Origin of the sequence: Escherichia sp. E10V10 (assembly GCF_004211985.1) — a bacterium.
Classification (GTDB): domain Bacteria; phylum Pseudomonadota; class Gammaproteobacteria; order Enterobacterales; family Enterobacteriaceae; genus Escherichia.
The window spans coordinates 230687-288357 of the sequence record NZ_RHJO01000010.1; the positions used below are offsets into that span (position 1 = coordinate 230687).

Consider the following 57671-nt stretch of genomic DNA (forward strand, 5'->3'; position numbering starts at 1 on the left):
TCATGGCGCAGCAACAACACGTTAATGGCTGAACGATTAATATGACCGAGCGTGGTCAGTATTTCGGCGAACAGGAACTGATGCGGCACATATTGCCGCCAGATATCGCTGGCTTGTTGTTCCGTGAGCCACTGATGCTGAACCGCATTGTACAACATTGACCGCGGGTCATGGCCGCGCCGACGTGCATACCAGTGACGTAATCCGGTGACAATTTGTCCACGCAGAACAATGACGTAACGTACTTTCCGTCCGACCTTACGCGCCAGCGCCGCCAGCGAAACAGGGTCGATGCCATCTTCACTGCCGACAATTAATTCATCATTTTCCAGACGCAGCGGCAGTACCGCATAATGTAGAGCCACGGAGGCCGGCATCGCGGCAATCAGCGAAGAAGGGATCTGCCAGGCATCGATGGATTCCCACGGTACGCCATTTTGTTCAGCCAGTGCTTGCGCCAGTTGTTCGGCGCTAATCAGTCCTTGCATTAGCATCGAACCGCCGAGACGTAAACCTTCGACACGATTACGCAGTGCTGTATCGAGTTGCTCTTCGGTGATGACCTGATTTTCCAGCAGAATTTGACCTAACGGGCGCAACGAACGGGTATCGCCAGTCACGCTGGGGAAGTCATGCGTTGTTTTATCCCACGCGACGCGACGTGGATCGCCGTGTTGAAGTACTTGTTTTAACGCTCGCCAGTTGGCCATGAAGTTAATCAGGTTGCCCCAGAACAGACGCAGGATGGAAAGCAGGCCCTGTGTCAAACCGTAGTAGCCGGTGACAAAAATCACCCGCTGCACAATGCGGTTAACCATCAAGCCAAAGTTTAGCCACAGCAGGGTCATAAACCATGCACTGCCGCTGAAGATAGAAAGGAAATGCCAGGCATCAGGCCACAAGCTTTCATACGCCAGCAACAGCAAAAGCTGGATCATTACCAGCATCGCGAGGAAGCTGACAAAGTTACTGATTGCCCCTTTGCGGTCGCGCCAGAGAAAGTAGTTCAGCGTCAGGCTGGAGGTCCATTTGTGAGTTTTAAAACCCTGGAAAACAATGCCGATGATCCAACGAGACTTTTGCCGAACCGCAGTCGAAAAGGTATCGGGGAAATATTCGCGCACGCAGATCATGTTTGATGTCCGCGCGTGCTGTAAAAATTTACGCTGCTCGCGTTCTTTGGCTTCGTCCACCACCGGAAAACGGACAAAAATTTCCGTCATACCTTTCTCTTTCAGGCGGAAACCAATGTCGTAATCTTCAGTAAGACTCTGCACGTCGAAAGCGATACCGTCACCGTCGGCCAATAGTGCGGTCACGGCGCGGCGGCTAAAGCAGGTGCCGACGCCTGCGCTAGGTACCTGTCCGGCGAGAGCTTCACGCACCGGAACATCTTTGCCATGCAGTTCTGAAAACTCATCGATATAGGTCATGCTGGTGAAGTGCGTCCATTCGCGTTCGAACGGATACACCGGGATCTGAATCAGATCTTTACGCTCAACCAGATAATTGAACAGTCGCAATTCCATTGGCGAAATCACGTCTTCAGCATCATGCAGGATAAAACCAGCAAAGGCGAAATTGGCGCTACGTTCAAACTGGGTAATGGCATCCAGCACATTGTTCAGACAGTCTGCTTTGCTGGTGGGGCCAGGACGCGCGCAGACCACCTTATGCACGTTCGGGAAGCGAGCGCACACTTCGTCAACATCACGCTGGGTATCAGGGTCGTTGGGGTAAGTGCCAACAAAGATATGATAGTTTTCGTAGTCGAGCGTGGTTGCCGCCAGTTCGGCCATATTGCCGATGACGCCTGTTTCGTTCCACGCCGGAACCATAATCGCTAATGGTTTTTCATCCGGCTTATACAGTTCGCGGTAACTCATTCGCGGGTAGCGGCGATAAACACTCAACTTGCGCTTAATGCGGCGTACCCAGTAGACGACATCAATGAAAAAATCGTCCAGCCCGCTGATGAACATAATGACCGCTAACGTTATCGCGATTACTTTTAAGCCATATAGCCAGGTAGCAAAAACATCAAGAAGCCAGTCCACACAAAAACCTTACATTAACGCTGGTTATGTTTAGGGTGGCGTATATTAAGGTTTTTTATGAATCGTGACAGCTTTTTATCATTAATAGGTAGGATTATTGCGGCACGTTATTTTTACACTGGTTATAAAAGCTGCCATTTGCTGAATGATTAAGCGGGTAATGTGATCACAAACCTTGTCCCCCGCGCATCTGACGTTACTGCAACCGTGCCTTTATGCGCGACAACAATCGATTTCACTATCGCCAGCCCAATGCCGCTACCTTCGCCTTTTCGCTGGCGGGAAGGGTCAACGCGGTAGAAACGGTCAAACAATCTCGGTAAGTGTTCGGGCGCAATGGGCGTACCGGGGTTTTCGACGGTAACTTGCACCTGGTGATCGACCGTCTGGCAGCGCACTACAATTGTCTCTCCGGGTGGCGTATAACGTAGGGCATTAGAAAGCAGGTTGCTTAACGCCCGACGCAGCATCAGCGGATCGCCCGCAACCTGACACTTGTCGCCAACAAACCGCAACTCCACGCCGCGATCTTCCGCTAACGCCTCGAAAAAATCGAACACTTTGCCGACTTCATCCGCCAGGTTGAGCATTTTCTTTTCGGGGATTAACTGGTTGTTATCGGCCTGGGCGAGAAACAGCATATCGCTGACCATTTTCGCCATTCGCGTCAGCTCTTCGAGATTAGAGTAGAGCACATCTTCCAGCTCCTTCTGGCTGCGCGACTGGCTGAGGGCGATTTCCGTTTGCGTAATGAGATTCGTAATCGGCGTGCGAATTTCGTGGGCGATATCCGCTGAGAAATTGGACTGACGAGTAAAAACATCTTCAATACGCTCGATCATATGGTTGAACGACAGTACCAACTGTTCCAGCTCAATCGGCACGGTTTGCGGGTCAAGGCGAACGTCGAGATCTTTCGAGGTGATATTCTGGATTTGACGGCTGACGCTGCGGATCGGCGCGTGACCTTTATGTACCGCCAGCAGCACGATAAAGACGATCAGGATGCTGATGATCGATGCGGTCATAATAAGTTTGTTCATCAAATCATTTATGTAATGAAGATGAAAATCGATCGAAAGCGCGATGTAGAGCGTATAAATCGGTTTGCCGTCAACCAGCGGGCCAACCGGCAAGTTAATCATCCGCCAGTTGCTGTGTTCCATATGCCCGTGACCGTGGCCTGGCATCATAATCGTCGGGCCGGAAAGGAGATACACCTCGCCGCCCTGTGCGTCTTTATCGGGTATGGCGTCACGCGTAAACTCGCGGATATCCGGCGCACCAGGGGAGTGATACACCGTTTTACCGTAGCTATCTGCCAGGGAAATCAACACGTTGGAATAACCACTGACGATATCTTCCAGCGTCATCAAGCGTCGGGCTTGCGTCTCTTCGGGATGATTAAGAACGCGCTTGAGTGTGGCGCTAATCTCTTTTAAATCATTAATATCCTGCTCGGCAAAATGCACTTTTACCGAGTGGATCATGATCCAGGCAAAGGCGAAAAACGCCGCGATGGTGGCCAGGCTGATAAAAAAGGTCAGGCGGGTTGCCAGCGAAAACGGGCGCTGAAATGGCTTACTGACCATCCGGCACCTCTAGCATGTAACCCACGCCGCGCACGGTCTGAATCAGCTTTGGCTCAAAGTCGTTGTCGATTTTGCCGCGCAGCCGCTTCACCGCCACATCAATGGCGTTGGTATCGCTGTCAAAATTCATGTCCCATACCTGCGAGGCGATAAGCGAGCGGGGCAGCACTTCGCCCTGATGGCGGAGGAAAAACTCCAGCAGAGTAAACTCTTTACTGGTCAGAGTGATGCGCGTGCCGCTGCGGGTGACTTTGCGGCTGACGAGATCGACCATCAGATCGGCAACCTGAAACTGACTTTCGATAATTACCGCCGCCCCACGCCGCAGTAGAGTGCGCACCCGCGCCAGCAGTTCAGCAAAAGCGAACGGCTTCACCAGATAGTCATCCGCTCCCAGCTCCAGCCCTTTGACGCGATGTTCAATGGTGCCAAGCGCGGTAAGCAACAGAATCGGCATCCCTTTATTGGCGGAACGCAACATGCGCACGATATCCCAGCCGTTCACGTCCGGCAGCATAATATCGAGGATTATCAGGTCATAATCACCGGTCATCGCCAGATGGTAGCCATTCAGCCCGTTGTCGGCCAAATCGACCACAAAACCGGCTTCGGTTAACCCTTTGGTCAAGTATTCTCCGGTTTTCTTTTCATCTTCGACAATCAACAGTTTCATATTTCCTCCGCATGTTGCTCGGGCAATTCTAGAGTAGCGGGATCAGATGGCAATCGCTTATTGGCAAAATGACAATTTTGTCATTTTCCTGTCACCGGAAAATCAGAGCCTGGCGAGTAAAGTTGGCTGCATAAAATCACCAGAAATTATGCGCCTATGTCTCATTGTAAATTCCTGACACTTTGTGTGGCCCTTGCGCTAAGCGGTTGCTCACTGGCACCGGATTATCAGCGCCCGGCAATGCCCGTGCCGCAGCAGTTCTCACTCAACCAGAACGGCCTGGTTAACGCAGCAGATAACTACCAGAACGCGGGCTGGCGCACCTTTTTTGTTGATAATCAGGTGAAGACGCTGATTAGCGAGGCGCTGGTGAATAACCGGGATTTGCGCATGGCGACGCTGAAAGTGCAGGAGGCACGGGCGCAATATCGTCTGACCGATGCCGACCGCTACCCACAGCTCAATGGCGAGGGCAGCGGCAGCTGGAGCGGCAATCTTAAAGGCGATTCAGCCTCGACGCGGGAGTTCTCAACTGGCCTTAACGCCAGCTTTGATCTCGATTTTTTCGGTCGCTTAAAGAACATGAGTGAAGCCGAGCGCCAAAATTATTTAGCCACTGAGGAAGCTCAGCGCGCGGTGCATATTTTGCTGGTTTCTAATGTCGCGCAAAGCTATTTCAATCAACAGCTGGCTTATGCGCAATTGCAAATAGCCGAAGAAACGCTGCGTAATTATCAGCAGTCATATGCGTTTGTCGAAAAACAACTGTTGACCGGTAGCAGCAATGTTCTGGCGCTGGAACAGGCTCGCGGGGTGATAGAAAGTACCCGCAGTGACATCGCTAAACGTCAGGGGGAACTGGCGCAGGCGAATAATGCATTGCAACTGTTATTGGGAAGCTACGGCAAGCTGCCGCAAGCGCAGACAGTAAACAGCGACAGCCTGCAAAGCGTTAAATTACCGGCGGGCTTGTCGTCGCAAATCTTATTGCAGCGCCCGGATATTATGGAAGCTGAACACGCGTTAATGGCGGCTAATGCCAATATTGGCGCTGCGCGTGCGGCATTTTTCCCATCTATAAGCCTGACCAGCGGAATATCAACCGCCAGCAGCGATCTGTCGTCATTATTTAACGCCAGCAGCGGGATGTGGAATTTTATTCCCAAAATAGAGATCCCCATTTTTAATGCCGGACGCAACCAGGCCAATCTGGATATCGCCGAAATTCGCCAGCAGCAGTCGGTGGTGAATTATGAACAGAAAATCCAGAACGCCTTTAAAGAAGTGGCTGATGCGCTGGCATTACGTCAAAGCCTGAACGATCAAATTAGCGCCCAGCAGCGTTATCTGGCGTCGCTGAAAATTACTTTGCAACGGGCGCGGGCATTATATCAGCACGGCGCGGTAAGTTATCTGGAAGTGCTGGATGCCGAGCGTTCTTTATTTGCAACCCGACAAACTTTACTTGACCTGAATTATGCCCGTCAGGTTAACGAAATTTCTTTATATACCGCCTTAGGGGGCGGTTGGCAGCAGTAATTTTTAACTCCAGGAGAGAATAAATGAAAAAAGCACTGCAAGTCGCAATGTTCAGTCTGTTTACCGTTATTGGCTTTAATGCCCAGGCTAACGAACATCATCATGAAACCATGAGCGAAGCACAACCACAGGTTATTAGCGCCACTGGCGTGGTAAAAGGTATTGATCTGGAAAGCAAAAAAATCACCATCCACCACGATCCGATTGCTGCCGTGAACTGGCCGGAGATGACCATGCGCTTTACCATCACCCCGCAGACGAAAATGAGTGAAATTAAAACCGGCGACAAAGTGGCGTTTAATTTTGTCCAGCAGGGCAACCTTTCTTTATTACAGGATATTAAAGTCAGCCAGTAACCCAGGTTTAATGAGATGAAAAAAATCGCGCTTATTATCGGCAGCATGATCGCGGGCGGTATTATTTCTGCGGCAGGTTTTACCTGGTTTGCAAAGGCTGAACCGCCCGCAGAAAAAACGCCGACCGCAGAACGTAAAGTCTTATTCTGGTACGACCCGATGTATCCCAATACGCGGTTCGATAAACCAGGTAAATCGCCGTTTATGGATATGGATCTGGTGCCGAAATATGCCGATGAAGAGAGTTCTGCGTCTGGTGTGCGCATTGACCCGACTCAGACGCAGAATCTGGGGGTGAAAACGGCTACCGTCACGCGCGGGCCGCTGACTTTTGCCCAGAGTTTTCCGGCGAATGTCAGTTACAACGAGTATCAGTATGCCATTGTGCAGGCTCGCGCTGCCGGGTTTATCGATAAGGTTTATCCGCTTACCGTGGGCGATAAAGTGCAAAAGGGCACACCGCTTCTCGACCTGACCATTCCCGACTGGGTGGAAGCGCAGAGTGAGTATTTACTGCTGCGCGAAACCGGCGGTACGGCGAACCAGACTGAAGGCATTCTTGAGCGGCTGAGACTGGCGGGAATGCCGGAGGCGGATATTCGCCGCCTGATCGCCACGCAAAAAATCCAGACTCGCTTTACGCTCAAAGCGCCCATTGATGGCGTGATCACCGCGTTTGATCTGCGCGCGGGAATGAATATCGCCAAAGATAACGTGGTCGCGAAAATTCAGGGTATGGACCCGGTGTGGGTCACTGCAGCGATCCCGGAGTCCATCGCCTGGCTGGTGAAAGATGCCTCGCAGTTTACGCTCACCGTTCCGGCACGACCTGATAAAACACTCACCATCCGCAAATGGACGCTGCTACCTGGCGTGGATGCCGCGACCCGTACGCTGCAGCTGCGTCTGGAAGTCGACAACGCCGACGAGGCGCTAAAACCGGGCATGAACGCCTGGTTGCAACTCAATACCGCCAGCGAACCGATGCTGCTCATTCCGTCACAGGCGCTGATTGATACCGGCAACGAACAGCGGGTGATTACCGTTGATGCCGACGGGCGCTTTGTACCGAAACGCGTTGCCGTTTTCCAGGCATCGCAAGGTGTCACCGCGTTACGCTCTGGTCTGGCGGAAGGTGAAAAGGTGGTTTCCAGCGGCCTGTTCCTGATTGATTCTGAAGCCAATATTTCTGGTGCACTGGAGCGGATGCGCTCTGAAAGTGCTACCCATGCGCATTGAGGGAATAGCCAATGATTGAATGGATTATTCGTCGCTCGGTGGCGAACCGTTTTCTGGTGCTGATGGGCGCGTTGTTTCTGAGTATCTGGGGCACCTGGACCATCATTAACACGCCAGTGGATGCGCTGCCGGATCTCTCCGATGTGCAGGTGATTATTAAAACCAGCTATCCCGGTCAGGCACCGCAAATCGTTGAAAATCAGGTGACTTATCCGCTAACCATCACCATGTTGTCGGTGCCTGGCGCGAAGACTGTGCGCGGTTTCTCGCAGTTTGGCGACTCTTATGTGTATGTCATTTTCGAAGATGGCACCGATCCGTACTGGGCGCGCTCGCGGGTGCTGGAGTACCTCAACCAGGTACAGGGTAAGCTGCCTGCGGGAGTCAGCGCCGAGCTGGGGCCAGATGCCACGGGTGTTGGCTGGATCTATGAATATGCGCTGGTGGATCGCAGCGGTAAGCACGATCTGGCCGATTTACGCTCATTGCAGGACTGGTTTCTCAAATATGAGCTAAAAACCATCCCTGACGTTGCGGAAGTGGCGTCGGTGGGCGGTGTGGTGAAAGAGTATCAGGTGGTTATCGATCCTCAGCGCCTGGCACAGTATGGCATCAGTCTAGCCGAAGTAAAAAGCGCGCTGGATGCTTCAAACCAGGAAGCGGGCGGTTCGTCGATCGAACTGGCGGAAGCGGAATATATGGTGCGCGCCAGCGGCTATCTGCAAACGCTCGACGACTTTAATCACATCGTTTTAAAAGCCAGTGAAAATGGTGTGCCCGTTTATCTGCGTGATGTTGCGAAGGTCCAGATTGGACCGGAAATGCGCCGGGGCATTGCCGAACTGAACGGCGAAGGCGAAGTGGCGGGCGGGGTGGTGATCCTGCGCTCCGGCAAAAACGCCCGTGAAGTGATCGCCGCCGTGAAGGACAAACTGGAAACGCTGAAAAGTAGTCTGCCGGAAGGCGTGGAGATAGTGACAACATACGATCGCAGCCAGCTCATTGACCGGGCCATCGACAACCTCAGCGGCAAGTTGCTGGAAGAGTTTATTGTGGTGGCGGTAGTCTGCGCGCTGTTTCTCTGGCATGTGCGCTCGGCGCTGGTGGCGATTATTTCGTTGCCGCTGGGGTTGTGTATTGCTTTTATTGTCATGCACTTCCAGGGACTGAATGCCAATATTATGTCGTTGGGTGGCATTGCGATTGCCGTCGGGGCGATGGTCGATGCTGCTATCGTCATGATCGAGAATGCGCATAAACGGCTGGAAGAGTGGCAGCACCAGCATCCTGACGCCACGCTGGATAATAAAACGCGCTGGCAGGTGATCACCGATGCGTCTGTTGAAGTGGGGCCGGCGCTGTTTATCAGTCTGCTGATTATCACGTTGTCGTTTATCCCGATCTTCACCCTGGAAGGGCAGGAAGGGCGTCTGTTTGGCCCGTTGGCGTTCACCAAAACGTATGCGATGGCGGGCGCGGCGCTGCTGGCGATCGTAGTGATCCCTATCCTGATGGGTTACTGGATCCGTGGCAAAATTCCGCCAGAAAGCAGTAACCCGCTCAATCGCTTTTTGATTCGTGTTTATCATCCGCTGTTGCTGAAAGTACTGCACTGGCCGAAAACCACGCTGCTGGTGGCCGCGCTTTCGGTGCTGACGGTTCTCTGGCCGCTCAATAAAGTTGGCGGGGAATTTTTACCGCAGATCAATGAAGGCGACTTGTTGTATATGCCATCGACGCTGCCGGGGATTTCCGCAGCGGAGGCGGCGAGCATGCTGCAAAAAACCGACAAGCTGATTATGAGCGTACCTGAAGTGGCGCGGGTATTTGGCAAAACCGGGAAAGCGGAAACCGCCACCGATTCTGCTCCGCTGGAGATGGTAGAAACGACCATCCAGCTTAAGCCGCAGGATCAGTGGCGGCCTGGCATGACGATGGACAAAATCATCGAAGAGCTGGATAACACCGTGCGGCTACCAGGGCTGGCGAATCTGTGGGTGCCGCCAATCCGTAACCGTATAGATATGCTTTCCACGGGCATTAAAAGCCCCATCGGCATTAAAGTTTCCGGCACTGTGCTGGCGGATATCGACGCGATGGCGGAGCAAATTGAAGAAGTGGCGCGAACGGTGCCAGGCGTGGTTTCTGCGCTTGCCGAGCGTCTGGAAGGTGGGCGCTATATCAACGTTGAGATTAACCGTGAAAAAGCCGCGCGTTACGGTATGACGGTGGCGGATGTGCAGTTGTTTGTGACTTCTGCGGTGGGCGGGGCGATGGTTGGCGAAACGGTGGAAGGGATTGCCCGTTATCCAATTAATCTGCGTTATCCGCAAAGCTGGCGCGATAGTCCGCAGGCGCTGCGCCAGCTACCGATCCTGACGCCGATGAAGCAGCAAATTACCCTGGCAGACGTGGCCGACGTTAAAGTCTCTACTGGACCGTCGATGCTGAAAACCGAGAATGCGCGCCCGACGAGCTGGATTTATATCGATGCCCGCGATCGTGACATGGTGTCGGTGGTTCACGATCTGCAAAAAGCGATTGCCGAAAAAGTGCAGTTAAAACCGGGCACCAGCGTGGCATTCTCCGGGCAGTTCGAGCTACTGGAGCGCGCCAACCATAAGCTGAAACTCATGGTGCCGATGACGCTGATGATCATCTTCGTGCTGTTGTACCTGGCGTTCCGTCGCGTGGGCGAAGCGTTGCTGATTATCAGCAGCGTACCGTTTGCACTGGTGGGCGGCATCTGGTTGCTGTGGTGGATGGGCTTTCATCTTTCCGTGGCAACGGGTACTGGATTTATCGCCCTTGCCGGGGTCGCCGCCGAATTTGGCGTGGTGATGCTGATGTATTTACGTCACGCCATAGAGGCCGAGCCGTCGTTGAATAATCCGCAAACATTCAGTGAGCAGAAGCTGGATGAGGCGTTGTATCACGGCGCGGTACTGCGCGTGCGCCCGAAAGCGATGACGGTGGCGGTGATTATCGCCGGTCTGCTGCCGATTCTGTGGGGAACGGGGGCTGGTTCAGAGGTGATGAGCCGGATTGCCGCACCGATGATTGGCGGCATGATCACCGCGCCTTTGCTGTCGCTGTTTATTATCCCGGCGGCGTATAAGCTGATGTGGCTGCACCGACATCGGGTACGGAAATAAAAGCAGGATACCCCGTTTAACCGTGTGGATTGTGTCTTGCGACGATGGGCACTAAATGTTAAAAGGTGCCCCTCAACAAAAAAGACACACAGGGGAAAGGCGTGAAAAACGCGTCAACCGTATCGGAAGATACTGCGTCGAATCAAGAGCCGACGCTTCATCGCGGATTACATAACCGTCATATTCAACTGATTGCGCTGGGTGGCGCTATTGGTACTGGTCTGTTTCTTGGCATTGGCCCGGCGATTCAGATGGCGGGTCCGGCTGTATTGCTGGGCTACGGCGTCGCCGGGATCATCGCTTTCCTGATTATGCGCCAGCTCGGCGAGATGGTGGTCGAAGAGCCGGTATCCGGTTCATTTGCCCACTTTGCCTATAAATACTGGGGACCGTTTGCGGGCTTCCTCTCTGGCTGGAACTACTGGGTGATGTTCGTGCTGGTGGGAATGGCAGAGCTGACCGCTGCGGGCATCTATATGCAGTACTGGTTCCCGGATGTTCCAACGTGGATTTGGGCTGCCGCCTTCTTTATTATCATCAACGCCGTTAACCTGGTGAACGTGCGCTTATATGGCGAAACCGAATTCTGGTTTGCGCTGATTAAAGTGCTGGCGATTATCGGTATGATCGGCTTTGGCCTGTGGCTGCTGTTTTCTGGTCACGGCGGCGAGAAAGCCAGTATCGATAACCTCTGGCGCTACGGTGGTTTTTTTGCCACCGGCTGGAATGGGCTGATTTTGTCGCTGGCGGTGATTATGTTCTCCTTCGGCGGTCTGGAGCTGATTGGGATTACTGCCGCTGAAGCACGCGATCCGGAAAAAAGCATCCCTAAAGCAGTGAATCAGGTGGTGTATCGCATCCTGCTGTTTTATATCGGTTCACTGGTGGTTTTACTGGCACTCTATCCGTGGGGGGAAGTGAAATCCAACAGTAGCCCGTTTGTGATGATTTTCCATAATCTCGACAGCAACGTGGTAGCTTCTGCGCTGAACTTCGTTATTCTGGTGGCATCATTATCGGTGTACAACAGCGGGGTTTACTCTAACAGCCGGATGCTGTTTGGTCTTTCTGTGCAGGGGAATGCGCCGAAGTTTCTTACCCGTGTTAGCCATCGCGGCGTGCCGATCAACTCGCTGATGCTTTCCGGAGCGATCACTTCGCTGGTGGTGTTAATCAACTATCTGCTGCCGCAAAAAGCGTTTGGTCTGCTGATGGCGCTGGTGGTGGCAACGCTGCTGTTGAACTGGATTATGATCTGCCTGGCACATCTGCGTTTTCGTGCAGCGATGCGACGTCAGGGGCGTGAAACACAGTTTAAGGCGCTGCTTTATCCGTTCGGCAACTATCTCTGCATTGCCTTCCTCGGCATGATTTTGCTGCTGATGTGCACGATGGATGATATGCGCTTGTCGGCAATTCTGCTGCCGGTGTGGATTGTATTCCTGTTTGTGGCGTTTAAAACGCTGCGTCGGAAAGCGAAATAATAGTGCAGGTTGGATAAGGCATTCACGCTGCATCCGACAACACGATGACAACAATCTGAAGCCGCTCTCATCCATTCGATGAGAGCGGTTTTTTAATTACTGCTTAAATGCTTCTGCCAGGGAGCGAATATCATTGCTGGTTGGCGACTGATGAAGTCGCAGACCAAACTCTTCGACGATCGCAAATATGTGGTCGAATATATCAGCCTGAATGCTTTCATATTCCAGCCACACCACGGTATTAGTAAACGCGTAGATCTCAAGCGGTAAACCGTTATCGCCCGGAGCTAACTGGCGTACCATTAAGGTCATATCTTTACGAATCCGCGGATGGTTACGCAGATATTCGTTCAGATAGGCACGAAAGGTTCCAATATTGGTCATTCGGCGCAGGTTTAATACCGACTCCGTAGAACCTTGCTGGCGATTCCACTCATTAATTTCCTGATGGCGGCTGGTTAAATAAGGCTTTAACAAATGCGCTTTATTCAGCCGCTGCATTTCAGTTTCATCAAGAAAACGAATACTGGTGACATCAATACTGATACTGCGCTTAATACGTCGCCCGCCAGAGGCTGACATCCCGCTCCAGTTTTTAAAGGAGTCAGATACCAGCGACCAGGTGGGAATAGTGGTAATAGTATTGTCCCAGTTGCGCACTTTGACGGTGGTTAAACCAATATCAATTACTGCGCCATCCGCGCCATATTTTGGCATTTCCAGCCAGTCGCCCAGTTTCAGCATATCGTTCGCGGAAAGCTGAATACCTGCCACCAGACCAAGAATCGGATCTTTAAATACCAACATCAGCACGGCAGCCATTGCGCCAAGACCACTAATCAGAATGGTCGGTGACTGACCAATCAGCAGTGAGATCATCAAAATGCCGACCAGAATCGCGCCGATCAGTTTGATCCCCTGAAATATCCCTTTTAACGGCAACTGCTTTGCCGCCGGGAATTTCTGCGCCAGATTCAAAATAACATCCAGCAACGAGAAGAGTGAAAGCAGCGCATACATCATGATCCACAACTGCGCGCAGGTGGTCAGAATATCAGCCGCTTCGGTGCCTTTTTGCAGCCAGAATACCGCCTGAATATTGACGATAATCCCCTGGAGGGTAAAAGCTAAACGGTGGAAGAGTTTATTCTGGGTAATGATTTGCAGCCACAGCCGTGAACTGGCAATGGCGCGTTTTTCGAAGGTACGCAGTACCACCCAGTGCAAAATAATATGCACTACAACGGCGGTCAGAATAATAATACCGAAAATCATCACCATCGAGGTGGTGTGATCAAACTCAATACCCGCTAAATCTTCAACCTGGGATATTAAATCCTGCATAACGTCTCCTTTATACAACAGCGGCCTATGATGACGGCTGAAAGGGGGTTATGCAAATCAGGAGAATCTGAGGGGGGATTTCCTGCGAGGGCTGATGGCAAATATAAAATTGCCTGATGCGCTACGCTTATCATGCCTACCTTGAATGAATTGGCACGAACTTGTAGGCAGGATAAGGCGGTCACGCCGCATCCGGCATAAACAAAGCGCACTTTGTCAGCAATCTGAGCCGGGATAGGGTCCCGGCTGTCAGGATAATTACACTTCGGTTAAGGTGATACTTTGCGGCAGACGAGATTTCGGCAGCGTCGCGTTAAAATCTTCAACGCTGTGATGACCTACAGGAACAACCACCAGACTGGTATAGCCTTTCTCTTTCAGACCAAATTCTTCATCGAGGATGGCGGCGTCAAAACCTTCGATGGGTACCGCGTCCAGACCCAGCGCTGCAACGCCGAGCAGGAAGTTACCGACGTTGAGATAAACCTGTTTTGCCATCCACTCTGCATCATCATGCAGATCTTTACGGTGCATATCGGCGAAGAACTTGCGACCTTTATCGTTCGCGGCTTTCGCTTCCGGCGTGGCAAAGCGGCCATCGGCATCTTCCTGGTCAACAACCAGCTTCAGCCAGGCATCGTCCATCGCGGTTTTTGCACAGAACACCACGACGTGCGAGGCATCAAGCATTTTACGCTCGTTGAACACGTAATTACCGGCAGCGGATTTGGCAACACGCGCTTTACCTTCTTCCGTGCTGGCAACAATAAAATGCCACGGCTGGGAGTTGGTGCTGGAAGGGCTGTATTGCAGCAGGGTTTTGATCTGCTCGTCCTGTTCCGGGGTAAGTTTTTTGCTGGCATCAAATGCCTTAGTGGAATGACGCTTTAAGGCGACAGAAATGATATCCATAAAGACTCCATGTGTAAGTAATTTTGCGTGCCAGCAGATTACAAGGTTCAACGAGAAATGGTAAGCGAGAAAAATGCGCTATAGATTTCCGCTTTAGCCAGGGCGCAGTCTTTTTTGATCGCGTTTAGTTAAGCCATCAACCACTAAATTCCATGAATCGTTGATCAGATCGCGAAGTAACGCTTCGGAGATTTCCTCGCCGGGATACACCGAAATCCAGTGCTTTTTATTCATGTGATACCCTGGTTTAATGCTTGGGTATATTTGCTGATTTAACAGGGATTTTTGTGGATCGGACTTCAAATTGATAAAGGGAACGCCGCGCAGTTCTGACGACAGCATAAAAATCTTGCCGCCAATTTTAAACACATCGAACTCCGCGCCAAAAGGCCAGCAAAGCTCGACAAAGGGTAACTCAAGGGCCAGGCGTTTCGCCGTTTCGTGCAGTGATTGCTTATCCATAAACGTTCCTTTAGGAGAATAAGCAAAGTATGCCGCGAAGTACGGCGATAATCGACGTTTAATCCGCCAGCGAGAACCAGCGTCGCCAGATAAAGCGCAGAACAAAATACTCAATAGCGCCCAGCACTAAAAACCACAGGCAAAACAATAAAGTGTAAAGCTGGCTAAGATCCATCAGATGGAACGTGGTCACCAGTTTTTGTGCCAGCGTCAGCCCCAGTGCGGGGGCGGGCAGCAGCAGGCAAGAGAGGAAAGCCATCAGCAAAATGCCTGCTGCGGTGGTCAAGGTTTCTAAAGGGTGTTTCATAACATTGTTAAATGTAAGTTAAAACACCATTGTCAGGGATATTCTTCTGTAAGGCAATTCCCGACTTAGTCACCGGCCCAGATCTCACAATGCTTTTTCACCAGCCCAATCAGCGAGCCGCCATCGGCGACGAAATCGCGCATCAGCTGCGCTTCATTCAGACCGCTGACGACCTGTCGATGCAGTGCTTCAATTGCGCTCGATGCGCCAATTTTATGTGCAGAAGGGGCGATTTTTTCCAGTAATCGCAAGGTGTCTTCCGTTAGCGGTCGACGATCGCCAGTGTGCGGATCGGTAATGACGCCTTCCAGCCCATAGCGACAGGCCTGGAAACGGTTGAATTTATACAGCAGGTAATCTTTCTCCTGATGTTTAAACGGGCGTTCCGTCAGTAACCAGTGGGCGGTGGCCTGAATTAATCCCGCCATATTTACCGCGTGGCTAAGGGTTAACGGGGTATCCATCACCCGAACCTCCACCGTGCCAAAATGAGGACTGGGGCGAATATCCCAGTGCAGATCTTTAATGCTGTCGATCATCGTGGTGTAACTCAGGCAGCGAAACAGGGCTTCAAATTGTTGCCAGTTACTGACCCACGGCATCGGGCCATTATCGGGAAAGGCGGAAAAAATATTGGGCCGTGAGGAGGCAAAACGCGTATCCGTTCCCTGCATATATGGCGACGCGGCGGAAAGGGCGATGAAGTGTGGCACAAACCGTGACAGGCCGTGCAGCAAATAAATGGCGTCATCGCCACTGGCGCAGCCAACATGGACATGCTGACCAAAAACGGTCGCCTGCTGGATGAGATAGCCAAAGTTTTCCAGCGTTCGTTGATAGCGTTCGTTGTCACATACCTCCTGACGCTGCCATTTCTGAAACGGGTGCGTGCCACCGCCGCAAATTTCCAGATGATGGTCTGCGGCTGCCTGCAATACGACTTTCTGCATCGCTGAAAATTGCCCGGCAGCCTGGTTGATATCACGGCAAACATCCGTCGCCAGCTCCAGCATACTTTCGGTGATATCGTGCTTTACCTCTCCGGCCGTGATCTTATTTTTAACCGCGTCAATCAGCATTGAAGAGTCCTGGCTTAAGTCATAGCCCGGCGGATTAACCACCTGCATTTCCAGTTCAATACCGAGGGTAAAAGGTTCAGAAACATGAAAATCGGGTAATGGCATAGGTTTCTCTTATGTTGGCGTTTTCTATTCAGTATAGAAGTCGGAGCGGCTGGGCGAGATGCGGAAGTTCTGGAATGTTTCTTTCTTTGGTGATGGTGAACTGATTGTGACTGAAGCAATTTGGCTACTTTTGCAATGTGACCAGTTGCGTCATAGCTGGCTGGCGGCGAAGAATTTTGACGATTGAGGCATGCAGAAAAAAACGGGTTCAGCTTCGGTTGATCAAATGGGGAGTGAGAAGTCCGAAACAGGATTTACTGTATAAATAAACAGCTATTTTGCTAAGGAAGGGTAAGATAACGGCGGGTGCCTGAAGCTTTCCGGTTTCAGGTTTACTCTGAGGTCTGGAAAGATGAAGCCCCAGGACGATATTTCTATCAACCCTGGGGCTGCCACTCCAAACCAGACAATTTGGATGGTAGTCCCTTCTTCGCATGGAGGCAATATAAACATGCTGACGAAATATGCCCTTGTGGCAGTCATAGTGCTGTGTTTAACGGTGCTGGGATTTACGCTTCTGGTCGGAGACTCACTGTGTGAGTTCACCGTGAAGGAACGTAATATTGAGTTTAAGGCTGTTCTCGCTTACGAACCGAAGAAGTAGCCGTTGTGCGGGGAGTAATCCCCGCACATCCGGTTGTCAGGTCAGGGTGGTAAGGCACCTGCTTTACACTTTCGCCCGCGGTCAGTGATGGCTGCGGGCGATTTCGTATTAAGGGCAATGATCAGTTTTGCCGACAGAAGTCCGAAACAGGATTAACTGTATAAATAAACAGCTATTTTGCTAAGGAAGGGTAAGATAACGGCGGGTGCCTGAAGCTTTCCGGTTTCAGGTTTACTCTGAGGTCTGGAAAGATGAAGCCCCAGGAGATATTTCTATCAACCCTGGGGCTGCCACTCCAAACCCGAACAATTTGGATGGTAGTCCCTTCTTCGCATGGAGGCAATATAAACATGCTGACGAAATATGCCCTTGTGGCAGTCATAGTGCTGTGTTTAACGGTGCTGGGATTTACGCTTCTGGTCGGAGACTCGCTGTGCGAGTTGACGGTGAAGGAACGTAATATTGAGTTCAGGGCTGTTCTCGCTTACGAACCGAAGAAGTAGCCGCTGTGCGGGGAGCAATCCCCGCATATCCGGTTGTCAGGTCAGGAATGGTAAGGCACCTGCTTTACACTTTCGCCCGCAGTCAGTGATGGCTGCGGGCGAATCGCTCCGGGTATTGTCAATTAATCGTGTTGGCACAGCGTTATGACTATCTTTTCTTTTATCTGCCAGTGCACAGCAAACTTCTCACCATCTCGACGAATGATGATCTGCTGTTTATTCCAGTTAATTATTTGATAATTCAGAAAACCTTGTTCTGTCTGTAACTTGCTTGCCTTAAATGCACTTTCTTTTGCTGAAAATGCCAGTGTAAGCGCCATAGGGAAAGGTAAATCGCAGCCTGTAATAATCTCGTGTTCAGTGTGGGTAATAATGTTGTCTGTCAATTCTGCTGCTGTTTGCGCAGAAAAAATTTCTTCAATATCAATGCCAATCGGTTGACGGGATACCACGGCTAATGCCGTAGTCCCGCAGTGGCTAATACTGCCGTATACCTCCGCAGGCCACACAGGTTGGCGTAGCTCGCCGATTGCGGGTACACATTTATAGCCATATTCCCGCAACGCATAAACAGCAGCGATCCGCCCGGCCAAATGTTCGGCTTTGCGTTTCCGTCCAGCGTTTTGCAGTTGCGCGTAGTGCGGCAGCCAGAGTAAATCCTGCTCGCGAAAACTCGCCGGATCAAACTCAACAAAATGCAGCGTATGTCCGGCAAAGGGGAGGGAGGTATGCGTAGTTTTCATGTCGACCATATTAGAGGCTGATGACAAACGCAAAACTGCCTGATGCGCTACGCTTATCAGGCCTACGTGGTCCTGCAATATATTGAATTGGCAAGATTTTTGTAGGCCTGATAAGGCGTTCACGCCGCATCCGGCATGAACGACGCGCGCTTTGTCAACAATCTGACGTTAGCATCAGAAGTGAGTGTTAACGCTCATATACCACGTACGTCCCGGCTCGTTATAGGTATACGCTCCGGCACCTGCGATATAGTTGGCTCCTGCCAGATCGCCTGTGGTCTGGGCATTACCCGCACGCCACAAACGCTTGTCGAACAGGTTGTCCACGCCGCCGGTCAGACTGACATTCTTCGTCACATCCCAGGTCGCGCTCAGACCCACAATGCTGTACGGACTGATTTCTTTGGTTTCAGGTCCAACCGCTGGCTGGCCTTTGTAGTTGTATTTCTTCGGCTGCTGTTTGCCGTACCAGGTGAAGGTCGTTTGCATCGACAAATCTTCCCGTGCCTGCCAGCTCAGCGTTGAGTTCAACGTATACTCCGGGATGATCGACAAACGGTCGCCCGTGGTTTTGTTTTCACTCTTCAGCATATAAGTGATGTTATTAGTCCACATGACCGTTTCGCTAACCGGTACGTTTAACGATCCTTCCAGACCTTCAACTACCGCTTTCGGCACGTTATCCCACTGATAGAGATCGGTGCCGACTGCGTTTTGCCCTACAGCAACATAGCCTGCTTCAATCTTATTGCGATAATCGTTACGGAACCAGGTGATGCCCGCCAGCCAGCCGTCGCGTTTGAACTCCAGACCAATCTCTTTGTTGATACTGGTTTCCGCTTTCAGGTCATCGTTCCCCTGCAGATAGCAGCCGCCCGCGCTGGCGTAACAGCCCTGACCTTTACTGTAGAGAATGTAGTTCGGGTTAGTCTGGTACAGGCTCGGCGCTTTATAGGCGCGGGCAATGCCCATTTTCAGCGTGAAGTCATCGCCTAATCCTTGCGATATGTTCAGCGCCGGACTCCAGTTATCGCCAACAATGCTGTGATGATCGAAACGCAGCCCCGGCGTTACGATGGTGCTGTCAGTCAGCTCCATGTTGTTTTCGGCAAACAGCGAGAAAATTTCTGCTTTTGAATATGGGCTACGGTCGGTGGCGTTCACGCCATCAATAGCACCACCAGTATTCGTTCCGGTCAGCGCCTGGGTGTTGGAACTTAAGTCCTTCATCCGCTGCTGATTCCACTCCGTACCCAGCGTCAGAGTCTGGTTAACAAGGAAATCAATCGGCAGGTTAATTTCGCTGTGCAGCATCACGTCATCAAGATCGATATCGACGAAATCCTGTGTCGCTTTTTCGTTAAATTTCCCTTCGGTGCCGCCCGCCAGACCTTCTGGAATACGTGAGTTTCGCGTGTGTTCGTACTGTACCCAGTTGCTGGTGGTCACGCCGTTATCCCAGCCGCCGTTCCAGGTCAGCGAGTAGTTCTGGCGATACAAGCGGTTGGTTTCATCACCATATTTCGAGCGGGTATAGGAATCGGAGTTGGTGTTCTGTGTGTCGCCCGCATACAGGTTGCCCTGGCGGCTGTAGCCTGCTTCCAGTTCGAGTGATTGCAGAGGCGCGAAGTCCCAGCGAACTACGCCATTAATATCCTTGTTGATCACCCCTTCGCGCCCGGCGGGCAGCGTATCCGCATATGTACCGGCACGCGCGGACTGATGCCCCCGGTTAATATCCCACGCGTCAGCCTGAGTTTTGTCGAGGTTGCCATATAAACGGAAGCTGAATTCATCACCCAGCGGACCGGTCAGGCTGAAGTTGGTACGTTTGGTGGCACCTTCCTCTTTATGTTCTGGTGCATTGAAATAAGCATCCCAGGAGCCGTGCCACTCACCGCTGCCTTTTTTGGTAATGATGTTAACTACGCCGCCCGCCGCGCCGTTGCCATAACGCGCAGCTGCCGGACCACGCAGAACTTCAATACGTTCAATCATTTCAGGCGGCACCCAGGAAGTATCACCACGGGTATCGCGCTCGCCACGCCAGCCCTGACGCACCGAGTTACGGCTGCTGACCGGCTTGCCGTCAATCAAAATCAGCGTGTTTTCCGGCCCCATGCCGCGAATATCAATCTGGCGGTTATTACCACGCTGACCACTGGTGGAGTTACCGGTCAGGTTAACGCCTGGCATGGTACGGATAATCTCCGACACATCGCGGGCGACGGGGTTTTTGCGGATTTCATCTGCGGTGATGGTCGAAACGCCAGGCGCCTGCAAGTTCTGCTCGGCGGCGGTAACGACAATGGTATCGTCATGTGAAACAGGAGTATCGGTCGGCTCTTGTGCCTGCGCTACCCCATAAATCCCCAGATTGACCAACAAGGCCAGGGAATGAATCTTCTTGTTCATTGTTTTATTCCTGCATTTTTGCCACGAATTGCAACTGTCGGGCATGGTCGTCATCAACACGACGCATCCCGCTACCGCGAAAACCTTTGATCCTGAAAGACACGCAGTGCAGTTGGTTAATAAATGTCCGCGCTTCCCACGGCGCGCCATTACGCTATTGCAAATGCAAATAGTTATCAATAATATTATCAATATATTTCTGCAATCAATGAAAAAAATCACAATAAACATAAGGTTATGATGTGGCGGCGTTAAAGGTGGGAAGTGATAGCTGGTGGCAGTCGAAACATGGCCCGGAATGGCAGCGTCTTAATGACGAAATGTATCAGGTCACTTTCTGGTGGCGTGATCCACAAGGTTCTGAAGACTGCTCGACGATAAAGCGCGTATGGGTCTACATTACTGGCGTCACCGATCACCATCAGAACAGCCAGCCCCAGTCGATGCAGCGAATTGCAGGTACCAACGTCTGGCAGTGGACGACACAACTCAATGCCGAATGGCGCGGCAGCTACTGCTTTATTCCCACCGAACGCGATGACATTTTTTCTGCACCATCCCCTGATCGCCTCGAGTTACGCGAGGGATGGCAAAAATTACTCCCCCAGGCGATAGCCGATCCGCTGAATCCACAAAGCTGGAAAGGCGGGCGAGGGCACGCTGTTTCTGCACTCGAAATGCCGCAAGCGCCCCTGCAACCGGGTTGGGATTGTCCGCAAGCGCCAGAAACGCCTGCCAAAGAAATTATCTGGAAAAGTGAACGGTTGAAAAATTCACGGCGTGTATGGATTTTTACCACCGGCGATGTACCAGCAGAAGAACGCCCGCTGGCAGTTTTGCTCGATGGCGAATTTTGGGCGCAGAGTATGCCCGTCTGGCCTGTGCTGACTTCGCTGACCCATCGTCAGCAACTTCCTCCCGCCGTGTATGTGTTGATCGACGCTATCGACACCACGCACCGCGCCCACGAACTGCCGTGTAATGCCGATTTCTGGCTGGCAGTACAGCAAGAGTTATTACCCCTGGTGAAAGCTATTGCCCCTTTTAGCGATCGCGCCGATCGCACCGTGGTCGCCGGGCAGAGTTTTGGTGGGCTTTCCGCGCTGTATGCCGGACTGCACTGGCCTGAACGCTTTGGCTGTGTATTAAGCCAGTCAGGATCGTACTGGTGGCCGCATCGGGGCGGGCAGCAAGAGGGCGTGTTACTTGAAAAGCTAAAATCTGGTGAAGTTAGCGCCGAAGGTCTGCGCATTGTGCTGGAAGCGGGTATTCGCGAGCCGATGATCATGCGGGCCAATCAGGCGCTGTATGCGCAATTACACCCCATAAAAGAATCCATTTTCTGCCGTCAGGTTGACGGCGGACATGATGCGCTTTGTTGGCGCGGTGGCTTGATGCAGGGGCTAATCGACCTCTGGCAACCACTTTTCCATGACAGGAGTTGAATATGGCATTCAGTAATCCCTTCGATGATCCACAGGGAGCGTTTTACATTTTGCGCAATGCGCAGGGGCAATTCAGTCTGTGGCCGCAACAATGCGCCTTACCGGCAGGCTGGGACATTGTGTGTCAGCCGCAGTCACAAGAGTCCTGCCAGCAGTGGTTGGAAGCCCACTGGCGTACTCTGACACCGGCGAATTTCACCCAGTTGCAGGAGGCGCAATGAGCCAGCATTTACCTTTGGTCGCTGCACAGCCCGGCATCTGGATGGCAGAAAAACTGTCGGATTTACCCTCCGCCTGGAGCGTGGCGCATTACGTTGAGTTAACCGGAGAGGTTGATGTGCCATTACTGGCCCGCGCGGTGGTTGCCGGATTAGCGCAAGCAGATACGCTGCGGATGCGTTTTACGGAAGATAACGGCGAAGTCTGGCAATGGGTCGATGATGCGCTGACGTTCGAACTGCCAGAAATTATCGACCTGCGAACCAACATTGATCCGCACGGTACTGCGCGGGCATTAATGCAGGCGGATTTGCAACAAGATCTGCGCGTCGATAGCGGTAAACCACTGGTCTTTCATCAGTTGATACAGGTGGCGGATAACCGCTGGTACTGGTATCAGCGTTATCACCATTTGCTGGTCGATGGCTTCAGTTTCCCGGCCATTACCCGCCAGATCGCCAACATTTACTGCACATGGCTGCGTGGCGAACCAACGCCTGCTTCGCCGTTTACGCCTTTCGCTGATGTAGTGGAAGAGTACCAGCAATACCGCGAAAGCGAAGCCTGGCAGCGTGATGCGGCATTCTGGGCGGAACAGCGTCGTCAACTGCCACCGCCCGCGTCACTTTCTCCGGCACCTTTACCGGGGCGTAGCGCTTCGGCAGATATTCTGCGCCTGAAACTGGAATTTACCGACGGGGAATTCCGCCAGCTGGCTACGCAACTTTCAGGTGTGCAGCGTACCGATTTAGCCCTTGCGCTGACGGCTTTGTGGCTGGGGAGATTGTGCAACCGCATGGACTACGCCGCCGGATTTATCTTTATGCGCCGCATGGGATCGGCAGCCCTGACCGCCACCGGGCCGGTGCTCAACGTTTTACCGTTGGGAATTCACATTGAAGCGCAAGAAACGCTGCCGGAACTGGCAACCCGACTGGCAGCACAACTGAAAAAAATGCGTCGTCATCAACGTTACGATGCCGAACAAATTGTCCGTGACAGCGGGCGAGCGGCAGGTGATGAACCGCTGTTCGGTCCGGTACTCAATATCAAGGTATTTGATTACCAACTGGATATTCCTGGTGTTCAGGCGCAAACCCATACCCTGGCAACCGGTCCGGTTAATGACCTTGAACTGGCGCTGTTCCCGGATGAACACGGTGATTTGAGTATTGAGATCCTCGCCAATAAACAGCGTTACGATGAGCCAACGTTAATCCAGCATGCTGAACGCCTGAAAATGTTGATTGCCCAGTTCGCCGCGGATCCGGCGCTGTTGTGCGGCGATGTCGATATTATGCTGCCAGGTGAGTATGCGCAGCTGGCGCAGATCAACGCCACTCAGGTTGAGATTCCAGAAACCACGCTTAGTGCGCTGGTGGCAGAGCAAGCGGCAAAAACACCGGATGCTCCGGCGCTGGCAGATGCGTATTACCAGTTCAGCTATCGGGAAATGCGCGAGCAGGTGGTGGCGCTGGCGAATCTGCTGCGTGAGCGCGGCGTTAAACCGGGCGACAGCGTGGCGGTGGCATTACCGCGCTCGGTCTTTTTGACCCTGGCGCTACATGCGATTGTTGAAGCAGGTGCGGCCTGGTTACCGCTGGATACCGGCTATCCGGACGATCGCCTGAAAATGATGCTGGAAGATGCGCGTCCGTCGCTGTTAATCACCACCGACGATCAACTGCCGCGCTTTGCCGATGTTCCTGATTTAACCAGCCTTTGCTATAACGCCCCGCTTACCGCACAGGGCAGTGCGCTGCTGCAACTTTCACAACCGCATCACACGGCTTATATCATCTTTACCTCTGGCTCCACCGGCAGGCCGAAAGGGGTAATGGTCGGGCAGACGGCTATCGTCAACCGCCTGCTTTGGATGCAAAATCATTATCCGCTTACAGGCGAAGATGTCGTTGCCCAAAAAACGCCGTGCAGTTTTGATGTCTCGGTGTGGGAGTTTTTCTGGCCGTTTATTGCCGGGGCTAAACTGGTGATGGCTGAACCGGAAGCGCACCGCGACCCGCTCGCTATGCAGCAATTCTTTGCCGAATATGGCGTAACGACCACGCACTTTGTGCCGTCGATGCTGGCGGCATTTGTTGCCTCGCTGACGCCGCAAACCGCTCGCCAGAGTTGCGCGACGTTGAAACAGGTTTTCTGTAGTGGTGAAGCCTTACCGGCTGATTTATGCCGTGAATGGCAACAGTTAACCGGCGTGCCGTTGCATAATCTATATGGCCCGACGGAAGCGGCGGTAGATGTCAGCTGGTATCCGGCTTTTGGCGAGGAACTGGCACAGGTGCGCGGCAGCAGCGTGCCGATTGGTTATCCGGTGTGGAACACGGGCCTGCGCATTCTCGATGCGATGATGCATCCGGTGCCGCCGGGTGTGGCGGGTGATCTCTATCTCACTGGTATTCAACTGGCGCAAGGATATCTTGGACGACCCGATCTGACCGCCAGCCGCTTTATTGCCGATCCTTTTGCCCCAGGTGAACGGATGTACCGTACCGGAGACGTTGCCCGCTGGCTGGATAACGGCGCGGTGGAGTACCTCGGGCGCAGTGACGATCAGCTAAAAATTCGCGGGCAGCGTATCGAACTGGGCGAAATCGACCGCGTGATGCAGGCGCTGCCGGATGTCGAACAGGCCGTTACTCATGCCTGTGTGATTAACCAGGCGGCAGCCACTGGTGGTGATGCGCGTCAACTGGTGGGCTATCTGGTGTCGCAATCAGGCCTGCCGCTGGATACCAGCGCATTGCAGGCGCAGCTTCGCGAAACATTGCCACCGCATATGGTGCCCGTGGTTCTGCTGCAACTTCCACAGTTACCACTTAGCGCCAATGGCAAACTGGATCGCAAAGCCTTACCGTTGCCTGAACTGAAGGCACAAGCGCCGGGGCGTGCGCCGAAAGCGGGCAGTGAAACGATTATCGCCGCGGCATTCTCGTCGTTGCTGGGTTGTGACGTGCAGGATGCCGATGCTGATTTCTTTGCGCTTGGCGGTCATTCGCTACTGGCAATGAAACTGGCAGCGCAGTTAAGTCGGCAGTTTGCCCGCCAGGTGACGCCGGGGCAGGTGATGGTCGCGTCAACAGTCGCTAAACTGGCAACGATTATTGATGGTGAAGAAGACAGCTCCCGGCGCATGGGATTCGAAACCATTCTGCCGTTGCGTGAAGGTAATGGCCCGACGCTGTTTTGTTTCCATCCGGCATCCGGTTTTGCCTGGCAGTTTAGCGTGCTCTCGCGTTATCTCGATCCACAATGGTCGATTATCGGCATTCAGTCGCCGCGCCCTCATGGACCCATGCAGACGGCGGCAAACCTGGATGAAGTCTGCGAAGCGCATCTGGCAACGTTGCTGGCACAACAACCGCACGGTCCTTATTACCTACTGGGGTATTCGCTGGGGGGGACGCTGGCGCAGGGCATTGCGGCGCGACTGCGTACCCGTGGCGAACAAGTGGCATTTCTAGGTTTGCTGGATACCTGGCCGCCAGAAACGCAAAACTGGCAGGAAAAAGAAGCTAATGGTCTGGACCCGGAAGTGCTGGCGGAGATTAACCGCGAGCGCGAAGCCTTCATGGCAGCCCAGCAGGGAACGGCGTCGACAGAGCTGTTTACCACCATTGAAGGCAACTACGCTGATGCAGTGCGGCTATTAACCACCGCCCATAGTGAACCGTTTGATGGCAAAGCGACGCTGTTTGTTGCGGAGCGTACACTTCAGGAAAGTATGAGCCCCGAACGCGCCTGGTCGCCGTGGATAGCTGAGCTGGATATTTATCGTCAGGATTGCGCGCATGTGGATATTATTTCTCCAATAGCATTTGAAACAAGTGGACCAATTATTCGTGCTGCTCTAAATAAATAACTTTATCTTAAATGTAAATCCATAATTACGATAAATAATTATGGATTTTGTTATTTGTTGTATTAATATTTGCTGAGTGGTTTGTCTGAAAATGCGCCAAACATTGCGTTTGCTGCGTGGAATTTACAAAGTTCAGCTTCGGATAATTCTCACCAACTGGTAAAGTGTGCGCCGTGGAAATTTACCCTCATTGGACTCATTTTCAGGTTATACCGTATGTCAACACTGAATATTAAGCAGGAAAGCGACTCGCATTTTCCCGATTATCATCTGGCGCCAGCCAGTAATAATGAAATTGATTTACTTAATCTTATCGAAGTTTTATGGCACGCAAAAAAACAGATCATGGCTGTCGTTTTTGCCTTTGCCTGTATCGGGTTGCTGGTGTCATTTATCCTACCGCAAAAATGGACCAGTGCGGCGGTTGTAACGCCGGCAGAACCTGTTCAATGGCAAGATCTGGAGAAAATATTTACTAACCTTCGGGTACTGGATCTGGATATCAAAATTGATCGTACAGAAGCATTTAACCTGTTTATCAAGAAGTTTCAGTCCATTAGTTTGTTGGAAGATTATCTTCGTTCATCGCCGTATGTTATGAACCAATTGAAAGAGGCGAAAATTGATGAACAGGAGTTGCATCGGGCTATTGTCACATTGAGCGAGAAGATGAAAGCGGTTGATGACAACGCCAGTAAGAAAAATGAGCCGTCCGCGTTATATACCTCCTGGACGTTAAGTTTCACCGCGCCAACCCGTGAAGAGGCGCAGACAGTATTGGCAGGTTATATCGATTACATCTCAGCTCTGGTGGTGAAAGAGTCGATAGAAAACCTACGTAATAAACTGGAAATCAAAACCCAGTTTGAAAAAGAAAAACTGGCCCAGGATCGCATTAAAACCAAAAACCAACTTGATGCTGATATTCAGCGCCTCAATTATTCGCTGGATATTGCGAATGCTGCCGGAATTAAAAAGCCCGTATACAGCAATGGCCAGGCCGTTAAAGATGACCCTGATTTTTCTATTTCGCTCGGTGCTGATGGTATAGCGCGTAAGCTGGAGATTGAAAAGTCAGTCACGGATGTTGCGGAATTGAATGGTGAGTTACGCAATCGTCAATATCTTGTTGATAAATTAACAAAAACAAATATCGATGACATTAAATTTACTCCGTTTAAATATCAATTAAGCCCGTCATTACCGGTTAAAAAGGATGGCCCGGGTAAGGCGATTATCGTGATTCTTTCTGCCTTAATGGGTGGCATAGTTGCCTGCGGTAGCGTGCTTTTACATTATGCGATGGCATCCAGAAAACGGGATGCCATGATAGAGATGGATGGTCGGTTAGTTTAAATCTTCGCGGTTGAAGGTGCCGTTCGTCCGAGCGGCACCACGAGCGGCGTTCCGGCAACTGGATCGTCAATAATCATGCAGCGCAGACCATAAATGCGCTCGATCAATTCAGCAGTGACAATCTCCTTCGGCGCTCCCTGAGCAACAATTTTCCCTTCCCGCAATGCAATCAAATGGCTGGCGTAACGACAGGCCTGATTAAGATCGTGCAGCACCGCCGCCAGGGTATAGCCTTTTTCGCGGTTCAGTTCGCTTAACAGTTCCAGGAGATCAATCTGATGACTGATATCCAGCCAGGTTGTGGGTTCGTCGAGCAGCATAATCGCCGTTTCCTGGGCCAGCACCATCGCGATCCACGCTCGCTGGCGTTGTCCGCCAGAAAGGGTATCCACGCTTTGATCCGCCAGATGGGTGATTCCCGTAGCCTGCATCGCTTTCGTTACCGCTTCTTCATCTTCTTTGCGCCAGCGGGTAAACAGCGGTTGATGCGGGTAACGCCCACGCGCTACCAGCTCCTGCACGGTGATATCTCCCGGCGTGGTAGCATTTTGCGCCAACAGACCAATCCGGCGTGCAACCTCTTTACTGGCGTAATGTTGAATGTGCTCGCCATCCAGCCAGACATGCCCGTGAGCAGGCGTCATCAGGCGGCTTAACGTGCGCAGCAATGTTGATTTGCCGCAGCCATTTGGCCCGATAATTGCCGTGAAGTGACCATCAGGTATTTCTACAGTCAGATTTTCCGCAACGGTATATTTGCCATATCCCAGGGTTAACTGTTCGCCGCGCAAACGGGCTACTGATTCGGTCATTTTTTGCGAGACTCCTGAATTAACAAGACGATAAGGTAAATACCGCCGAGGCTGACGGTAACGACGCCAACCGGAAGTTGATACGGCATAAACAGTTGCTGAGCGCAGAGATCGGCTGCCAGCAGTAACAGCGCCCCGCACAGCGCCGCTTGGGTCAGCCCCCAGCGAGCGGTGCCGCTAATGCGTCGGGCAATGTGCGGCGCGACTAAAGCAATAAAGGAAATCGGCCCGGCAAGCGCTGTTGCCGCAGCGGTAAGCACCACCGCCACCAGCATCATTAACAGACGCGAGCGTTCGACGCTGACGCCCAGCGCACACGCGGTATCATCGCCCATTTCCAGCAAGCGCATTCGCCGCACCAGTAAGGCGGCGGCAATGAGCATCAATATAATGATGGGTGCGGAGGGCGAGGTTTTTGCCCACGTCAGGCCGTTGAGCGATCCGGCATTCCACAAACCCGCTGTTAGCGCCGTTTCTAAAGACGCTTTCAGCAACAGCCAGGTATTAAAGGCCACCAGCATGGCGCGAACGCCGATGCCGATAATAATCAACCGAAAGGTGTCGATACCGTTACGCCAGGCGAGCAGCCAGACCAACAGCGAAGTGACAATGCCGCCCACCATTGCTGCCAGTGCGATAGCCGTCAGGTCCTGACCAAACAGCACCATCGCCACCAGTACGCCGCTCCACGCCCCGGTGTTAAAGCCCATTACGTCAGGGCTGCCGAGCGGGTTGCGCATCAGCGACTGAAAAATCGCGCCGCTGACGCCCAGCGCCGCGCCAATCAACAGCGCCATCAGCACGCGTGGCAAACGCCATTCGGTGACCACCATCGTCATACTGCGCGGCGAATCACCCATCAACGCGGCGAATACCTGCGAGGTTTCCAGCGTGACGGCACCGCTACGTAATCCCCAGATACCTGCAACCACACAGGCGGAAACCAGCAGCAAACAGGTGATGATTAATCGGCGAGAGACGTAAATCATGCACCACCTCGCGTTTTGCGTCGCACGAGGAAGATCAACACTGGCGCACCAATAAAGGCACTGACCACAGAAACGCGCAGTTCGCCGGGCACAATCACCCGCCCGATGATATCGGCAAACAGCAGCAGGGCAGGGGTAGCAAGCAGCGTGACGGGCAGCGACCAGCGATGATCGGCACCTACCAGCCAGCGCGCCATATGCGGCATCATCAGGCCAATAAAGGCAATCGGGCCAACTACCGCCGTCGCACTACCACAAAGCACGGTAATCGCCAGCAGACCAATCAACTGTGTGCGCGCCACGCGACTGCCCAGCGCCGTCGCGGTGTCGCTGCCGAGGCTCAAACTGTTTAGCGCACGGCTCAGTAATAGCGCAGTTGCTCCGGCGATCAGCACTGGGATCAGCACCACTTTTAAGGTGTGTAAATTACGAATATCCAGCGAACCGGCTTGCCAGAAACGCAGTTGATCGTAGACGTCAGGGTTAAGCAGAGCGATGCCGCTGGTCAGTCCTTCCAGCACCGCCGCCAGCGCCACGCCCGCCAGGGTTAAACGCACCGGACTTAACTGCCCGCCGCCCTGGCTGCCGGTAAAGGCAACAATCAATGACGCCACCAGCGCGCCGGCGAAGGCCATCATCAGTTGTTCCTGTGCGGAAGAGTAACCAAACAGCGCCGCACCCAGCACAATGGCAAAGCTGGCTCCGGCATTCACGCCAAGCAAGCCGGGGTCGGCAAGTGGGTTTCGGGTGAGGGTTTGCATTAACGCCCCGGCAAGGCCAAGCGCACCGCCTGCCAGTAAACCGGCAAGGGTGCGCGGCAGTCGTGCGTCGAGCACGATGGTGCAGTCGGCGCTCTGGCAGGTGCCGGAGAGCGCCTCCAGCACTACGGAAGCGGGGAGTGATTTTGCCCCAATGAGCAGGCTTAATGCCGTCGCGATAATCAGTAATAACAGCAATCCGGGCACGGCAATGGCGCGTGTCACGGCAACAGAACCAGACATACGAACTTCCATGATAATGAAATTAATTATCGTTATCGATCTTATTTGGATATGTTAGCATGTGCAGCCTAAGAATAGGTATTTAAAATATTTGATGGCAAGGCATTGTAATGAATAAACAATCCTGGCTGCTTAACCTCAGCCTGTTGAAAACGCACCCGGCGTTTCGCGCAGTATTCCTCGCTCGTTTTATCTCAATTGTGTCTCTGGGGTTGCTCGGCGTCGCGGTGCCGGTGCAGATCCAGATGATGACGCATTCTACCTGGCAGGTGGGGCTTTCGGTGACGCTGACCGGCGGCGCGATGTTTGTTGGCCTGATGGTCGGCGGTGTGCTGGCGGATCGCTATGAGCGCAAAAAAGTGATTTTGCTGGCGCGCGGCACCTGTGGCATTGGCTTCATTGGACTGTGCCTGAACGCGCTGCTGCCGGAGCCGTCATTGCTGGCAATCTATTTACTCGGATTATGGGATGGTTTTTTCGCATCGCTTGGCGTTACGGCGCTACTGGCGGCGACACCTGCACTGGTAGGGCGTGAAAACTTAATGCAGGCCGGGGCGATCACCATGTTGACCGTGCGTCTGGGGTCGGTGATTTCGCCCATGATTGGCGGTTTACTGCTGGCGACCGGCGGCGTCGCCTGGAACTACGGGCTGGCGGCAGCGGGCACGTTTATTACCCTGCTGCCGTTGTTAAGCCTTCCGGCGTTGCCACCGCCACCGCAGCCGCGTGAGCATCCGTTGAAATCATTACTGGCAGGATTTCGTTTTCTGCTCGCCAGCCCGCTGGTGGGAGGGATTGCGCTGCTGGGTGGTTTATTGACGATGGCGAGCGCGGTGCGGGTACTGTATCCGGCGCTGGCTACCAACTGGCAGATGTCGGCGGCACAGATTGGTTTTCTCTATGCGGCGATCCCGCTCGGTGCGGCTATTGGCGCGTTAACCAGTGGGAAGCTGGCACATAGCGCGCGACCAGGGTTATTGATGCTGCTCTCCACGCTGGGATCGTTCCTCGCCATTGGTCTGTTTGGCCTGATGCCGATGTGGATTTTAGGCGTGGTTTGTCTGGCGCTGTTCGGCTGGCTGAGCGCGGTTAGTTCGTTGCTGCAATATACAATGCTGCAAACGCAAACCCCGGAAGCGATGTTAGGGAGGATTAACGGTTTGTGGACGGCGCAAAACGTGACGGGCGATGCCATAGGCGCGGCGCTGCTGGGCGGTTTGGGAGCGATGATGACACCGGTTGCTTCCGCAAGTGCGAGCGGTTTTGGTTTGTTGATTATCGGCGTGTTGTTGTTGCTGGTGCTGGTGGAGTTGCGGCGTTTTCGCCAGACGCCGCCGCAGGTGACAGCGTCCGACAATTAATGCTTAAAACAGCGCCTTAAGTCGTTCCAGCACTTGCATGGCGCTGTAGTAATCCAGACGGAACGTCTCGGTTCCCAGCGCATAAACCTGCTTGTTTTGTACTGCAGGCAGGTGCGCGAGCAGTGGATTAGCATAAATCGCATCGGCGTCTTTCTGATCACCGGCGAACAGGAATAGTGACTCGCCATTTAACCCTGCAGCCAGATTTTCCCCACCAAGCTGAATGATGTCATGGCGTTTGCCCTGGCTTTGGCTGGCGTTTAAGCCTGCGGGCAACTTCGCCAACGTAAAGCCGAGTTGTTCCAGCATCTGCCCTTGTGCTGATTCCGGCGTCCAGAGATTGGCACTGTGTGCAGCGGCGGTATAGACAATGGCAGTGACCGGCTGCGGCGGTAATTTGATTTGCTCTTTCGCCGCCGCCAGTTGCTTATCAAACTGTGCAATCCGCTCTGCCGCTTGTTTCTCATGCCCGGTAATTTCGCCAAGCTGCGTTAACAGCGACTGCCAGCTTTTGTCGTCGTAATTGATGATTAATGTTGGGGCGATGGTGGAAAGCTGATCATACAGCGCCAGCGCCGAATCACCGCCGGTTGCGCTAATTAAAATCAGATCCGGCATTTGCGCGGCAACGGCTTCGGCGCTCGGTTCGCCGATATAGAGCCGTTGCAGTTTGCGTTCTTTCGCCACCTTGCTCCACTGGCGTAAAAAGCCCTGGTCATCCGCTACGCGGTTATTTGGCGTAGTTGCACCACTGGCAATCACTGGGGCATCAATCGCCAGCAACGAACCCGTCAGCGTGACGCTGGTTGAGACGATGCGCTGTGGCTGGCTTTCTAGCATATGAGTGCCGCGGCTGTCAGTTACCTGACGCGGCCAGTCGGCGGCCTGCACTGCGGATATTCCTGAAAGTAAAAAGCCTGTTAGTAGAAGAGCGGTGCGGTAGAGCGGGGCGAGTCTCACAAATCAGCGTCCTGTTATTAATGAAGTTAATGCTTCTCATTTTCATTGTAACCACAACCAGATGCAACCCTGAGTTGCAGATTGCGTTACCTCAAGAGTTGACATAGTGCGCGTTTGCTTTTAGGTTAGCGACCGAAAATATAAATGATAATCATTATTAAAGCCTTTATCATTTTGTGGAGGATGATATGGATACGTCACTGGCTGAGGAAGTACAGCAGACCATGGCAACACTTGCGCCCAATCGCTTTTTCTTTATGTCGCCGTACCGCAGTTTTACGACGTCAGGATGTTTCGCCCGCTTCGATGAACCGGCTGTGAACGGGGATTCGCCCGACAGTCCCTTCCAGCAAAAACTCGCCGCGCTGTTTGCCGATGCCAAAGCGCAGGGCATTAAAAATCCGGTGATGGTCGGGGCGATTCCCTTCGATCCACGTCAGCCTTCATCGCTGTATATTCCCGAATCCTGGCAGTCGTTCTCCCGTCAGGAAAAACAAGCTTCCGCACGCCGTTTCACCCGCAGCCAGTCGCTGAATGTGGTAGAACGCCAGGCAATTCCGGAACAAGCCACGTTTGAACAGATGGTTGCCCGCGCCGCCGCACTTACCGCCACGCCGCAGGTCGACAAAGTGGTGTTGTCACGGTTGATTGATATCACCACTGACGCCTCCATTGATAGCGGCGTATTGCTGGAACGGTTGATTGCGCAAAACCCGGTTAGTTACAACTTCCATGTGCCGTTGGCTGATGGTGGCGTTCTGCTCGGGGCCAGCCCGGAACTGCTGCTGCGCAAAGACGGCGAGCGTTTTAGCTCTATTCCGTTAGCCGGTTCCGCGCGTCGTCAGCCGGATGAAGTGCTCGATCGCGAAGCGGGTAATCGTCTGCTGGCGTCAGAAAAAGATCGCCATGAACATGAACTAGTGACTCAGGCGATGAAAGAGGTACTGCGCGAACGCAGTTGTGAGTTACACGTTCCCTCCTCTCCACAATTGATCACCACGCCGACGCTGTGGCATCTCGCAACTCCCTTTGAAGGTAAAGCGAATTCGCAAGAAAACGCACTGACTCTGGCCTGCCTGCTGCATCCGACCCCCGCGCTGAGCGGTTTCCCGCATCAGGCCGCGACCCAGGTTATTGCTGATCTGGAGCCGTTCGACCGCGAACTGTTTGGCGGCATTGTGGGTTGGTGTGACAGCGAAGGTAACGGCGAATGGGTGGTGACCATCCGTTGCGCGAAGCTGCGGGAAAATCAGGTGCGCCTGTTTGCCGGAGCGGGGATTGTGCCTGCGTCGTCACCGTTGGGTGAGTGGCGCGAAACAGGCGTCAAACTTTCTACCATGTTGAACGTTTTTGGATTGCATTAAGGAGCGAGGATGAGCATTCCATTCACCCGCTGGCCGGAAGAGTTTGCCCGTCGCTATCGGGAAAAAGGCTACTGGCAGGATTTGCCACTGACTGACATTCTGACTCGCCACGCTGCGAGTGACAGCATCGCGGTTATCGACGGCGAGCGGCAGTTGAGTTACCGGGAGCTGAATCAGGCGGCGGATAACCTCGCCTGTAGTTTGCGCCGTCAGGGCATTAAACCTGGTGAAACCGCGCTGGTACAACTGGGTAACGTCGCTGAACTTTACATTACCTTTTTCGCGCTGCTGAAACTGGGCGTTGCGCCGGTGCTGGCGTTGTTCAGCCATCAGCGTAGTGAACTGAACGCCTATGCCAGCCAGATTGAACCCACATTGCTGATTGCCGATCGCCAACATGCGCTGTTTAGCGGGGATGATTTCCTCAATACTTTCGTCACAGAACATTCCTCCATTCGCGTGGTGCAGCTACTCAACGACAGCGGTGAGCATAACTTGCAGGATGCGATTAACCATCCGGCTGAGGATTTTACTGCCACGCCGTCACCAGCTGATGAAGTGGCCTATTTCCAGCTTTCCGGCGGCACCACCGGCACACCGAAATTGATCCCGCGCACTCATAACGACTACTACTACAGCGTGCGTCGTAGCGTCGAGATTTGTCAGTTCACACAACAGACGCGCTACCTGTGCGCGATCCCGGCGGCTCATAACTACGCCATGAGTTCGCCAGGATCGCTGGGCGTCTTTCTTGCCGGAGGAACGGTTGTTCTGGCGGCCGATCCCAGCGCCACGCTTTGCTTCCCATTGATTGAAAAACATCAGGTGAACGTCACCGCGCTGGTGCCGCCAGCAGTCAGCCTGTGGTTGCAGGCGCTGGCTGAAGGCGAAAGCCGGGCGCAGCTTGCCTCGCTGAAACTATTACAGGTCGGCGGCGCACGTCTTTCTGCCACCCTTGCGGCGCGTATTCCCGCTGAGATTGGCTGCCAGTTGCAGCAGGTGTTTGGCATGGCGGAAGGGCTGGTGAACTACACCCGTCTAGATGATAGCGCGGAGAAAATTATCCATACCCAGGGTTACCCAATGTGTCCGGACGATGAAGTGTGGGTTGCCGATGCTGAAGGAAATCCACTGCCGCAAGGGGAAGTTGGACGCCTGATGACGCGCGGTCCGTACACCTTCCGCGGCTATTACAAAAGCCCACAGCACAATGCCAGCGCCTTTGATGCCAACGGTTTTTACTGTTCCGGCGATCTGATCTCTATTGATCCAGAGGGTTACATCACCGTGCAGGGGCGCGAGAAAGATCAGATTAACCGTGGCGGCGAGAAGATCGCTGCCGAAGAGATCGAAAACCTGCTGCTGCGCCATCCGGCGGTGATCTACGCCGCACTGGTGAGCATGGAAGATGAGCTGATGGGCGAAAAAAGTTGTGCTTATCTGGTGATAAAAGAGCCGCTGCGCGCGGTGCAGGTGCGTCGTTTTCTGCGTGAACAGGGTATTGCCGAATTTAAATTACCGGATCGCGTGGAGTGTGTGGATTCACTTCCGCTGACGGCGGTCGGGAAAGTCGATAAAAAACAATTACGTCAGTGGCTGGCGTCACGCGCATCAGCCTGAAGGAGAGAACACGATGGCTATTCCAAAATTACAGGCTTACGCACTGCCGGAGTCTCACGATATCCCTAAGAATAAAGTCGACTGGGCCTTTGAACCGCAACGTGCCGCGTTGTTAATCCATGATATGCAGGACTATTTTGTCAGCTTCTGGGGCGAGAACTGCCCGATGATGGCGCAGGTGATCGCCAATATTGCGGCACTACGCGACTACTGCAAACAGCACAATATCCCGGTTTATTACACCGCCCAGCCGAAAGAGCAGAGCGATGAAGATCGGGCGCTGTTGAATGATATGTGGGGGCCGGGCCTGACCCGTTCGCCGGAACAGCAAAAGGTGGTGGATCGCCTGACGCCAGATGCCGACGACACGGTGTTGGTGAAGTGGCGCTACAGTGCGTTTCATCGTTCCCCGCTGGAGCAAATGCTCAAAGAGAGTGGACGTAACCAACTGATTATTACTGGGGTATATGCCCACATTGGCTGTATGACCACCGCAACCGACGCATTTATGCGCGATATTAAACCGTTTATGGTGGCGGATGCGCTGGCCGATTTCAGCCGTGATGAGCATTTGATGTCGCTGAAATATGTGGCCGGACGTTCTGGCCGGGTGGTGATGACCGAAGAATTACTGCCAGCACCTATCCCCGCCAGCAAAGCGGCGCTGCGCGAGGTGATCCTGCCGTTGCTGGACGAGTCCGATGAACCGTTCGATGACGACAACCTGATCGACTACGGTCTGGATTCGGTGCGGATGATGGCGCTGGCGGCGCGCTGGCGCAAAGTGCATGGCGATATCGACTTTGTCATGCTGGCGAAAAACCCGACCATCGACGCCTGGTGGAAGCTACTCTCCCGCGAGGTGAAATAATGGATTTCAGCGGTAAAAATGTCTGGGTAACTGGCGCGGGGAAAGGTATCGGCTACGCCACGGCGCTGGCGTTTGTTGAAGCGGGAGCGAAAGTTACAGGTTTTGATCAAGCGTTCACTCAGGAGCAATATCCCTTTGCAACCGAAGTAATGGATGTTGCCGATGCTGCGCAGGTGGCGCAGGTATGTCAGCGACTGTTAGCTGAAACGGAGCGACTGGACGTGCTGGTCAATGCGGCGGGAATTTTGCGCATGGGCGCGACCGATCAGCTCAGTAAGGAAGACTGGCAGCAGACTTTTGCGGTTAACGTCGGCGGTGCGTTTAACCTCTTTCAGCAAACCATGAACCAGTTTCGCCGTCAGCGGGGCGGGGCGATTGTCACTGTGGCGTCCGACGCCGCACACACGCCGCGTATTGGCATGAGTGCTTATGGCGCATCGAAAGCGGCGCTGAAAAGTCTGGCGTTGAGCGTCGGGCTGGAACTGGCGGGTAGCGGGGTGCGCTGTAATGTGGTTTCGCCAGGCTCCACCGACACCGATATGCAACGCACGCTGTGGGTGAGCGATGACGCCGCAGAGCAGCGTATTCGCGGCTTTGGCGAGCAGTTTAAACTCGGCATTCCGCTGGGGAAAATCGCCCGTCCACAAGAGATCGCCAACACGATTTTGTTCCTCGCCTCTGACCTCGCCAGCCATATCACGCTACAGGATATTGTGGTAGATGGCGGCTCAACGCTGGGGGCATAAGCATGATCTGGAAACGCCATTTAACGCTCGACGAGCTGAACGCCACCAGCGATAACACAATGGTGGCGCATCTGGGAATTGTGTATACCCGTCTGGGCGATGATGTACTCGAAGCCGAAATGCCGGTTGATACCCGTACTCATCAGCCGTTCGGTTTACTACATGGCGGTGCGTCGGCGGCGCTGGCGGAAACTTTGGGATCGATGGCCGGATTTATGATGACCCGCGATGGGCAGTGTGTGGTGGGCACGGAACTTAACGCCACCCATCATCGCCCGGTGTCTGAAGGCAAGGTACGTGGCGTCTGCCAGCCGCTGCATCTTGGGCGGCAAAATCAGAGTTGGGAAATCGTTGTTTTCGATGAACAGGGGCGGCGTTGCTGCACTTGTCGGCTGGGTACGGCAGTTTTGGGATGAACCCGACAGAATTAAATGAGATTGCAGGAAAACTCGGTTAACGGAGTGATCGAGTTAACATTGTGAAGTTAAATATTGGTTTCAACTCCGATTTACATGGTTGCCGTGTTGTTAAATTGTACAAAGATGTTATAGAAACAAAATGTAACATCTCTATGGACACGCACACGGATAACAACTATGAACAAATCAGGGAAATACCTCGTCTGGACAGTGCTCTCTGTAATGGGAGCATTTGCTCTGGGATACATTGCTTTAAATCGTGGGGAACAGATCAACGCGCTGTGGATTGTGGTGGCGTCGGTCTGTATCTATCTGATCGCTTACCGTTTTTATGGCCTGTATATCGCCAAAAATGTACTGGCGGTTGACCCGACGCGTATGACGCCAGCGGTGCGCCATAACGACGGACTGGACTATGTGCCGACGGACAAGAAAGTGCTGTTCGGTCACCATTTTGCGGCCATTGCCGGAGCAGGTCCGTTGGTTGGGCCGGTACTGGCGGCGCAAATGGGCTACCTGCCGGGGATGATCTGGCTGCTCGCCGGGGTGGTTCTTGCCGGTGCGGTGCAGGATTTCATGGTGCTGTTTGTTTCTACGCGCCGTGACGGTCGCTCGCTGGGTGAGCTGGTCAAAGAAGAGATGGGGCCAACCGCCGGGGTGATTGCGCTGGTAGCCTGCTTTATGATCATGGTCATTATCCTTGCCGTGCTGGCGATGATCGTGGTGAAAGCCCTGACTCATAGCCCGTGGGGAACGTATACCGTTGCTTTCACCATTCCGCTGGCGCTGTTTATGGGGATCTACCTGCGCTATCTGCGTCCGGGGCGTATTGGCGAAGTGTCGGTGATTGGTCTGGTGTTCCTGATTTTCGCCATTATCTCTGGCGGCTGGGTGGCAGAAAGCCCGACCTGGGCACCGTACTTTGACTTTACCGGCGTGCAGCTGACCTGGATGCTGGTGGGCTACGGTTTTGTGGCGGCGGTGCTGCCAGTGTGGCTGTTGCTGGCCCCGCGCGACTACCTCTCAACCTTCCTGAAAATCGGGACCATCGTCGGTCTGGCGGTAGGCATTTTGATTATGCGCCCGACGCTGACCATGCCTGCGCTAACTAAATTTGTCGATGGCACTGGCCCGGTATGGACCGGTAACCTGTTCCCGTTCCTGTTTATCACTATCGCCTGTGGCGCGGTGTCTGGCTTCCATGCGCTGATCTCTTCCGGCACCACGCCGAAGATGCTGGCGAACGAAGGGCAGGCGTGTTTTATCGGCTACGGCGGGATGTTAATGGAATCCTTCGTGGCGATTATGGCGCTGGTTTCTGCCTGTATCATCGATCCGGGTGTGTACTTCGCCATGAACAGCCCGATGGCGGTGCTGGCTCCTGCAGGGACGGCGGATGTAGTCGCATCTGCCGCGCAAGTGGTGAGTAGCTGGGGCTTTGCGATTACCCCGGATACGCTCAACCAGATTGCCAGCGAAGTGGGTGAACAGTCGATCATTTCCCGTGCGGGCGGTGCGCCGACCTTGGCTGTGGGGATGGCCTACATTCTACACGGCGCGCTGGGCGGCATGATGGATGTGGCGTTCTGGTATCACTTCGCCATTCTGTTTGAAGCACTGTTTATTCTGACGGCGGTGGATGCAGGTACGCGAGCTGCGCGCTTTATGTTGCAGGATCTGCTGGGCGTGGTTTCTCCGGGCCTGAAACGGACCGATTCATTGCCTGCTAACCTGCTGGCAACGGCGCTGTGCGTGCTGGCGTGGGGCTACTTCCTCCATCAGGGCGTGGTCGATCCGCTGGGCGGTATTAACACTCTGTGGCCGCTGTTTGGTATTGCCAACCAGATGCTGGCAGGGATGGCACTGATGCTCTGTGCCGTTGTGCTGTTCAAAATGAAACGTCAACGTTACGCCTGGGTGGCGCTGGTACCAACGGCCTGGCTGCTGATTTGTACCCTGACCGCTGGCTGGCAGAAAGCGTTTAGCCCGGATGCGAAAGTCGGCTTCCTGGCCATTGCTAATAAGTTCCAGGCAATGATCGACAGCGGCAATATTCCGTCGCAATATACTGAGTCACAGCTGGCGCAACTGGTGTTCAACAACCGTCTGGATGCCGGGTTAACCATCTTCTTTATGGTGGTCGTGGTGGTTCTGGCACTGTTCTCGATTAAGACGGCACTTGCGGCATTGAAAGAGCCGAAGCCAACGGCGAAAGAAACGCCGTATGAGCCAATGCCGGAAAATGTTGAAGAGATCTTGGCGCAGGCAAAAGGCGCGCACTAAAGTCAGAGTGAGGGGGGATGTTGGCGAATGTTGGCATAGTGCCGAGGGTTCCCCCTCACCCTAACCCTCTCCCCGATGGGGCGAGGGGACTGACCGAGCGCGTTGATAGCATTTGTAGGCCGGATAAAGCGTTCGCGCCGTATCCGGCAATATTTCAGCAACCTGATTACCGGAGGTATTGATGTTTGATTCACTGGCAAAAGCCGGAAAATATTTAGGTCAGGCGGCGAAGCTGATGATTGGTATGCCTGATTACGACAACTATGTCGAACATATGCGGGTTAACCATCCCGATCAAACGCCGATGACCTACGAAGAGTTTTTCCGTGAGCGGCAGGACGCGCGCTACGGTGGAAAAGGCGGCGCGCGCTGCTGCTAAATTTGCACGTCAGGCTTTAAACGATTCCACTTTTTCGAACGCTGCACGCAATGTCTCTGGTGTCAGCGTGACTGGCAGGTAATGAATGGACTCCACCGGACGTAAGGTGTGGGCAATCACTTTGTCGATCTCCGCCTGATTATTGATATCCACTTCCAGCTCCGCCAGCGTAGTCGGCAGGTGAAAACGCTGATACGCCTCTGTTAATTGCGCCAGCACATCATCCTGACCCAGCAAGGCGCTTTGCACCAGAATTCCGTAAGCGACTTTGGTGCCGTGGAGAAACTTCTCGGTTTGCGGCAGTACAGTCAGACCGTTGTGCACGGCATGGGCCGCCGCCACACGCGTAAAACGATCGCCCAGACCACCGACCATCCCACCACCAGCAATAATGGCATCCACCACATCGCAAAATGATTGCGTTAACTGCTGATTTTGCTGATCGCTCAGCGCCTGTTCGCTCCTGTTTAACAAGACGTCGCGAATGGCCTGCGCGTTATTAATCCCCAGCCGCACGGTTAGCGGCAACGTTTCTGGTTGCGGGGCCAGTACTACCGCTTCATACCATTTCGCCAGCGTGTCACCGATCCCCGCCAGCAGATATTCTTGCGGCGCATTGAGGATAATCTCCGGTTCCACCAGCACCATAAAATTGGCGTCGTCGAAAATCTCATAATGCAGCGCCTGTCCGGCATCGTTATACCAGACGGAGAGCGGTGTCCAGGCGGCGCAGGTAGCGGCGATCGTCGGAACGGCAACAAATGGCAGACCGAGACGGCGGGCGAGGGCTTTCGCGGTGTCGAGCAGTGCGCCGCCGCCGACGCCAATCACCACGCTGCGATCGTCACCGGACTCAGCCGCCAGTTGTTGTACATCGCTTTCGCTGCAATGACCGCGAAACAAAATATGCTTTGCCCCTGGTAGTTCAAACGCTGGCGGAAGTTTGGTTTTCGCCGCAGCAATGGCGCGTTCGCCGTAGATCCACACCGCGCGAGAAAGTTGTTCATCAGTGAAAAAATCGTGCAGGTGATTGAAACTTCCAGGATGAGAAAAGTAGTTAGCCGGGCCGACGACCACGCGGATAGGATTGTGAGGCATGTTGTGTTGTCCTTATTGTTTTATTTAGACATCTAAACGTCTTGATTGCCAAATACTAGCATCGTGTTATAGTGCCTTCAACACGCAACTTCGTCAGGTACAATAAAAATGACAAATAACCCTCTGATTCCACAAAGCAAACTTCCACAACTTGGCACCACTATTTTCACCCAGATGAGCACGCTGGCGCAGCAACACCAGGCGATTAACCTTTCGCAAGGCTTTCCTGATTTTGATGGTCCGCGCTATTTACAGGAGCGGCTGGCGTACCACGTTGCCCAGGGGGCAAACCAATACGCGCCCATGACCGGCGTGCAGGCATTGCGCGAGGCGATTGCTCAGAAAACGGAACGTTTGTATGGCTATCAACCAGATGCCGATAGCGATATCACCGTAACGGCAGGGGCGACGGAGGCGTTATACGCGGCGATTACCGCATTGGTGCGCAATGGCGATGAAGTGATTTGTTTTGATCCCAGCTATGACAGTTACGCCCCCGCCATCGCGCTTTCTGGGGGAATAGTGAAGCGTATGGCACTGCAACCACCGCATTTTCGCGTTAACTGGCAGGAGTTTGCCGCATTGTTAAGCGAGCGCACCCGACTGGTGATCCTCAACACCCCACATAACCCCAGTGCTACTGTCTGGCAGCAGGCTGATTTCGCCGCTTTGTGGCAGGCAATTGCCGGGCACGAGATTTTTGTCATTAGCGATGAAGTCTACGAGCACATCAACTTTTCACAGCAGGGCCATGCCAGCGTGCTGGCGCATCCGCAGCTGCGTGAGCGGGCAGTGGCGGTGTCATCGTTTGGCAAGACCTATCATATGACCGGCTGGAAAGTGGGTTATTGCGTTGCGCCAGCGCCCATCAGTGCCGAAATTCGCAAGGTACATCAGTATCTGACCTTTTCGGTGAATACCCCGGCACAGCTGGCGCTTGCGGATATGCTACGTGCAGAACCTGAGCATTATCTTGCATTACCTGACTTTTATCGCCAGAAGCGCGATATCCTGGTGAACGCCTTAAGTGAAAGTCGGCTGGAGATACTACCCTGCGAAGGTACTTACTTTTTGCTGGTGGATTACAGCGCCGTGTCTACGCTGGATGATGTTGAGTTTTGCCAGTGGCTGACGCGGGAGCACGGCGTAGCGGCAATTCCTCTGTCGGTGTTTTGCGCCGATCCCTTCCCACATAAACTGATTCGTCTCTGTTTTGCCAAGAAGGAATCGACGTTGCTGGCAGCAGCTGAACGCCTGCGCCAGCTGTAGTTATTTGACAGTCCAGGCGCGGGAATATTGACGGTCGGCAAACAACTCTTGCAGGCCGTTAATTTGCTTCAGGCGCAGCACTTCGTCGCTGTCCATTCCCAGTTCTTTGCCGATTTTATTGTCGTCCCATCCCAACTGGCTGAGTTCACGGACGATTTCTGACATGGCGGTGATTTGATGGCGTCCACGAGCGCGGTTGTGGCGAATTGTTGCAGCGATGCGCTCGTTACGATCTCCTCCCAGACAGGTAACCGGTAAATACCCTTTTAAGCGCGTTTTTAACGTGTTAGATCCTTTACCAATTTCATGACGGTGAAAGCCATCAACAATCTCCATTGTGTCAGATTGAGTGTTAGTCACCACGATAGGTTGGGTAAAACCATCAATTTCAATGGATTTTTTTAGCAGCTTCTTCTCTGGCGGAGCCACATTATTGGGGTTGTAATCATTCGGCACGAGTTGGCTATTTTTAACCCACAGAACGCAATCCACGGGCTCTTCACGAAAGGGGCTAACCTGATGGATCGCCATGCGGATTTCATTAATCGCTTTGATGCGATCGTCTTCCGGCAAGCTGGCGAGAAATTGGGTTAAATCCTGCGTTAATCGTTGTTGCATAGTATCCCCCATTCCTGACGTTTTCCTTTTATCCGTTCGTTATAACGCTGATAGTTCTTCGCTTTCGTAGGGCTAAATGATAATGCCCGGCACCAGTAATCGTTATTGAGTAAAACTTTGCATATTCGCCGCCAGGAGGGGATATCTTTCGTGCCAATGTCCCCTTGCTGGGTTTGTGGAACCTCGATGCCTTTTTTCTGATACCAGTGCAAATAAATGGCGATTTTATTGCGGTAATGCTCCGCAGTTTTTTCCGGCATGCTATTGAGCAGCAATAATGCATACTCTTGCCAGTCTAAATGCTCTGGCTTGAGGATTTTCCGATGCCCATAGAAATGATTGTCATGTCCGGCGTAAATTCCGCCGCTTTTTACACCGCTGACTCGTGCGCACATAGCAGCCCAGCGATCCGGTTCGATAACGTGATAGAGCCATAATCCCTGTCGTTGCTCCGGGCCAAAAGGTTCGCAAATTCGCATTTGACGCAGAGGGACGCCCGCCTGATACATTAGGTTATACAGAGGGTTGCAGAGACTTTGATGATTTGCATACCAGGTCCAGATATCAGCAACTTTCCAGTCGTAGATGGGGTAAATGTACCAGCTATGACCGCCTGGTGCGGCCGTAGTCCAGGGTTTATCGTCGGCAAAACGCTGTTTATTCGAACTGGCGATAGCAACGAAACGGTTATAGGACTCGTCAGCCCGGATGCCGATCATCATGGCCGCAGGACGTTTTTGCGAAAACCATTCGGCAAATTCACGCACGAAATGTTCAAAAGTCATGCCTGGCTGGTAAAACGGGAAATAAGCGGGATCGGTTATTGCATCTCCCGGGGGCTGGCGTACCCATTCAACATCAGGTTCCCAGCATTGCCATTCGGGTTGATACTGAGAAAGAGAGTTTTGCGTCGTAAGAGGCAGCGCTACCCAATAAAATTCTTCAATGACATCTGCATACTGCTCTCGTAGGGACTGAATATAGTGAATAGTTAAAGAAAACTGTGCTTCCCAGTCGATAAACAGAACGTATATTTTTTTGCCCATTTTTCTGGCCAGATTCGCGGTTAGATGAAGCATTAAGCCTGAATCTTTACCGCCAGAAAATGAGACACAAACGCGGGGTAGGGTGTTGAGTGTCCAGGTAATACGCTCTTGTGCAGCTTCCAGAATATTGAGCGGAAGAGGAATTTTATAAATAGACATCTAAAGATGCTCTCTGAACCTGACAGGTAGATAATTCGATAGTTTTTTAATTATAAAGTAAATAAATTCAAATAAGATATATTATTTTATGTATTTATAGTGTGAATTTTTCATTGAAAAACATTTTGCCAATGGATAGATGTTTATTATAAATTGTCATTCAAACGATCAATGAATCGTGAGAACGTAAGGTTATTTAATGATGATTTATTATAGGACATATAAAGTGTGTTTGAAGGCAACGGGTGTTCAAGTTTTATTTGTTTTAGCTGAAGTGTTTTATGATAACTGCGGTATAATTCGTAAGGCACAATACCAATTAAATCGGTAACTGCAATTGTATTAATAATGGTAAACAGAGAGGAACTACGAAACGATATTTTACGGTTTGCCATGAGTGCTTCTATTTCCATCTGGAAATCTTCTAATCCAGGGATTTTAGATATCAGAAAGGTAAATTCTTCATCAAGAATTTGTGCATGGGTGCTCCGTTCATTTATTCTCGGATGGGTAGTACTACAGATGAGTGTATTACGAATTGACTGAAAAGGGATGCAGCTCACAGAACGGCTGATAACTGGTGCCAATGTCACTACGAGATCCGCTTTGCGGTAAGCCAGTAAGTCTTCGGCGCTTTCTACGGCCATCATAATGTCATGATGTTCAATGTCGATAACTGCATCCTGGCGCAGACTATTGATCAAAAGGCTGCTGTTTGTCGCAGAGATGAATTGTGGACCATAAATTATAAATTTTTTCTTTAATTCAGATTTATTGACGATATTTATTGTTTGTTCCAGGTTTCTAAGGTTTTTCTCAAGATGATGATGAAGATTTAACCCAGTAGTCGTTGGCGTAATACCTTTTCCGGCACGAGTAAACAAAGGATCATTAAATTGCGTACGTAAGCGTTGCAGGGACTGACTAACCGCAGAGGGCGTTATATATAGCGATTCTGCAGCCTTACTAATGCTGAGATGTTGGTAAATGCACTCGAAGATTACCAGTAAATTCAAGTCAAATTTTTTTAAGTCGTAAAGATTGGCCATGATGTACTCCATTCATATCATTGCACTCATCATGATATTCATTAAATCTATAATATGAATTAATATATTTGTATTTATTATGTTCTTTTACTTAACTCATGATTAAGTTTTTCTAAAATAGCATAGCCGATTTATTGTTTGTGATCAATTCTTGCGGTTTTCAGGATAACTGAAAAGCCGTATATATTCCAGTTATCCATGATTTAATATTATTTATTTCCCATGATGATATTTAAGGTCTTTTGATCCGGTAATCCGACCGCCTGTTGCAATGTATTCTCCGGGCTCATGTAGTAGATAGCAGGCGTGACGTTTGCGCCAAGTTCATCCATCAGTTTTTCATTGGCACTTAAGATTTTCATTTGCTCTGCACCAACGGTGGCCGGAATGTTTAGCTTTAGCTTCTTGTCTGATGCTTCATACTCTTGCCATGCTTTAGCCGGATCTTTAGCCGCGAGGATCGCCGCAGCAGTCGCTGGGCTTTCCGGTTTGATTACGCCAACCAGTAGTGTGCGAAGCTGAACTTTGCCAGCCTCAACCCACGGGCGCGTCTGCTGCCAGAACTGTTTACAATACGGACAAAATGGATCGGCAAAGACATAAACCACAACAGGCGCATCTTTTTTGCCGTCGAGGAGCCAGTGGGATTGCTCCATCCGTTGCCACATTTCTCGACCGACTGGCGCATAAATTTCTTTCTCAATAAGTGTGTTACTCAGGTTTTCACCTTTTTCGTTGTACATATAACCTGAGATGGCGTGCTTGCCGTCTGGTGTCAGGTAGATAGTAACTCCCATATCCTGATACTTTCCGAGATAACCTTTCATTCCCCCGGGGGCATCAAAAGATTTGAGGATAGTAATACCCTGTTTTTCAATGGCTTTTACTGGGGCTGGAAGTTCCTCTGCGAAGGCGACTGCAGGAAGCAGAGCCAATAAAAGTATCTTTTTTAACATTAATTTGTCCTTTTCAGTCAGTGCAAAATTTGAGTAAAAGGCATAACCTATCACTGTCATAGGTAAGAGCTTAGAACAGGTGATTGCCCTTTGTTTATGAGGGTGTTGTAATCCATGTCGTTGTTGCATTTGTAAGGGCAACACCGCAGCCTGCTGAACAGGCGCTGAAGATACCAAAGGGTAGTTCAGATTACACGGTCACCTGGAAAGGGGGCCCATTTTACTTTTTATCGCCGCTGGCGGTGCAAAGTTCACAAAGTTGTCTTACGAAGGTTGTAAGGTAAAACTTATCGATTTGATAATGGAAACGCATTAGCCGAATCGGCAAAAATTGGTTACCTTACATCTCATCGAAAACACGGAGGAAGTATAGATGTCCTTGATTAACACCAAAATTAAACCTTTTAAAAACCAGGCATTCAAAAACGGCGAATTCATCGAAGTAACCGAGAAAGATACCGAAGGCCGCTGGAGCGTCTTCTTCTTCTACCCGGCTGACTTTACTTTCGTATGCCCGACCGAACTGGGCGACGTTGCAGACCATTACGAAGAACTGCAGAAACTGGGCGTAGATGTATACGCAGTATCTACCGATACTCACTTCACCCACAAAGCATGGCACAGCAGCTCTGAAACCATCGCGAAAATCAAATACGCAATGATCGGCGACCCGACTGGCGCCCTGACCCGTAACTTCGACAACATGCGTGAAGATGAAGGTCTGGCTGACCGCGCGACCTTCGTTGTTGACCCGCAGGGTATCATCCAGGCAATCGAAGTTACCGCTGAAGGCATTGGCCGTGACGCGTCTGACCTGCTGCGTAAAATCAAAGCTGCTCAGTATGTAGCTTCTCACCCAGGTGAAGTTTGCCCGGCTAAATGGAAAGAAGGTGAAGCAACTCTGGCTCCGTCTCTGGACCTGGTTGGTAAAATCTAAATTTCCTTCGTCTTTCGCGCTACCAACTCCGGCGCGAAATACTTCGGAAATTCACCTAATTCTTCGGGTGCTGCGGCACCCGATTTTGTTCCCCGCACCATGATGCAAGCTGCATCCAGGTAGCCGCAGAGGCCGCTTGCATGATGATGTTTAAAGCCCAGGAGATAAACATGCTCGACACAAATATGAAAACTCAACTCAAGGCTTATCTTGAAAAATTGACCAAGCCTGTTGAGTTAATTGCCACGCTGGATGACAGCGCTAAATCGGCAGAAATCAAGGAACTGTTGGCTGAAATCGCAGAACTGTCAGACAAAGTCACCTTTAAAGAAGATAACAGCTTGCCGGTGCGTAAGCCGTCTTTCCTGATCACCAACCCAGGTTCCAACCAGGGGCCGCGTTTTGCAGGCTCCCCGCTGGGTCATGAGTTCACCTCGCTGGTACTGGCGTTGCTGTGGACCGGTGGTCATCCGTCGAAAGAAGCACAGTCTCTGCTGGAGCAGATTCGCCATATTGACGGTGATTTTGAATTCGAAACTTATTATTCGCTCTCTTGCCACAACTGCCCGGACGTGGTGCAGGCGCTGAATCTGATGAGCGTACTGAACCCGCGTATTAAGCACACAGCAATTGATGGCGGCACCTTCCAGAACGAGATCACCGATCGTAACGTGATGGGCGTTCCGGCAGTGTTCGTAAACGGGAAAGAGTTTGGTCAGGGCCGCATGACGTTGACTGAAATCGTCGCCAAAATTGATACTGGCGCGGAAAAACGTGCGGCAGAAGAGCTGAACAAGCGTGATGCTTATGATGTATTAATCGTCGGTTCCGGCCCGGCGGGTGCGGCGGCAGCAATTTACTCCGCGCGTAAAGGCATCCGTACGGGTCTGATGGGCGAACGTTTCGGCGGTCAGATCCTCGATACTGTTGATATCGAAAACTACATTTCTGTACCGAAGACCGAAGGCCAGAAACTGGCAGGCGCGCTGAAGGTTCACGTTGATGAATACGATGTTGATGTGATTGATAGCCAGAGCGCGAGCAAACTGATTCCGGCAGCGGTTGAAGGCGGCTTGCATCAGATTGAAACGGCTTCCGGCGCGGTACTGAAAGCTCGCAGCATTATCGTGGCGACCGGTGCAAAATGGCGCAACATGAACGTTCCGGGCGAAGATCAGTATCGCACCAAAGGCGTAACCTATTGCCCGCACTGCGACGGTCCACTGTTTAAAGGCAAACGTGTGGCGGTCATCGGCGGCGGCAACTCCGGTGTGGAAGCGGCAATCGACCTGGCAGGGATTGTTGAACACGTAACGCTGCTGGAATTTGCCCCTGAAATGAAAGCCGACCAGGTTCTGCAGGACAAACTGCGCAGCCTGAAAAACGTCGACATCATTCTGAATGCGCAAACCACGGAAGTGAAAGGCGACGGCAGCAAAGTCGTAGGTCTGGAATATCGTGATCGTGTCAGCGGCGATATTCACAACATCGAACTGGCCGGTATTTTCGTCCAGATTGGTCTGCTGCCGAACACCAACTGGCTGGAAGGCGCAGTCGAACGTAATCGTATGGGTGAGATAATCATTGATGCGAAATGCGAAACCAACGTCAAAGGCGTGTTCGCTGCCGGTGACTGTACGACGGTTCCGTACAAGCAGATCATCATCGCTACTGGCGAAGGTGCTAAAGCCTCTCTGAGCGCTTTTGACTACCTGATTCGCACCAAAACTGCATAAGAAGAAGTAAGATTCACCTGCAATTGCTTAGCCGCCGGGGTCAAACCTGGCGGCTTTTTTTATAAAAAACGCCCTGCCGGGATTGCTCAGGGCAGGGCGTCATAAATGCGTTAATTTGTTAACGAACGACTAATACCGGCAGATTGGCGTGGCGGATCACGTTGGAAGCGTTGGAACCTAACAGATGGGTTGAAATCGATGGATTTCGCGAACCGATAACCACAACATCCGCATCCAGTTCTTTAGCTAATTCGTTCACTTCATCTCGCACGTTACCAAAACGGACATGTGGTTTGATACGGGATGGATCAATATTGAAATGGCCGACCATTGTCTGTAAGCGTTCTTCGGCTTCATGTTGCAAATGTTCTTCGAAACGACGCACATCAGCAGCAAAACGGTGCAGACTAAGGCTTGCGGCGCCCGGTAATACATGGAGTAAATGAATTACGCCATCATCCTGGGCGAGAAATTCAGCGTGACGAACGGCTTTGTCGCTCAATTCCATTTCAAATACGTCTACTGGCATAATGATTGTTTTGTACATAAGCATTCCCTCCTTGCTATTGCATGAACATATAACAGCATATTATTGATTATGATTCTATGATTTGCGAAGTTGATTTGATCTGGGATAGCAATTGATCTGGAAAATGGATTAAGTCAGCTACTACCAGCGTTGCTCAAGATATAGCACTGCCACAACAATAATTGCTGCAATGAATATATAAAACGCAGTAATACCGAGAGCTTCGCTCATAGGGGGATCCGCTGGTGGATAACTTGTTCAGATTAGAACGCAGCGGTGAAGAGCAAAATGATAAATCTGGTTGATATTTGAGCGGAAAGAGGATGCAGAAGCATCCTCCGGGCAAAGCGAATAACGCTTGTGCAGATGGGATTAAAGCAGGTACTCGCCAGCGGCTTCAGGCTGGTATTCGAGTTCCAGCACTTCAAGGTGGGTAGCAACGCCGCCCGGAAGTTCCCAGTGGATGGTATCGCCAACGCGCAACCCCAGCAGTGCGGCACCAACCGGAGCCATAACGGAAAGTTGAGTATTGCTGTCGGTCATCTTTGCCGGATACACCAGTGTACGCACACGGACTTCGCCATCGCTAAGATTGCGGAATTTAACCCGGCTGTTCATCGTCACCACATCGTGTGGCATCTCTTCTGGCGAACACATTTGGGCGCGATCCAACTCTGCGTTTAACGCGTCGGCGATTGGCAAACCGGCATAGGCAGGTTGCTCCAGCAGAATATCGATGCGTTCGGCATCCAGGTCGTTAATGATGATTGTTGGTCTGGACATTTTTACTCCATGTCGTCGGTACTGCGAGTGTCGCAGATAAACATACCCAAAAGAAAACCCTCACCGTCAGGCGGCGAGGGTTTAGCTCATATGATGATACTGACTGTTGCTCACTCTTTGAAGTGATTTACATCACATTCAGGTAATTCCTTAATGCTGAGCGATTTGTATAAATCTTAATCGAAAAACAGCGTAAGGGATAAATTTTCGTGATGGATCAACTTCCGCTGCGCTGGATCTCAATAACCTGCTTTATCAATCACAAAGTTTTTGCCACAGTTGCCTGGGTGTGGTTGTGGCAAGAATGAGTTTGCAGAAAGCGGCGCATTGATGGCGTCAGCTTTGATTGAAATCTGGATTTCAGTCAAATATGCCGGATTACCCTGGCAGGTTAACTTGACTGCTTTGACGTTCTCTTTCCCCCAGCTTTTGGCAAAGGCGGCGTCAAAGTCACTGCGGCTCACGGTTTTACCGTAGTTATCCGCAAGGAATTTTCCGGCTGTGCTTTCTTTGATCTCTTGATTCAGACGTACCATCGTACCGAAGTAAGCGTCCGGATCAAAACCAAAGCAGGCGCCGTGTTTCGCGTATTCATAACGTTCCAGACAGGAACGACCACCTGCGCCCGGCATAACTTCACTCAATTTAGCTGCTGTTTCCAGCGATAACCCTGTTTCCGGTGAAGAACACATCCGGCTGGCGCGAGCTTCCGGCAGGTTTGGGACTGGGCGAGTGGCGCAGCCGAAGCGCATCCATCGGCGTTCATCAACGCCACGCGCAGCAACCGATTTAGGCAATCCCGGCCACAGGCCATGAACGGTCAGAAAATCAGCTTTGTTGCTCGTTTCGGTTTGCAGTCGACACTCATCGCGTTCGTTACGATTTCGATCGTGCTGACTCTGGCAAAACCCGGTTTGCCAGGAAAGAGCTAAAACGTAACGATCAAAATCGCCATACTGTTTTGCCTGTAATGCAGCGGCGTTGACAGAAGATAAGGGGAGCAGAGAAGCCGCCAGTAAAGCGGCGTTACGCCAGAATGTTTTCATAGTGGGTGTGGAACTCATACATGCACTGAATACTATCTATTAAATCATAAAAAAGCCCGCCAGGTTGGCTAACCTGGCGGGCGCGGTGATTTATTCAGCGTTTGGCGAACGTATTAGTTCCACATGGCGAGAATCGGCCAGCCTACCAGAAGCAGCATGGCAATATAAATCACCCCGAAGATAGCCCCAAGACGCCAGTAATCTTTTGATTTCACATAGCCGCAGCCGTAAATAATCACACCAGGGCCAGTAGCATATGGGGTCAGACAGCCCATGATACCGATAGACAGCACCAGCAGAATACACAGTTGTTCCATCGGTACACCTGGAATCCCTTTACCGACCGCCAGAATGACCGGCAGCATGGTTGCGGTGTGCGCTGACAGGCTGGCAAACAGGTAATGAGCAAAGTAGAACACCAGCACGAGGACGATAACCGTCGCATTTGGCGAAAAACCTTCCAGATGCGTACTCATGGTGCTGGCGAACCAGTCGATAAATCCGGAACGAGTCAGGCCATTAGCCATGACGACCAGCGTTGCCAGGTTAACCAGCGTGTTCCATGCGCTGTTATAGCGGGTAATGTCTTTCCACGGCACAACGTGCAGCGCCAGCATCAGCGAAACTGCCAGCAGACCAACCGCAGTGGCGTTAATCACTTCGCTGCCAAATACCCATAAACCTAAGCTGAGTAATACAAGGCCAATCAGCGTCCACTCTCTGCGAGTCAGACACCCCATGGTTTTTAGTTCATCACCCGCCCAGGTTGCCACTTCTTCACTGTGTGTGATTTCCGGTTTGTACAGCACGTAGGAAAGCCACGGCGCAATGATAAGCAAGATAACCCCAACCGGCAGGAAGCAGAGGAACCACTGTAACCAGCTAATCTGGATACCGGCAATTTTGCTGACGAACTCCAGACCCAGCACGTTTGGTGCTGCACCGGTGACAAACATGGAAGAACTCAGACTGGTACTAATGACCATCATCCACATCAAATAGCCGCCAATACGACGCGCGGACGGATCGTTTGGGAATGATTTAAATAGCGGCGGCAGGTTTTTAATGACCGGAAAAACCGTACCCCCGGTACGCGCGGTGTTGGACGGTGTAAACGGTGCCAGCAGAATGTCGATAATGACAATCGCATAACCCAACGTCAGCGTGCGTTTGCCCATGAATTTCACCAGGAAAAGGGCAATGCGACGACCTAACCCGGAAACTTCATATCCTAATGCAAAGATAAATGCGCCAAATACCAGCCAGACTGTGGTACTGGAAAAACCAGCCAGCCCCCATTTCAGCGCCTGTTTTTGCGCATTAAACGCTGGGTCAGCTAATTCTTTGGCGTCAAAGAGCAGGTAATTACTGCCAATCACGCAAATGGTTACTGCAATAAAACTGATCGCTGTTGCCGGGATTGGCTCGAGGATCATGCCGACAATCATTGCCACAAACACAGCGAAGTAATGCCATGCCTGCGGCGGCATACCGTCGGGGACAGGGATAAGAAACATGACACCCATCACCACCAGTGGGGCCAATAGTTTCCATATATTATCTTTTGCTAAAGACATACGGGTTCTCCGAAAATTAATATTTCCAAATTTATCAAGTGCTTAAATAATTAAATCTGTGCTAAAAACCAGGTAAGGATCAGCAGGTCGGCACTGCCGCCTGGACTGAGATTTCGTTCGATACACTCCCTGTCGAACTGCCGGAGATAATCGAGATCGGCGGGGGTTCGGATGCCCCCTTTTTGCAATAGTGTTTGCGCCTCGCGCTGTAGCCAGCGCAGGCCCCCCTCTCCACCGCGCGATGCAACGTTGGTATCGCCGTTGGTAGCCATCAGTAGGAGCAAGGTATCGAGCAATGCCAGTTCAGGATCTAACCCCTGATCCAGCAGAGTGAGGTAATGCGGAAGTGCGTGGTTGATCACCAGTGGATAACCTGCTTCGGCTTCACCGCGCGCGCCGGTAAGGCCTAGTTGCTGGTACAACCGTTGACCTGCGGTCAGTTGTTGATTATTGGTACGCAGTTCGCGATCGGTCAGACCACGGCAGAAACTTGCCGCCGTAGAACAAACGGTTGTGGGCGTTACCGGCTGGTTGAGCTGAAGCAAACGGCCAATCGCCGCGCACAGTAGCCCTAAAGAAAAAATGCTGCCTTTATGGGTGTTTACGCCCGCAGTGGCGCGGAACATATCGCCTTCACAGGCCATACCAATTGGGCGTAATCCGTTGAGTACTGCTTCGGGGGCCATTTCTGCACTACAGGCACCAAATTCGATAAAACGGGGTAACCAGGCCTGGATTGCCAGTGCGCTACGGTGGAAATCTTCCAGCGCCATATCTTTGTGCGCACCGCAGTTAATGCGATCCACGAGGCCTGGTTTCGGTGACAGATTGACTTCAGTCAGCATGGCGCGCCAGCCCAGCAGGGCATATTCATCGATTAATGACGTCGCAAGCTTTGTGGTTTTAGTTGACGTTGCAGGCATCGACATCGTTCAGCAGCGCCTCCATGCGGTTGAGTAAATCGGTCAGTTGGTGGGTTTTTCCACGCGCGCAGACGGCTGCGCTTTGCTCGCATAATAGGCAGCGGCGAGGCGGCAGCGAATAATCGCGGCGGGAGAGAATTTCGCCTTCGGGCGTCAGGACATCGATATCCCATAAACGCCCGAGAGGATGGCTATGTTCAAGCTCAATGGTGGCGAGCTTGAGGTCGCGAGCTGGAGCGGCAATGCTCAACATGCCCTCCGGCCCGCTGGCGGAAACCAGTGCAGCCTGCTCCTGAATTTGCCAGCCCTGTTTTGCGGCTAAGGCACGCAAGGCTGTCACGCCATGATTAAAAATTCGGCGTGTGACCTCGCTGTCTTTAATCGGACCCGGCGCAACCACGGTAAAGGAGACCAGTGGAACAGGATGGCGCTTGAGCCAGGCGTGTTGCCGTGCTTGCCTTTCATCCCGGCTGACGAGCAGCTCGGGAATTGACACCGCATGGTGGCTGGCGAGTTCAGGAAGCAGGTGCATGGCTTATTCCTTCACCTGATGCACAACGTCAATCACCGAGCCATCGCGGTAGCGCACGACGGCAACGACGCGGTCGGTGAATTCAATCGGCTGTGGTTCACCGGTCAGCAGACGCGCACGTTCGCGCAGCCACTCAATGGAAACCACTTTAATGCCTGCTTCCTGCAGACGTTCTGCCAGTTCCGGACGTGCCGGGTTAACAGCGATGCCGTGGTCGGTGACCAGAATATCGACGCTGGACCCTGGGGTAATGCAGGTCAGCACGTTATCCACCAGAGTCGGGATACGACCGCGCACCAGCGGCGCAACAATGATGGAAAGCGCAGAGGCAATTGCGGTATCGCAGTGACCACCGGAAGCGCCACGCAGCACGCCATCAGAGCCGGTCAGCACGTTGACGTTGAACTGGGTATCAATTTCCAGCGCGCTCAGTACCACCACGTCGAGACGATCAACCGATGCGCCTTTAGAGCCCCAGTTAGCGTACTGGTTGGCACTGATTTCGATGTGATTGGGGTTACGGGCCAGCGATTGCGCAGCGTGGCTGTCAAAGCTCTGCACATCCAGCAGTTTGCGGATCAGACCTTTTTCGTGCAGATCAACCATCGTTGCGGTAATGCCACCGAGGGCGAAGTCGGCGCGAATATCGCGGCTACGCATTTTGTCTTCCAGGAAACGGGTTACCGCAAGCGAAGCGCCGCCGGTGCCGGTCTGCAGGGAGAAACCTTCTTTGAAGTAGCCAGAGTTGACAATCACATCCGCAGCGCTGCGGGCAATCAGCAGTTCGCGCGGGTTAGTGGTCATACGGGTTGCGCCAGCGCCGATTTTCGCGGCATCGCCGACACGATCAACTTTGACGATCAGATCAACCTGATCCTGTTCAATGCTCGCCGGATTATGCGGATAAGGCAGCAGTTCTTCGGTGAGCATCACCACCTGTTTTGCGTTGTCGGCATCAACCATTGCATAACCGAGAGAACCGCAGCAGGCTTTGCCGGTGTAGCCGTTGGCATTACCGAATTCATCACAGGACGGGACGCCGAGGAAAGCGACGTCGATGTTCAGTTCACCGCTCTGTACCAGATGCACACGTCCGCCGTGAGAGTGGATTTGCACCGGTTCCGCCAGCAGGCCACGGGAGATTTCTTCTGCCAGTGGACCGCGTAAGCCGGAGGTATAAATGCGGGTAACCACGCCCTGGCGAATGTGTTCTACCAGCGGCGCATGGCAATCACTCAGGGAACTGGACGCCAGGGTCAGGTTTTTAAAGCCCATCTTTGCGATGACGTCCATCACCATATTGACGGTCAGGTCACCGCCACGGAAAGCGTGGTGGAAGGAGATGGTCATACCATCTTGCAAACCAGAACGACGAATGGCTTCTTCCAGGTTGGCGCACAGTTTGCGATCGCGCGCTTTTTCAGCCTGATAGGTTTGTTTCGGCGAGTTCTGGAAAGCGGCAAGATCGCATTCAGCGTGACGATTCCAGGCTGCTACCCGTTCTTGTCGTTGAGATTGTTCAATTTTCTGCGTCATTTTGATTGCCTTATTCTTCGCGGATGCCGGAAAGTTCTGCACGGGAGAGCACCAGACGGGCGCGATCGATAACCGGACCGTCAACCATCTTGCCGTTCAGGGAAACGACGCCAAGGCCTTCGCGAGCGGCGGCTTCAGCGGCTTCTACGACGCGGCGTGCGTGATCCACTTCTTTCTGGGTTGGAGCGTAGAGGTTGTGCAGCAGATCAATCTGACGCGGGTTGATCAGCGATTTGCCGTCAAAGCCCAGCTGTTTGATGTGGGCGGCTTCTTGCAGGAATCCGGCTTCGTTGTTGGCGTCGGAATAGACGGTATCGAACGCCTGAATACCCGCAGAACGTGCGGCCTGCAAAATAGAGCAGCGAGCGAACAGCAGTTCAGTTCCTTCCGGGGAGCGTTCTGTACGCAGGTTGCGCACGTAGTCTTCTGCACCGAGGGCGATACCGATCAAACGCTCGGAAGCGTGAGCGATTTCCACCGCGCGGGTAATGCCCAGCGGAGATTCAATCGCCGCCAGCAGCCCCGTGCTGCCGGGTTCGCGACCGCAGGCTTTTTCAATACGTAGGATCTCTTTTTCGATATCCAGAACGTCCTGAGCGGTATCGGTTTTCGGCAGACGCACAACGTCTGCGCCACCGCGAACGACGGCTTCCAGGTCGTTAACGCCCCATTCAGAATCCAGTGCGTTAACACGTACGATGGTTTCAATATCGCGATACAGCGGATGTTGCAGCGCGTGGTAGACCATACGACGTGCGGTGTCTTTTTCACGCAGCGCCACGGAGTCTTCGAGGTCGAACATCAGAGCATCAGCTGGGTAGATGAAGGAGTTGCTGACCATCGCGGCATTGGCACCAGGCACAAACAACATGCTGCGGCGGGTGCGAGTTTTACGTTGTTGCAGCGAAGCGGAAATCATTGGCAATCCTCCCATGGCAGCGCCGGGATACCGCTGGCGCGCGCCAGCAAGGCTTCCAGTCGTGCACGTAAAATGCAGTCCAGTGCGCCTTTGTCATCGACATTCAGCTGTACGCCGCGCACGTTATAGCGGGCGAGAACGTCCAGAATGGTGGTGCGAATCGCATCGCCAAACTGTTTCTCAACGCTGCTGTTGATTTGCAGGTCGATATCCTGCGTATCGAGTGGGGCGATGCGTATCATCACATCCCCAGACTCAAGGGTGCCTGCAACGGCGGGCTGGTTTATTTTCATTTTTCACCTGTTTCTTATGCGGGGGTCTTTTGACGAACTGCCGCGTCCTGGCGGGCGTGTTCAAGCAGATTCTGCAAGTAATGCAGAGTGGGTGCCGGGACCAGTGGCGCGATAGCCGTGAGATCGTTTTTCACCAGCAGTTGACGTACCCGGGAAGCGGATATCGGCAGTTCCTGGTAACGCAGTCGCTCAATTTCAACCAGTTCGATGGGCGGTGCGGAGATGGTCGGTGTTTCCAGCCAGTAGCGCATATCCTGGTTGTACTGGGCGGTCACGCGACAAATGGGTTCAGTACCAACAAAGCGGTGAGTAACGCCCAGCGCGGGCGCGAGGTACTGACGGAAAATTTTCAGGTCAATTTCGGTGTAACAATGGTTGATGACGCTCTGTT

Annotated in this window: 52 protein-coding genes and 2 pseudogenes (2 of these 54 running past the window's edge); 23 read left to right on the forward strand and 31 right to left on the reverse strand. The window is 52.5% G+C overall.

Annotated elements, in window-relative coordinates:
- The 3 genes from nrfB to cusR form a co-directional block, all read right to left on the reverse strand.
- A protein-coding gene (gene nrfB, locus D9736_RS14490; RefSeq protein WP_130258575.1) for a cyclic di-3',5'-guanylate-activated glycosyltransferase NrfB crosses the window boundary here: on the reverse strand, positions 1-2057 show its 5' portion. The gene continues 181 nt to the left of window position 1, outside the view; the window shows 2057 of its 2238 coding nt (coding positions 1-2057); it begins with the start codon at positions 2055-2057; the stop codon falls past the left edge of the window.
- A 149-nt stretch (positions 2058-2206) separates the two neighbouring features.
- Positions 2207-3649, reverse strand: coding sequence for a Cu(+)/Ag(+) sensor histidine kinase CusS (gene cusS, locus D9736_RS14495; protein WP_130258576.1), 1443 nt, complete (start codon positions 3647-3649; stop codon positions 2207-2209).
- Positions 3639-4322 (reverse strand): copper response regulator transcription factor CusR, encoded by a 684-nt coding sequence (gene cusR / locus D9736_RS14500; RefSeq protein WP_000770953.1) that lies wholly within the window; start codon positions 4320-4322, stop codon positions 3639-3641. The genes cusS and cusR overlap by 11 nt, the downstream gene beginning before the upstream one ends.
- A 156-nt stretch (positions 4323-4478) precedes the next feature.
- Here cusR and cusC point away from each other — a divergent pair, with 156 nt between their 5' ends.
- From cusC to pheP, 5 genes are all read left to right on the forward strand, one after another.
- Positions 4479-5861, forward strand: coding sequence for a Cu(+)/Ag(+) efflux RND transporter outer membrane channel CusC (cusC, locus tag D9736_RS14505; protein ID WP_130258577.1), 1383 nt, complete (start codon positions 4479-4481; stop codon positions 5859-5861).
- A 23-nt stretch (positions 5862-5884) separates the two neighbouring features.
- The gene (gene cusF, locus D9736_RS14510; RefSeq protein WP_000709870.1) at positions 5885-6217 is read left to right on the forward strand and encodes a Cu(+)/Ag(+) efflux RND transporter periplasmic metallochaperone CusF; all 333 of its coding nucleotides are present in this window, start codon (positions 5885-5887) and stop codon (positions 6215-6217) included.
- A 15-nt stretch (positions 6218-6232) separates the two neighbouring features.
- Positions 6233-7456 carry a Cu(+)/Ag(+) efflux RND transporter periplasmic adaptor subunit CusB gene (gene cusB / locus D9736_RS14515; RefSeq protein ID WP_130258578.1) on the forward strand — a complete coding sequence of 408 codons (1224 nt, stop codon included), beginning with the start codon at positions 6233-6235 and terminating at the stop codon, positions 7454-7456.
- A gap of 11 nt (positions 7457-7467) precedes the next feature.
- Positions 7468-10611: a Cu(+)/Ag(+) efflux RND transporter permease subunit CusA gene (cusA, locus tag D9736_RS14520; RefSeq protein ID WP_130258579.1), complete on the forward strand. Its 3144-nt coding sequence runs from the start codon at positions 7468-7470 to the stop codon at positions 10609-10611.
- 101 nt (positions 10612-10712) lie between these two features.
- Entirely contained in the window at positions 10713-12095 is a 1383-nt protein-coding gene (gene pheP / locus D9736_RS14525) for a phenylalanine transporter (RefSeq protein ID WP_130258580.1), read from the forward strand.
- A 96-nt stretch (positions 12096-12191) separates the two neighbouring features.
- Here pheP and ybdG read toward each other — a convergent pair whose 3' ends face one another.
- The 5 genes from ybdG to D9736_RS14550 all read right to left on the reverse strand — a co-directional run bounded on the left by ybdG (position 12192) and on the right by D9736_RS14550 (position 16304).
- Positions 12192-13439, reverse strand: a complete 1248-nt coding sequence (gene ybdG / locus D9736_RS14530; protein WP_130258581.1) for a mechanosensitive ion channel YbdG — start codon at positions 13437-13439, stop codon at positions 12192-12194.
- Positions 13440-13697: 258 nt separating this feature from the next.
- Complete coding sequence (gene nfsB, locus D9736_RS14535) at positions 13698-14351, reverse strand: oxygen-insensitive NAD(P)H nitroreductase (RefSeq protein WP_130258582.1); 654 nt, start codon at positions 14349-14351, stop codon at positions 13698-13700.
- 93 nt (positions 14352-14444) lie between these two features.
- Positions 14445-14813 carry an MmcQ/YjbR family DNA-binding protein gene (locus D9736_RS14540; RefSeq protein ID WP_130258583.1) on the reverse strand — a complete coding sequence of 123 codons (369 nt, stop codon included), beginning with the start codon at positions 14811-14813 and terminating at the stop codon, positions 14445-14447.
- A gap of 58 nt (positions 14814-14871) precedes the next feature.
- Positions 14872-15120 carry a DUF1158 domain-containing protein gene (locus D9736_RS14545; RefSeq protein WP_000682524.1) on the reverse strand — a complete coding sequence of 83 codons (249 nt, stop codon included), beginning with the start codon at positions 15118-15120 and terminating at the stop codon, positions 14872-14874.
- Positions 15121-15185: 65 nt separating this feature from the next.
- Positions 15186-16304 (reverse strand): YbdK family carboxylate-amine ligase, encoded by a 1119-nt coding sequence (locus D9736_RS14550; protein WP_001130636.1) that lies wholly within the window; start codon positions 16302-16304, stop codon positions 15186-15188.
- Positions 16305-16362: 58 nt separating this feature from the next.
- Here D9736_RS14550 and D9736_RS23765 point away from each other — a divergent pair, with 58 nt between their 5' ends.
- On the forward strand, positions 16363-16491 hold the full coding sequence (locus D9736_RS23765) for a hypothetical protein (protein WP_276319954.1): 129 nt from the start codon (positions 16363-16365) through the stop codon (positions 16489-16491).
- A 21-nt stretch (positions 16492-16512) separates the two neighbouring features.
- Here the strand turns inward: D9736_RS23765 and D9736_RS23840 are convergent.
- Positions 16513-16787: pseudogene (locus D9736_RS23840) on the reverse strand (hypothetical protein).
- On the opposite strand from D9736_RS23840, the gene hokE (D9736_RS14560) reads away from it, so the two are divergent.
- Positions 16756-16908, forward strand: coding sequence for a type I toxin-antitoxin system toxin HokE (hokE, locus tag D9736_RS14560; RefSeq protein ID WP_000956465.1), 153 nt, complete (start codon positions 16756-16758; stop codon positions 16906-16908). The pseudogene D9736_RS23840 and the gene hokE (D9736_RS14560) sit on opposite strands and share 32 nt — an antisense overlap.
- Before the next feature lie 152 nt (positions 16909-17060).
- Here hokE (D9736_RS14560) and D9736_RS23845 read toward each other — a convergent pair.
- A pseudogene (locus D9736_RS23845) lies at positions 17061-17290 on the reverse strand (hypothetical protein).
- Here D9736_RS23845 and hokE (D9736_RS23375) point away from each other — a divergent pair.
- Entirely contained in the window at positions 17259-17411 is a 153-nt protein-coding gene (gene hokE, locus D9736_RS23375; protein ID WP_165383163.1) for a type I toxin-antitoxin system toxin HokE, read from the forward strand. The pseudogene D9736_RS23845 and the gene hokE (D9736_RS23375) sit on opposite strands and share 32 nt — an antisense overlap.
- A gap of 122 nt (positions 17412-17533) precedes the next feature.
- On the opposite strand, the gene entD is transcribed toward hokE (D9736_RS23375), so the two are convergent.
- Both entD and fepA read right to left on the reverse strand, forming a co-directional pair.
- A complete protein-coding gene (gene entD / locus D9736_RS14570) occupies positions 17534-18154 on the reverse strand; it encodes an enterobactin synthase subunit EntD (protein ID WP_130258585.1) in 621 nt (206 codons plus the stop codon).
- 174 nt (positions 18155-18328) lie between these two features.
- A complete protein-coding gene (fepA, locus tag D9736_RS14575; protein ID WP_130258586.1) occupies positions 18329-20569 on the reverse strand; it encodes a siderophore enterobactin receptor FepA in 2241 nt (746 codons plus the stop codon).
- Positions 20570-20811: 242 nt separating this feature from the next.
- On the opposite strand from fepA, the gene fes reads away from it, so the two are divergent.
- From fes to wzz(fepE), 4 genes are all read left to right on the forward strand, one after another.
- Positions 20812-22014: an enterochelin esterase gene (fes, locus tag D9736_RS14580; RefSeq protein WP_130258587.1), complete on the forward strand. Its 1203-nt coding sequence runs from the start codon at positions 20812-20814 to the stop codon at positions 22012-22014.
- 2 nt (positions 22015-22016) lie between these two features.
- Positions 22017-22235 carry an enterobactin biosynthesis protein YbdZ gene (gene ybdZ, locus D9736_RS14585; RefSeq protein WP_000885782.1) on the forward strand — a complete coding sequence of 73 codons (219 nt, stop codon included), beginning with the start codon at positions 22017-22019 and terminating at the stop codon, positions 22233-22235.
- The gene (gene entF / locus D9736_RS14590; RefSeq protein WP_130258588.1) at positions 22232-26113 is read left to right on the forward strand and encodes an enterobactin non-ribosomal peptide synthetase EntF; all 3882 of its coding nucleotides are present in this window, start codon (positions 22232-22234) and stop codon (positions 26111-26113) included. Before ybdZ ends, entF begins: the two co-directional genes overlap by 4 nt.
- Before the next feature lie 216 nt (positions 26114-26329).
- Positions 26330-27469 carry an LPS O-antigen length regulator Wzz(fepE) gene (gene wzz(fepE), locus D9736_RS14595; protein WP_130258589.1) on the forward strand — a complete coding sequence of 380 codons (1140 nt, stop codon included), beginning with the start codon at positions 26330-26332 and terminating at the stop codon, positions 27467-27469.
- On the opposite strand, the gene fepC is transcribed toward wzz(fepE), so the two are convergent.
- The 3 genes from fepC to fepD are packed head-to-tail and all read right to left on the reverse strand — an operon-like array spanning position 27466 to position 30271.
- Positions 27466-28281, reverse strand: a complete 816-nt coding sequence (gene fepC / locus D9736_RS14600) for an iron-enterobactin ABC transporter ATP-binding protein (protein WP_000140646.1) — start codon at positions 28279-28281, stop codon at positions 27466-27468. The genes wzz(fepE) and fepC overlap by 4 nt on opposite strands.
- Positions 28278-29270: an iron-enterobactin ABC transporter permease gene (gene fepG / locus D9736_RS14605; protein ID WP_130258590.1), complete on the reverse strand. Its 993-nt coding sequence runs from the start codon at positions 29268-29270 to the stop codon at positions 28278-28280. Before fepG ends, fepC begins: the two co-directional genes overlap by 4 nt.
- Positions 29267-30271: a Fe(3+)-siderophore ABC transporter permease gene (gene fepD / locus D9736_RS14610; RefSeq protein WP_130258591.1), complete on the reverse strand. Its 1005-nt coding sequence runs from the start codon at positions 30269-30271 to the stop codon at positions 29267-29269. Before fepD ends, fepG begins: the two co-directional genes overlap by 4 nt.
- A 110-nt stretch (positions 30272-30381) precedes the next feature.
- Here fepD and entS point away from each other — a divergent pair, with 110 nt between their 5' ends.
- Positions 30382-31632, forward strand: coding sequence for an enterobactin transporter EntS (gene entS / locus D9736_RS14615; protein WP_130258592.1), 1251 nt, complete (start codon positions 30382-30384; stop codon positions 31630-31632).
- A gap of 3 nt (positions 31633-31635) precedes the next feature.
- Here the strand turns inward: entS and fepB are convergent, their stop codons facing one another.
- Positions 31636-32592: a Fe2+-enterobactin ABC transporter substrate-binding protein gene (gene fepB / locus D9736_RS14620; RefSeq protein WP_130258593.1), complete on the reverse strand. Its 957-nt coding sequence runs from the start codon at positions 32590-32592 to the stop codon at positions 31636-31638.
- A 188-nt stretch (positions 32593-32780) separates the two neighbouring features.
- Here fepB and entC point away from each other — a divergent pair, with 188 nt between their 5' ends.
- The 7 genes from entC to D9736_RS14655 all read left to right on the forward strand — a co-directional run bounded on the left by entC (position 32781) and on the right by D9736_RS14655 (position 40274).
- Positions 32781-33956, forward strand: a complete 1176-nt coding sequence (gene entC, locus D9736_RS14625) for an isochorismate synthase EntC (protein ID WP_130258594.1) — start codon at positions 32781-32783, stop codon at positions 33954-33956.
- A 9-nt stretch (positions 33957-33965) separates the two neighbouring features.
- A complete protein-coding gene (entE, locus tag D9736_RS14630) occupies positions 33966-35576 on the forward strand; it encodes a (2,3-dihydroxybenzoyl)adenylate synthase EntE (RefSeq protein ID WP_130258595.1) in 1611 nt (536 codons plus the stop codon).
- Between the two features lie 13 nt (positions 35577-35589).
- Positions 35590-36447: an enterobactin biosynthesis bifunctional isochorismatase/aryl carrier protein EntB gene (entB, locus tag D9736_RS14635; protein WP_001007118.1), complete on the forward strand. Its 858-nt coding sequence runs from the start codon at positions 35590-35592 to the stop codon at positions 36445-36447.
- The gene (entA, locus tag D9736_RS14640; RefSeq protein WP_130258596.1) at positions 36447-37193 is read left to right on the forward strand and encodes a 2,3-dihydro-2,3-dihydroxybenzoate dehydrogenase EntA; all 747 of its coding nucleotides are present in this window, start codon (positions 36447-36449) and stop codon (positions 37191-37193) included. Before entB ends, entA begins: the two co-directional genes overlap by 1 nt.
- Positions 37194-37195: 2 nt before the next feature.
- Positions 37196-37609: a proofreading thioesterase EntH gene (entH, locus tag D9736_RS14645; RefSeq protein WP_000637953.1), complete on the forward strand. Its 414-nt coding sequence runs from the start codon at positions 37196-37198 to the stop codon at positions 37607-37609.
- 180 nt (positions 37610-37789) lie between these two features.
- Complete coding sequence (gene cstA / locus D9736_RS14650; protein ID WP_130258597.1) at positions 37790-39895, forward strand: pyruvate/proton symporter CstA; 2106 nt, start codon at positions 37790-37792, stop codon at positions 39893-39895.
- Between the two features lie 181 nt (positions 39896-40076).
- Positions 40077-40274 (forward strand): YbdD/YjiX family protein, encoded by a 198-nt coding sequence (locus D9736_RS14655; protein ID WP_000460431.1) that lies wholly within the window; start codon positions 40077-40079, stop codon positions 40272-40274.
- Positions 40275-40283: 9 nt separating this feature from the next.
- On the opposite strand, the gene hcxA is transcribed toward D9736_RS14655, so the two are convergent.
- Positions 40284-41372, reverse strand: a complete 1089-nt coding sequence (hcxA, locus tag D9736_RS14660) for a hydroxycarboxylate dehydrogenase HcxA (RefSeq protein ID WP_130258598.1) — start codon at positions 41370-41372, stop codon at positions 40284-40286.
- Positions 41373-41480: 108 nt separating this feature from the next.
- Here hcxA and ybdL point away from each other — a divergent pair, with 108 nt between their 5' ends.
- Entirely contained in the window at positions 41481-42641 is a 1161-nt protein-coding gene (ybdL, locus tag D9736_RS14665) for a methionine-oxo-acid transaminase (RefSeq protein WP_130258599.1), read from the forward strand.
- On the opposite strand, the gene D9736_RS14670 is transcribed toward ybdL, so the two are convergent.
- The 4 genes from D9736_RS14670 to dsbG form a co-directional block, all read right to left on the reverse strand.
- Positions 42642-43271 (reverse strand): ParB/RepB/Spo0J family partition protein, encoded by a 630-nt coding sequence (locus tag D9736_RS14670; protein WP_130258600.1) that lies wholly within the window; start codon positions 43269-43271, stop codon positions 42642-42644. It lies immediately after the preceding gene.
- The gene (locus D9736_RS14675) at positions 43244-44464 is read right to left on the reverse strand and encodes a phosphoadenosine phosphosulfate reductase (protein ID WP_130219411.1); all 1221 of its coding nucleotides are present in this window, start codon (positions 44462-44464) and stop codon (positions 43244-43246) included. The genes D9736_RS14670 and D9736_RS14675 overlap by 28 nt, the downstream gene beginning before the upstream one ends.
- Before the next feature lie 146 nt (positions 44465-44610).
- Positions 44611-45513 carry a LysR family transcriptional regulator gene (locus tag D9736_RS14680; protein ID WP_130219413.1) on the reverse strand — a complete coding sequence of 301 codons (903 nt, stop codon included), beginning with the start codon at positions 45511-45513 and terminating at the stop codon, positions 44611-44613.
- A 209-nt stretch (positions 45514-45722) separates the two neighbouring features.
- A complete protein-coding gene (gene dsbG, locus D9736_RS14685; RefSeq protein WP_130258621.1) occupies positions 45723-46469 on the reverse strand; it encodes a thiol:disulfide interchange protein DsbG in 747 nt (248 codons plus the stop codon).
- Positions 46470-46842: 373 nt separating this feature from the next.
- On the opposite strand from dsbG, the gene ahpC reads away from it, so the two are divergent.
- Complete coding sequence (ahpC, locus tag D9736_RS14690; protein WP_130222584.1) at positions 46843-47406, forward strand: alkyl hydroperoxide reductase subunit C; 564 nt, start codon at positions 46843-46845, stop codon at positions 47404-47406.
- 170 nt (positions 47407-47576) lie between these two features.
- Positions 47577-49142 (forward strand): alkyl hydroperoxide reductase subunit F, encoded by a 1566-nt coding sequence (gene ahpF / locus D9736_RS14695; RefSeq protein WP_000887629.1) that lies wholly within the window; start codon positions 47577-47579, stop codon positions 49140-49142.
- 118 nt (positions 49143-49260) lie between these two features.
- On the opposite strand, the gene uspG is transcribed toward ahpF, so the two are convergent.
- The 10 genes from uspG to citC all read right to left on the reverse strand — a co-directional run.
- Complete coding sequence (gene uspG, locus D9736_RS14700) at positions 49261-49689, reverse strand: universal stress protein UspG (RefSeq protein ID WP_130206453.1); 429 nt, start codon at positions 49687-49689, stop codon at positions 49261-49263.
- A gap of 354 nt (positions 49690-50043) precedes the next feature.
- Complete coding sequence (gene rnk, locus D9736_RS14705; protein ID WP_130219417.1) at positions 50044-50454, reverse strand: nucleoside diphosphate kinase regulator; 411 nt, start codon at positions 50452-50454, stop codon at positions 50044-50046.
- Between the two features lie 239 nt (positions 50455-50693).
- The gene (rna, locus tag D9736_RS14710) at positions 50694-51500 is read right to left on the reverse strand and encodes a ribonuclease I (RefSeq protein ID WP_130219419.1); all 807 of its coding nucleotides are present in this window, start codon (positions 51498-51500) and stop codon (positions 50694-50696) included.
- Between the two features lie 113 nt (positions 51501-51613).
- The gene (citT, locus tag D9736_RS14715) at positions 51614-53077 is read right to left on the reverse strand and encodes a citrate/succinate antiporter CitT (RefSeq protein WP_130258601.1); all 1464 of its coding nucleotides are present in this window, start codon (positions 53075-53077) and stop codon (positions 51614-51616) included.
- Between the two features lie 50 nt (positions 53078-53127).
- The gene (gene citG, locus D9736_RS14720; RefSeq protein ID WP_130258602.1) at positions 53128-54006 is read right to left on the reverse strand and encodes a triphosphoribosyl-dephospho-CoA synthase CitG; all 879 of its coding nucleotides are present in this window, start codon (positions 54004-54006) and stop codon (positions 53128-53130) included.
- Complete coding sequence (citX, locus tag D9736_RS14725) at positions 53981-54532, reverse strand: citrate lyase holo-[acyl-carrier protein] synthase (protein WP_000550408.1); 552 nt, start codon at positions 54530-54532, stop codon at positions 53981-53983. Before citX ends, citG begins: the two co-directional genes overlap by 26 nt.
- Positions 54533-54535: 3 nt before the next feature.
- Positions 54536-56068, reverse strand: coding sequence for a citrate lyase subunit alpha (gene citF / locus D9736_RS14730; RefSeq protein ID WP_130258603.1), 1533 nt, complete (start codon positions 56066-56068; stop codon positions 54536-54538).
- Between the two features lie 10 nt (positions 56069-56078).
- The gene (gene citE, locus D9736_RS14735) at positions 56079-56987 is read right to left on the reverse strand and encodes a citrate (pro-3S)-lyase subunit beta (RefSeq protein WP_000622357.1); all 909 of its coding nucleotides are present in this window, start codon (positions 56985-56987) and stop codon (positions 56079-56081) included.
- Positions 56984-57280 carry a citrate lyase acyl carrier protein gene (citD, locus tag D9736_RS14740; RefSeq protein ID WP_000700703.1) on the reverse strand — a complete coding sequence of 99 codons (297 nt, stop codon included), beginning with the start codon at positions 57278-57280 and terminating at the stop codon, positions 56984-56986. The genes citE and citD overlap by 4 nt, the downstream gene beginning before the upstream one ends.
- A 14-nt stretch (positions 57281-57294) precedes the next feature.
- Positions 57295-57671: the 3' end of a [citrate (pro-3S)-lyase] ligase gene (gene citC, locus D9736_RS14745; protein WP_130258604.1), read on the reverse strand. It continues 682 nt past the right edge of the window; only the last 377 of its 1059 coding nucleotides appear in the window; the start codon falls outside the window, past its right edge; it ends in the stop codon at positions 57295-57297.

What these genes read in the sequence shown, in the direction of transcription:
- cusS (WP_130258576.1), bottom strand. Translation starts at nt 3,649, where the DNA reads ATGGTCAGTAAGCCATTTCAGCGCCCGTTTTCGCTGGCAACCCGCCTG.
- cusR (WP_000770953.1), bottom strand. Translation starts at nt 4,322, where the DNA reads ATGAAACTGTTGATTGTCGAAGATGAAAAGAAAACCGGAGAATACTTG.
- cusC (WP_130258577.1), top strand. Translation starts at nt 4,479, where the DNA reads ATGTCTCATTGTAAATTCCTGACACTTTGTGTGGCCCTTGCGCTAAGC.
- cusF (WP_000709870.1), top strand. Translation starts at nt 5,885, where the DNA reads ATGAAAAAAGCACTGCAAGTCGCAATGTTCAGTCTGTTTACCGTTATT.
- cusB (WP_130258578.1), top strand. Translation starts at nt 6,233, where the DNA reads ATGAAAAAAATCGCGCTTATTATCGGCAGCATGATCGCGGGCGGTATT.
- cusA (WP_130258579.1), top strand. Translation starts at nt 7,468, where the DNA reads ATGATTGAATGGATTATTCGTCGCTCGGTGGCGAACCGTTTTCTGGTG.
- ybdG (WP_130258581.1), bottom strand. Translation starts at nt 13,439, where the DNA reads ATGCAGGATTTAATATCCCAGGTTGAAGATTTAGCGGGTATTGAGTTT.
- nfsB (WP_130258582.1), bottom strand. Translation starts at nt 14,351, where the DNA reads ATGGATATCATTTCTGTCGCCTTAAAGCGTCATTCCACTAAGGCATTT.
- D9736_RS14540 (WP_130258583.1), bottom strand. Translation starts at nt 14,813, where the DNA reads ATGGATAAGCAATCACTGCACGAAACGGCGAAACGCCTGGCCCTTGAG.
- D9736_RS14545 (WP_000682524.1), bottom strand. Translation starts at nt 15,120, where the DNA reads ATGAAACACCCTTTAGAAACCTTGACCACCGCAGCAGGCATTTTGCTG.
- D9736_RS14550 (WP_001130636.1), bottom strand. Translation starts at nt 16,304, where the DNA reads ATGCCATTACCCGATTTTCATGTTTCTGAACCTTTTACCCTCGGTATT.
- D9736_RS23765 (WP_276319954.1), top strand. Translation starts at nt 16,363, where the DNA reads ATGCGGAAGTTCTGGAATGTTTCTTTCTTTGGTGATGGTGAACTGATT.
- hokE (WP_000956465.1), top strand. Translation starts at nt 16,756, where the DNA reads ATGCTGACGAAATATGCCCTTGTGGCAGTCATAGTGCTGTGTTTAACG.
- hokE (WP_165383163.1), top strand. Translation starts at nt 17,259, where the DNA reads ATGCTGACGAAATATGCCCTTGTGGCAGTCATAGTGCTGTGTTTAACG.
- entD (WP_130258585.1), bottom strand. Translation starts at nt 18,154, where the DNA reads ATGAAAACTACGCATACCTCCCTCCCCTTTGCCGGACATACGCTGCAT.
- fepA (WP_130258586.1), bottom strand. Translation starts at nt 20,569, where the DNA reads ATGAACAAGAAGATTCATTCCCTGGCCTTGTTGGTCAATCTGGGGATT.
- ybdZ (WP_000885782.1), top strand. Translation starts at nt 22,017, where the DNA reads ATGGCATTCAGTAATCCCTTCGATGATCCACAGGGAGCGTTTTACATT.
- entF (WP_130258588.1), top strand. Translation starts at nt 22,232, where the DNA reads ATGAGCCAGCATTTACCTTTGGTCGCTGCACAGCCCGGCATCTGGATG.
- fepC (WP_000140646.1), bottom strand. Translation starts at nt 28,281, where the DNA reads ATGACCGAATCAGTAGCCCGTTTGCGCGGCGAACAGTTAACCCTGGGA.
- fepG (WP_130258590.1), bottom strand. Translation starts at nt 29,270, where the DNA reads ATGATTTACGTCTCTCGCCGATTAATCATCACCTGTTTGCTGCTGGTT.
- fepD (WP_130258591.1), bottom strand. Translation starts at nt 30,271, where the DNA reads ATGTCTGGTTCTGTTGCCGTGACACGCGCCATTGCCGTGCCCGGATTG.
- entS (WP_130258592.1), top strand. Translation starts at nt 30,382, where the DNA reads ATGAATAAACAATCCTGGCTGCTTAACCTCAGCCTGTTGAAAACGCAC.
- entC (WP_130258594.1), top strand. Translation starts at nt 32,781, where the DNA reads ATGGATACGTCACTGGCTGAGGAAGTACAGCAGACCATGGCAACACTT.
- entE (WP_130258595.1), top strand. Translation starts at nt 33,966, where the DNA reads ATGAGCATTCCATTCACCCGCTGGCCGGAAGAGTTTGCCCGTCGCTAT.
- entB (WP_001007118.1), top strand. Translation starts at nt 35,590, where the DNA reads ATGGCTATTCCAAAATTACAGGCTTACGCACTGCCGGAGTCTCACGAT.
- entA (WP_130258596.1), top strand. Translation starts at nt 36,447, where the DNA reads ATGGATTTCAGCGGTAAAAATGTCTGGGTAACTGGCGCGGGGAAAGGT.
- entH (WP_000637953.1), top strand. Translation starts at nt 37,196, where the DNA reads ATGATCTGGAAACGCCATTTAACGCTCGACGAGCTGAACGCCACCAGC.
- cstA (WP_130258597.1), top strand. Translation starts at nt 37,790, where the DNA reads ATGAACAAATCAGGGAAATACCTCGTCTGGACAGTGCTCTCTGTAATG.
- D9736_RS14655 (WP_000460431.1), top strand. Translation starts at nt 40,077, where the DNA reads ATGTTTGATTCACTGGCAAAAGCCGGAAAATATTTAGGTCAGGCGGCG.
- hcxA (WP_130258598.1), bottom strand. Translation starts at nt 41,372, where the DNA reads ATGCCTCACAATCCTATCCGCGTGGTCGTCGGCCCGGCTAACTACTTT.
- ybdL (WP_130258599.1), top strand. Translation starts at nt 41,481, where the DNA reads ATGACAAATAACCCTCTGATTCCACAAAGCAAACTTCCACAACTTGGC.
- D9736_RS14670 (WP_130258600.1), bottom strand. Translation starts at nt 43,271, where the DNA reads ATGGGGGATACTATGCAACAACGATTAACGCAGGATTTAACCCAATTT.
- D9736_RS14675 (WP_130219411.1), bottom strand. Translation starts at nt 44,464, where the DNA reads ATGTCTATTTATAAAATTCCTCTTCCGCTCAATATTCTGGAAGCTGCA.
- D9736_RS14680 (WP_130219413.1), bottom strand. Translation starts at nt 45,513, where the DNA reads ATGGCCAATCTTTACGACTTAAAAAAATTTGACTTGAATTTACTGGTA.
- dsbG (WP_130258621.1), bottom strand. Translation starts at nt 46,469, where the DNA reads ATGTTAAAAAAGATACTTTTATTGGCTCTGCTTCCTGCAGTCGCCTTC.
- ahpC (WP_130222584.1), top strand. Translation starts at nt 46,843, where the DNA reads ATGTCCTTGATTAACACCAAAATTAAACCTTTTAAAAACCAGGCATTC.
- ahpF (WP_000887629.1), top strand. Translation starts at nt 47,577, where the DNA reads ATGCTCGACACAAATATGAAAACTCAACTCAAGGCTTATCTTGAAAAA.
- uspG (WP_130206453.1), bottom strand. Translation starts at nt 49,689, where the DNA reads ATGTACAAAACAATCATTATGCCAGTAGACGTATTTGAAATGGAATTG.
- rnk (WP_130219417.1), bottom strand. Translation starts at nt 50,454, where the DNA reads ATGTCCAGACCAACAATCATCATTAACGACCTGGATGCCGAACGCATC.
- rna (WP_130219419.1), bottom strand. Translation starts at nt 51,500, where the DNA reads ATGAAAACATTCTGGCGTAACGCCGCTTTACTGGCGGCTTCTCTGCTC.
- citT (WP_130258601.1), bottom strand. Translation starts at nt 53,077, where the DNA reads ATGTCTTTAGCAAAAGATAATATATGGAAACTATTGGCCCCACTGGTG.
- citG (WP_130258602.1), bottom strand. Translation starts at nt 54,006, where the DNA reads ATGTCGATGCCTGCAACGTCAACTAAAACCACAAAGCTTGCGACGTCA.
- citX (WP_000550408.1), bottom strand. Translation starts at nt 54,532, where the DNA reads ATGCACCTGCTTCCTGAACTCGCCAGCCACCATGCGGTGTCAATTCCC.
- citF (WP_130258603.1), bottom strand. Translation starts at nt 56,068, where the DNA reads ATGACGCAGAAAATTGAACAATCTCAACGACAAGAACGGGTAGCAGCC.
- citE (WP_000622357.1), bottom strand. Translation starts at nt 56,987, where the DNA reads ATGATTTCCGCTTCGCTGCAACAACGTAAAACTCGCACCCGCCGCAGC.
- citD (WP_000700703.1), bottom strand. Translation starts at nt 57,280, where the DNA reads ATGAAAATAAACCAGCCCGCCGTTGCAGGCACCCTTGAGTCTGGGGAT.